Origin of the sequence: Burkholderia sp. CpTa8-5, assembly GCF_017815045.1 — a bacterium.
Taxonomy (GTDB): domain Bacteria; phylum Pseudomonadota; class Gammaproteobacteria; order Burkholderiales; family Burkholderiaceae; genus Burkholderia; species Burkholderia sola.
Map to the genome: position 1 here is coordinate 1 of NZ_JAGIQD010000023.1, position 57011 is coordinate 57011.

A 57011-nucleotide genomic window follows, 5' to 3' on the forward strand; every position below is an offset into this window, starting at 1 on the left:
ATTCGAACCCCTGTACTCACCGTGAAAGGGTGATGTCCTAGGCCTCTAGACGAAGGGGACAACGTACTGCTTACATCTTTAATACAAAAGCCCGCTCAAAAACGTCTTGAACGGGCTTCGTTCTGGCGGAGCGGACGGGACTCGAACCCGCGACCCCCGGCGTGACAGGCCGGTATTCTAACCGACTGAACTACCGCTCCAGCTTTCTTACCCAACCTGCAGGACGTCGGTTACGTTCCTGCAAGCCTTGCGACGCTTCCATGAAACGCCGCTGAATCTGGCGTCCCCTAGGGGATTCGAACCCCTGTACTCACCGTGAAAGGGTGATGTCCTAGGCCTCTAGACGAAGGGGACAAAATCTTTTCAGATTTGTCTGACTTTCGCGATTTACTTTACAGTCAACAGCGAAGGCCGAAATTCTAACTGCTTTGAATCATTTTGTGAAGCATTTATTACTACCGCTGCTTCGCAAATCAATCCAGCTTGTTCTGTTGGTGGAGGTAAGCGGGATCGAACCGCTGACCTCTTGCATGCCATGCAAGCGCTCTCCCAGCTGAGCTATACCCCCTTGCAGAACAGAAATGAGATTATATGGACCGATTTCGAACTTGTAAATACCCTTTTTACGATTCGCGCGAAATTTTTTGCGAAGCCGCCGCGCGCTCATGCGCGGCGGCTTCGCGCTCGCCCATACGTCAGCCCAGCGCGGCCTCGATGCGCGACACCACGACGTCGCGACCGAACAGCACGAGCACCGCATCGATCGACGGCGTGTGCGTCGTGCCCGCCACCAGCAGACGCACCGGCATCGCGAGCTGCGGCATCTTCAGCTTGTGCGTGGCGAGCGTCGCCTTCAACGCCGCGGACACTGCCTCCTTCGTCCAGTCGGCCGCCTTCAGCGCGACGACGAGATCGGCCAGCGCCGGCCGCACCGCATCGGTCACGTGCTGCGCGAGCGCATCGGCGTCGGGCGCCGGCACACGGTAGAACATCGTCGCGCCTTCCGCGATCTCCTTGACCGTCGTCGCACGATCCTTCATCAGGCCGACCACCGCGTCGAGCGCGGGGCCCGTCGCGATCGCCGCGTCGTCGATGCCGAGCGCATCGAGGAACGGCTTCGCGAGCGCCGCGAGGCGCGCGTTGTCGGCTTCCTTGATGTAATGCGCGTTCAGCCAGCTCAGCTTGCTGTGGTCGTACTGCGCGGGCGACTTGCCGAGGTGCTCGAGATCGAACCATTCGACGAACTGTTCGCGCGAGAAGATCTCGGCGTCGCCGTGCGACCAGCCGAGGCGCGCGAGATAGTTGACGACGGCCTCCGGCAGGAAGCCTGCGTCGCGGTACGCCATCACGCTCATCGCGCCATGCCGCTTGCTCATCTTCTCGCCCTGCTCGTTCAGCACGGTCGGCAGGTGCGCATAGACGGGCGGCTCGCCGCCGAGTGCGTTCAGGATGTTGATCTGGCGCGGCGTGTTGTTCACGTGGTCGTCGCCGCGGATCACGTGCGTGATGCCCATGTCCATGTCGTCCACCACCACGCAGAAGTTGTAGATCGGCGTGCCGTCCGGGCGCGCGATCACGAGGTCGTCGAGTTCCTCGTTCGAGATCTCGACACGCCCCTTCACCGCGTCGTCCCACACGACCGTGCCCGTCAGCGGATTGCGGAAGCGCAGGACCGGCTTCACGCCGGCCGGCGGCTCCGGCAGCACCTTGCCGGGCTCCGGACGCCACGTGCCGTCGTAGCGCGGCTTCAGGCCGGCTTCGCGCTGGCGTTCGCGCAGCGCGTCGAGTTCCTCGGCCGACATGTAGCACGGATACGCGAGGCCCTTCTCGAGCATCTGCGCGAGCACTTCGCGATAGCGGTCCATCCGCTGCATCTGGTAGATCGGGCCTTCGTCGAAATCCAGCCCGAGCCATTGCATCCCTTCGAGGATCGCATCGACCGCTTCCTGCGACGAGCGCTCGACGTCGGTATCCTCGATGCGCAGCACGAACGTGCCTTTCATCTTGCGGGCGAACGCCCACGGATAGAGTGCGGAGCGGATGTTGCCGAGGTGGATGAAGCCGGTGGGACTCGGCGCGAAGCGGGTACGGACAGGACGGGTCATAAACGGTAACTCGAACGCCTGGGGCGCATGAATGATTCGACGCGGGACGACGGCAGCCCGGACAGCAACGGAGCCGGCGACGCCCGGAACGGGAAAGAAGCCGGAATTATACTCGCGCCGGACATCGCGCCAAGCGCGCCGCTTGCTTTATGATGTGCGCGCCGCGGCCGCCAGCCGGTGCGGCGCCGGCCGCGCGGAACCCGCTGCGCGGCCTCGGAAACCCTCGCCGCCGCGGGCCGTGTGACCCGCCGCCAAGCCGCCGGAGAACCATCGATGTCGTCCCCTCGCCTGTCGCGCCGCCACTTCACGATCGCGTGCGCGTCCGCCAGCCTCGCCGCCTGTACGTCCTTCGGCGACAAGTCCCGCCCCGGCACGGCCCTGCCGCAGGAGAAGCCCGTCAAGATCGGTATCGCGCTCGGCGGCGGCGCCGCGCGCGGCTTCTCGCACATCGGCGTGCTGAAGGCGCTCGAGGCGCGCGGCATTCCGATCGAGATCGTCGCCGGGACGAGCGCGGGCTCGGTGGTCGGCGCACTCTACGCGTCGGGCATGAACGCGCTGCAAATCAACAAGATCGCCCTCGACATGGACCAGGCGGCGATCAGCGACTGGGCGCTGCCGTTCCGCTCGCGCGGCCTGCTGCAAGGCGTCGCGCTGCAGAACTTCCTGAACAAGACGCTCAACAACCGGCCGATCGAGAAGATGGCGAAGCCGCTCGGCATCGTCGCGACGGACCTGCAAAGCGGCCAGCCGATCCTGTTCCAGCAAGGCAACGCGGGGCTCGCGGTGCGCGCGTCGTGCAGCGTGCCGTCGGTGTTCGAGCCGGTGAAGATCGGCACGCGCGAATATGTCGACGGCGGCCTCGTGAGCCCTGTGCCGGCGTCGTTTGCGCGCAAGATGGGCGCGAGCTTTGTGATCGCGGTCGACATCTCGGCCCGCCCCGACGGCGCAGCGACCAACAACCCGATCGAGATGCTGCTGCAGACCTTCACGATCATGGGCCAGACGATCAAGACCTACGAGCTCGACAAGTACGCGGACGTCGTGATTCGCCCGAACCTCGCGGCGATGGGCGGCAGCGACTTCAACCAGCGCAACGCGGCGATCCTCGCAGGCGAGGAAGCGGTCGCGCGCATCATGCCGGAACTGCAGCGCAAGCTCGCGGCGGCGCGCGGCGTGGCCGTGGCCGCGTAAGCCGCCCAAGCCACGATGAGCGGGAGGCCGCGGCACGCGCCGCCTGCCGCCCGTGGCCGACGCAACGACTTCCGCCCCGCCGTCGACGCCGCCCCAAAAGCAAAAAACCCTGCCGCCTTTCGGTGACAGGGTTTTTTATTTTATCGTCCGGCCCGCGCGACCGGCAAACGTCAGTTGCTGCCGTTCGCCGAATCGTCGCCGAGCGTCGCGCGCACGCGCTGACGCAGGTCTTCGGGCTTCATCGGGAATTCCGATTCGATCCGGCGCGCGCCGGTGAAACGCTTTTCCCAGTAGCCGCTGTCGAGATCGTCGACACGGACCGTGCTGCCCGTCGACGGCGAATGCACGAACTTGTTGTCGCCGATATAGATGCCGACGTGCGAGAACGTGCGGCGCATCGTGTTGAAGAACACGAGATCGCCCGGCTTCAGGTTGCTCATGCTCACCTTCTCGCCGACGCGGCTCATTTCTTCCGCGCGACGCGGCAGCGACATGCCGAGCGTGTCCTGGAACACGTAGCGCACGAAGCCGCTGCAGTCGAGGCCCGAATCCGGCGAGTTGCCGCCCCAGCGATACCGCACGCCGATCATGTTCAGCGCGCCGACCACCACGTCGCCTGCCTTGCCCGCCATGCCGGCAAGGAACGACTTCGCGCCGCCGCTCGACGGCTGCGCGCTGGTCTGCTGGAGAGAGGAACCCGACCCGATCTGAGTCGAATTGCTGACATTCTGGTTAAAACTGCTGACTTCGTCGGCGAACGCGCCGGGTGCTGCTGCGAACAGGGCGCCGATGAACAGCCCGGCGATGGTGCGCGCGCATGCCTGGGTCAGGGATCGATGCTGCATTGGTCGATGGAATATGCTTAAAAATCAGCTGATTGGCGGAAAATTTCGGTCGATACTAGCCAGCGCGTAATCGTTTGTCAAAACAAATTAATAAATACAATCGAGATGGTCAGACCATTGGCCGCCTATCACGCTTTCCAGACCGCTTTCAACAGCTTTTGTGTGTAAGGATGTGACGGTCGGGTGAAGATGTCGGACACCTCCCCCGACTCGACGACGGCGCCGTCCTGCATCACCGCCACGCGGTGCGCCATCGCGCCGATCACCTCCAGGTCGTGGCTGATGAACACGTAGCCGAGGTTGTATTTCTGTTGCAAATTCGCGAGCAGCTTCAGCACCTGCTGCTGGATCGACACGTCGAGCGCCGACGTGGGCTCGTCGAGGATCAGGATGCGCGGCTCCAGCACCAGCGCGCGCGCGATCGCGATCCGCTGGCGCTGGCCGCCCGAGAATTCGTGCGGATAGCGGTGCAGCACCGTGCGGTCGAGGCCGACTTCGCGCAGCACCGCGAGCGACTTCGCGCGGCGCGCGTCGGGCGTCATGTCCGGGCGATGCAGCTCGAGCCCCTCGCCGACGATCCGCTCGATCGTGTGACGCGGCGAAAGCGAGCTGAATGGGTCCTGAAAGACCACCTGCATGTTCGAGCGCAGCGCGGTCTGTTCGCGGCCGCGATAGGTCGACAGCGCACGCCCCTGGAATTCGATCTCGCCGCCGGCCGTCTTCTGCAGCCCGAGCAGCGCCATCGCGAGCGTCGACTTCCCCGATCCCGATTCGCCGACGATGCCGAGCGTTTCGCCCTGCCGCACCGACACCGACACGTCGGCCACGGCCGTCACCGGCACCGTGCCGAACCAGCCGGCGAAGCCCGGCCGCTTGCGCGCGAACTGCACGCTCACGTGGCGCGCGTCGAGCACGACGGGCGCGATCGGCATCACCGGCGTGACCGCGCGTTGCGGCCGGCTGTTCAGCAGCCGCTGCGTATACGGATGCTCGGGCGACGCGAAGATCCGCTCGACGGGCCCGCTCTCGACGAGCCGGCCATGCTCCATCACCGCGACGCGCTGCGCGAAGTGCCGCACGAGATTCAGGTCGTGCGTGATCAGCAGGATCGCCATCCCGCGCTTTTCCGCCTCCTCGCGCTGCAGCTCGAGCAGCAGGTCGACGATCTGCGCGCGGATCGTCACGTCGAGCGCGGTGGTCGGCTCGTCGGCGAGCAGCAGGCGCGGCCGGCACGCGAGCGCCATCGCGATCATCGCGCGCTGCCGCTGGCCGCCCGACAACTGGTGCGGGTAGCTGTCGACGCGCTTCTCGGGCTGAGCGATGCCGGTGCGCGCGAGCAACGCGATCGCCCGCTTGCGCGCCTCGACGGCCGATACGCCGTCGTGCAGCACGATCGTCTCGCCGATCTGCACGCCGATCGTATACAGCGGATTGAGCGCCGTCATCGGCTCCTGGAAGATCATCGCGATGTCCGAGCCGCGCAGCCCGCGCATCTCGCGCTCGCTCTTGGCCGCCAGATCCTGCCCGGCAAAACGGATCGCGCCGGTGACATCGGCGTCGCGCAGCAACCGCAGGATCGACAGCGCGGTCACGCTCTTGCCGGACCCCGATTCGCCGACGAGCGCGACCCGCTCGCCGCGCCGGATCGCGAGCGTCACGTCGTCCACCGCGACCGTGTCGCCGAAGCGCACGTGCAGATGCTCGAGCGACAGCAGCGGTTCGTCGGCCTTCGATACGACTGCGTCGCTCATCGCTGCCCTCCCGCCGCGCGCACCGAATCGGCGATCCGCGTGTCGAGCGCGTTGCGCAGCGCATCGCCCATGAAGGTCAGCAGCAGCAGCGTCGCGACCAGCACGCCGAACGTCGACAGCGAGATCCACCACGCGTCGAGGTTGCCCTTGCCCTGCGCGAGCAGCTCGCCGAGGCTCGGCGTCGGCGGCGGCACGCCGAGCCCGAGGAAATCGAGGCTGGTGAGCGCGAGAATCGAGCCGCTCATCCGGAACGGCAGGAACGTGATCACCGGCGTGAGGCTGTTGGGCAGCACGTGGCGCCAGATGATCTGCCAGTTCGTGAGTCCCATCGCGCGGGCCGCGCGCACGTAGTCCTGCGTGCGGTTGCGCAGGAACTCGGCGCGCACGTAGTCGGCAAGCCCGATCCAGCCGAACAGCGACAGCAGCACGATCAGCAGCAGGAAGCTCGGCTCGAAGATCGACGCGAAGATGATCAGCAGGTACAGCTCGGGCAGCGAGCTCCAGATCTCGATCAGCCGCTGCCCGACGATGTCGATGCGGCCGCCGAAGAAGCCTTGCACCGCGCCCGCGGCGATCCCGAGCAGCGTGCCGATCACGGTCAGGATCAGCCCGAACTCGACCGAGATGCGGAACCCGTACACGAGCCGCGCGAGCAGGTCGCGGCCCTGCGCATCGGTGCCGAGCCAGTTCTCGCGCGACGGCGGCGCCGGGTTCGGCACGTTCGAGAAGTAGTTCAGCGTGTCGTAGTAATAGCGGTTCGGCGGATAGACGACGAAGTTGCCGGGCGCCTCGAGTCGCTTGCGCACATACGGATCGAGATAGTCGGCCGGCGTCGGGAAATCGCCGCCGAAGGTCGTCTCCGGGTACGCATGGAACATCGGGAAATAGGTCTGGCCGTCGTAGCGCACGACGAGGGGCTTGTCGTTCGACCACAGCGGCGCCGCGAGGCTCGCGGCAAACGCGACGACGAAGATCACGAAGCTCCAGTAGCCGAGGCGCTGCTGCCGGAAGCGCTGCCACACGCGGCGGGCCGGCGACGGCGACACGCGCGCGCGCGCGGCGTCGATGCGGGGGGATGCGACGGCCCGGTTCATCGCGCGCCTCGCCCGCTGGCGCCGGGCATGCGAATGGCTCGTTTCATGTCAGCGCTCCAGGTTGTCGAATTGAATGCGCGGATCGACCCACACATAGCAAAGATCGGAAATCAGCTTGGTCGCGAGCCCGATCAGCGTGAACAGGTACAGCGTGCCGAGCACGACCGGGTAATCGCGCCGCACGACCGACTCGTACGACAGCAGCCCGAGGCCGTCGAGCGAGAACAGCGTCTCGATCAGCAGGCTGCCGGTGAAGAACGCGCCGATGAACGCGGCCGGGAAGCCGACGATCAGCGGCAGCATCGCATTGCGGAACACGTGCTTCCACAGCACGCTGCGCTCGGAGAGCCCCTTCGCGCGCGCGGTCAGCACGTATTGCCGGCGGATCTGGTCGAGGAACGCATTCTTCGTGAGCATCGTGATGACCGCGAAGCTGCCGACGACCGACGCGGTGATCGGCAGCGCGATGTGCCACAGATAGTCGAGCACCTTGCCGACGAGCGACAGCTGCGCGAAGTTGTCCGACGTGAGGCCGCGCAGCGGAAAGAGCTGCCAGAACGAGCCGCCGCCGAACAGCACGAGCAGCAGCACGCCGAGCACGAAGCCCGGAATCGCATAGCCGACCAGCACGACGAGGCTCGTCGCGACGTCGAACGGCGAACCGTTGCGCACGGCCTTCGCGATGCCGAGCGGCACCGAGATCAGGTACGTGAGGAAGAACGTCCACAGCCCGATGCTGATCGACACGGGCAGCTTCTGCACGACCAGCGACCACACGCTCTGGTGGCGAAAGTAGCTTTCGCCGAGATCGAAGCGCGCGAAGCGCTTGAGCATCAGCCAGTAGCGTTCGAGCGGCGGCTTGTCGAAACCGTACAGCGCCTTGAGCTGCGCGAGCTGCTGCGCGTCGACGCCGGTGTGCGCGCGCATCCCGAACGGCGTCGCGCCCTGCTCGGTCGCGCCCTTGCGCAACTCCTGCACGGCCTGCTCGACCGGGCCGCCCGGCACGAACTGGATCACCGCGAACGTGAGCGTCAGCACGCCGACGAGCGTCGGGATCATCAACAGCAGGCGTTTGAGGATGTAGCTCCACATAGGGCGTCGACTCGTGATCGGTGGCGGGTTGGATGAAGGGCCGGCGCGGGTCAGTGATCGGGCTTCGCCCACCAGGTCGACACGACCCAGCCCTCGGCCGAATAGTACAGCGGCAGCGTCTGCGGATAGGCGAGCGTGTGCCGGTACGCGATGCGGTGCGTCGTGCTGTACCACTGCGGCACCGCGTAGTAGCCGTGCATCAGCACGCGGTCGAGCGCGTGCGTCGCGTCGAGCAATTCCTCGCGCGTCTGCGCGGTGCCGAGCGCGTGCAGCAACGCGTCGACGGCCGGCGATTTCAATCCGATGAAGTTGTCGGAGCCCGGCTCGTCGGCGAACTTGCTCGCGTACCGCGAGTATTGCTCGGCGCCGGGCACCTGCACGCCCGGCAGGCGGATCGTCGTCATGTCGTAGTCGAACGCATCGAGGCGCTTTTGCAGCAGCGCGTAATCGGCCGTGCGAAACCGCACGGCGATGCCGAGCTTCGCGAGGTTGCGCTGGTACGCGGTCACGACGCCTTCCATCGCGCCACCCGCATCGTCGAGGATCTCGAAAGCGAACGGCTCGCCCTTCGCATTGCGCAGCGCGCCGTCGCGATAGGTCCAGCCGGCCTGTGCGAGCAGCGCGCGCGCCTTCAACAGGTTCGCGCGCAGCGAGCCCGGCGGATTCGTGTTCGGCTGCGTGACCATCGGGCCGAACACGGCCGGATCGAGCTGCGCACGCAGCGGCTCCAGCAGCTTCAGCTCGCCCTCGCCCGGCGTACCGGTCGCCTGCAGGTCGGTGTCGGCGAAATAACTGTTCAGGCGCGTGTACGCGCTGTAGAACAGCTGGCGGTTCAGCCATTCGAAGTCGAACGCGAGGTCGAGCGCCTGACGCACGCGCACGTCGCGGAACAACGGCCGGCGCAGGTTCATGAAGAAGCCCTGCATGCCGGCGCCGTTGTGCTGCCGGAACTCGCGCTTGATCAACTCGCCGCTGTCGAAACGCTTGCCGACGTCGCGTCGCGCCCAGTTGCGCGCGACGTACTCGACGAGCACGTCGTATTCGCCGGCCTTGAACGCCTCGAGCCGCGCGACGCCGTCGCCGTACAGCTTGTAGACGATCCGCTCGAAGTTGTGGGTGCCGACTCGCACCGGCAGGTCGGCGCCCCAGTACGCGGGGCTGCGCCGGTAGGTGATCGTGCGGCCGTTGTCGTAATGGTCGATCACGTACGGGCCGCTGCCGATCGGCTGCTCGAACGCGAGCTGGTCGAACGGGATGCGGGAGCCGTCCGCGCGCAATCCCCACTTGCGCGAGAACACCGGCACGCCGCCGGCGATCAGCGGCAACTCGCGGTTCGCGCTGTGGAATTCGAAGCGCACGGTCGCCGGATCGACGACCACGGCCTTCGTGATTTCGGCGAAGTACGCGCCGAACTGCGGTGCGGCCTGCTTGCTCTTCAGCGTGTCGAACGAAAACTTGACGTCGTCCGCCGTGACGCGATCGCCGTTCGAGAAGCGCGCGCGCGGATTCAGGTGGAACGTGACCGAGCGGCGGTCCGGCGCGACGTCGATGTCGTCGGCGAGCAATCCGTACGCGGACGCCGGCTCGTCCAGGCTGCCGGTCGCGAGGCTCTCGAACAGCATGTCGATGCCCGGCGCGGTGTTGCCGCGCATCGTGAACGGATTGAACTTGTCGAACGACGTCAGCCGGCTCGGGTTCGCGAGCACGAGCGTGCCGCCCTTCGGCGCGTCGGGGTTCACGTAGTCGAAATGCTTGAAGCCCGGCGGATACTTCGGCTCGCCGTACTGCGCAATCGCGTAGGCCGCGTGCGCGGCGGGCGCGGCCAGCGCCGCGTGCAGCGCCAGCACCGCGGCCACGCGGCCGGCGGCCCGCAGTGCACCGCGGCAGGCGCGCGCGGCGGCGGCCCGGGGCGAACCCTTCGTCATAGAGGCCCTGTCGTCGAATGAGGGTAGTAACGTGGAGCGATTCTACCCATTCAATCCGTCGAGCCAAAAGAAAACCGCCACGCGGGCGGTTTCCTCACGAGCCGTTGTCGCGCGCGCGGCACGCACGCGCGACCGGTCGATCAGCGCCAGCCGTTGTGGCGGCCGTGATCCCAGTGACCGCGATCGCCGCCCCAGCCGCGACCATGGTGGCGATACCATTCGTCGCGGCCCCAGTAGCGGCGGCCGTCCCAGTAGCGGTCGCCGTGCCAGCCGATCACGATCGCCGGCGCCGGCCCGTACACGGGCGCCGGTGCGTAGACGGGCGCCGGCTGGTAGACGACCGGCGGAGGCGGCGGCGCATACACGGGCGCGGGCGCGACGTAGACCGGTGCCGGCACGCCGACGTTGATCCCGACATTGACTCCCGCCATTGCTGCGCCCGACACGAGCAAGGCCGTCATACCGGTCACGAGCGAGGCAACACGCAAAGTCTTCATGGATTCCTCTTCTGGTTGTGTCATGTGTGATTCGACTATAGCGGCAAGCGCCCGCCCCGCATATTTCAAGTTTGTAAGAACTGATGCGCCGCATCGCAACGGGAAGCCCGCGCTAACGTCTTGTAACAATCGGCGCCCGGCGCCCCCCTTTCCGGAAACGTCCTTCAACCTGCGCCGCGGCCCGCGTCGAACCGGAAGCCGAATCGCGCCACCGTTTCGATCCGCGCGGAAAACGCATGCGCGGCCAGCTTGCGCCGCAACCGTACGACCAGCGCATTGACCGTTTCGGGTTCGATGTCCGCATCGCCCCACGCATAACGCAGCACGGCGTCGCGCCCGACCGGCCGCCCCGCTTCGCGCAGCAGGCATTCGACCACGCGAAATTCCCGGGCGCTGAGCGCGAGCCGCCGGCCCCGCTCGTCGAGCGCGCGCGTCGCCGTGTCGAGCCGGATCGATTCCCGCATCGCGATGACGCCCGTGCGGCGCCACAGTGCGCGCAGCCGCTCGTGCAATTCGACGAACGAGCACGGATGGGCCAGGCACACGTCGCAGCCCGCGTTCAGCATCCGTGCACGCTCGGCGGACGTGGTGCCGGCGACGATCGCGGCAATCGTCGCGCTGCCGGCCGACGCGGCAAGCGGCGGGAATCCGTCGAGAAGCGTCGGCACGGAAGCGCCATCGGTCGCGAGGATCACGATCGCGTCGAACCGGTCCTGCGTCGCCGCGAAACAGCCGTCGCGCCATTCGTCGACGCGTTCGACGCCGTGCATGCTTTCCCGAAACGCCTTGTCGAGCCGCGACGCATCAGGCGTCGGCGGCGCAATCAGCAGGATGCGCATCGATCGGCCCCCTCCGTCACGCGAGCGAACGCGGCCAGCATTCGACCGTGATCGCCGCACCGGCCGGCTGCGCATCGCCGATCCGCAGCACGAAACCGTGCACGCGCATCACCGCCGACACGATGCTCAACCCGAGCCCCGAGCCGTTCACGTGGCGCGTGCGCTCGCCGCGATAGAAGCGCTCGAGCACCGCATTGCGCTCGCCGGGCGGGATGCCGGGCCCGGTGTCCTCGAACCGGACGAGCGGACCATGCGACGTCGTCTGGAGCGCGACGCGCACGCGGCCGCCGGGCGGCGTGAATTTGATCGCGTTGTCCGCGAGATTGCTGAACGCCTCGAACAGCAACGCACGGTCGCCATGAATGCCGTCGACCGCGGCCGCATCGAGCTCCAACGACACGTCGACCGCCTCGGCCAGCGGCTCGTAAAGTTCGCACACGTCGCGCAGCAACGCCGCGACGTCGACCGCGGCAAACCCGCCGCGCCGGCTCAGCGTGCCGATCTCGGAGATGCGCAGCATCGCGCGAAAACGTTCGAGCAGCCGGTCGGTTTCGTCGCGCGCCGACGCCAGCAGCGCAGCCGACGCGGGATCGTGTGCGCAGAACGGCTGGTCGGCGAGCCGCGCCAGCATCGTATGCACGCGTGCGAGCGGCGTGCGCAAGTCGTGCGCGATCCCGTCGCAGGTATGGCGCACCTCGCCCATCAGCCGCTCGACTTCGTCCAACATATGGTTCACGAGATGCGCGAGCAGGTCGAGTTCGTCATAGCCGCCGACCGGCAGCCGCTTGCCGAGATCGCCCTCGGCGATCTGCCGCGTGACGCGCCGGATCTCGGCGACGCGGCGCATCTGCCGCATGCCGAGCATGCTGCCGCCCGCGACGCCCGCGATCAGGATCATCACGCCGCCGATCACGAGCCCGCGAATCGCGACGTCGCGGATCTGGATGAAATGCGACAGGTCGCGCGCGACGACCAGCGTCATCCCGTCGTCGCGGCGCACGGCCATCGCGCGCGTGATCGGCGACGATTGACCGTCGAGCGGCGCGAGCGTGCGGTTCAGCGTCCGGCCGTGGCGATCGGTACGCAGCACGGGCGGCGTCGCGATGTCGCCAGCCACGCGGCGCCCGCTCGCGTCGAACAGCCCGTAGAAATTCGTATGCATGTGCTCGTGCTCGAGCCGCCGATGGATCGCGAGCGGCAGCTCGGCGTCGGGAATCGAATCGAAATAGATCAGTTGCCACGCAAGCACCTCGTCGGTGTCGCGGGCCATCGTGTGCGTCGCGGCCACGCTGATCACGCCCGCGAGCAGCAGCAGCGACACCGAGAAGATCGCCGCGTAAGCACACAGCCAGCGAAACGTCGTCGTATGCCAGCGGCGCGTGAAGTTCGCCGCGCGGGCTGCGTCCATCCGTGCCTCCATCAAGCGAGCATGTAGCCCGATCCGCGCACCGTCTGGATCATCGGGTTCGCGCCAGGCGGATCGATCTTCTTGCGCAGCCGCCCCATGTGAACGTCGATCAGGTTGGTGCCGGGATCGAAGTGATAGCCCCACACGGCCTCGAACAGCATCGTGCGCGTGATCGTCTGGCCCGCGTTGCGCATCATGAATTCGAGCACGCGGAACTCGGTCGGCAGCAGCGGAATCTCGTCGGCGCCGCGGCGCGCACAGCGCGAAATGAGGTCCAGCTCGAGCGCGCCGACCTTCAGCAGCGTCTGCTGCGGCACGCCCGATGCCTGCCGGCGGCGCAGCAGCACTTCGATACGCGCGCTCAGTTCGCCGGAATCGAACGGCTTCGTCAGGTAATCGTCGCCGCCCGCGCGCAGACCGCGAATGCGTTCGTCGACATCGCCGAGCGCGCTCAGCATCAGCACCGGCGTATCGATGCCGACCGTGCGCATCGCGGTCACGATCGCGAGACCGTCCGCCCCCGGCAGCATCCGGTCGAGCGTGATCGCGTCGTACGATGCGCTCATTGCGCGCATCATCCCTTCTCGGCCGTTGTCGATCCAGTCGACCTCGAAGCCGCGTGCGGTCAGCTCGCCGACGATTTCGTTCGCGGTCACCGCATCGTCCTCGACCGTCAGTACTCGCATGGTTGCCCTCGCAATGAACGTCAAGACGGGCGCGCACGATGCGCCCGCCGCTATCGTAAGCGCCGCGATCGCCGCGCGGCGCCAGATGAAAATAGCTTCATCCTGCGTCGCGGCACGCGCCTGTGAAACATGTTTCATCCGTGCGTCGGCCGCGCTGCGGCCGGGGCCGCCTACGCTGACGTCATGCGGCATCGGGCCGCGAAACCAGGAGCTACCGGATGAAACTGTCGACCACAGTCGCCTGCATGCTGCTCGCATGCGCGAGCACCGCCGCATTCGCGGGGCCACACCTCACCCCGCAGGAATGCAATGCGTACCCGTTCGTGCACACGGGCCGCGACGTCACGCGGGCGGACCTCGTGCGCGAGCTGACCGAACTCGAACAGGTCGGCTACGATCCCGCCCATGCGAGCCCGTACTACCCCGACGACCTCGACGGTGCGAAGCATCGGCTCGCCGCCGAGTACCGCGCGGACTGCACGCATGCGCTGACGGCCGATGCCGGCGTGCGGCACTGACCGCCCTGCCCCGCGCGACGCAGCAGCGGGAAAAAACGAAAAGGCGGCACGTGCCGCCTTTTCTTCATGAACGCGCATGGAGGTGAACCCGATGCGCCGCGCCGCCGCTCAACGCGACATCATGTTCATGCTCACGTTGTGCATCACCCACAGCGTGCCGACGATCAGGATCGCGGCAGTCAGCACCGTATAGCTGAACGCCATCACGTTCCAGCGCTGGCCCGACGAGCCGTTCATGTGCAGGAAGTACACGAGGTGCACGACGATCTGCACGAACGCGAGCACGGCCAGCGCGACCAGCGACGCGTGCGGCGACAGCACGCCGCCCATCACGAGGCCGAACGACGCGGCCGTGAGCAGCACCGACAGGATGAAACCGGCGACGTAGCCGCCGACACTGCCGTGCCCTTCTTCGAGTTGAGACGAATGCGAATGGGCCATTTAGATCACGCTCGCGAGATAGACAAAGGAAAACACGCAGATCCACACGATGTCGAGGAAGTGCCAGAAGAGGCTCAGGCACGTCAGGCGTCGCAGGTCGCGATCGGTCAGGTCGCCGCCGCGCAACACGATCTGCGCGGCCAGCACGATCATCCACAACAGGCCGGCCGTCACGTGCAGCCCGTGCGTGCCGACCAGCGTGAAGAACGCCGACAGGAACGCGCTGCGCTGCGGGCCGGCGCCTTCCGCGATCAGGTGCGAGAACTCGCGCAGTTCCATCGCGAGAAACGCCGCGCCGAGCACGAACGTCACTGTGAGCCACGCGAGCAGCGCACCGCGCCGCTGCTTGTACGCCGCGAGCATCGCGAAACCGTACGTGATGCTCGACAGCAGCAGCGCGGCGGTTTCCACCGCGACGCCCGGAATGTCGAACAGCTCTTTCGCCGTCTGCCCGCCCGCGTACTGGTGGCCGAGCACCGCGAACGTCGCGAACAGCGCCGCGAAGATCACGCAGTCGGTCATCAGGTACAGCCAGAACCCGAACACCGAATGCGACGGCGGATGGTCGTCGTGCTCGAGCAGGGTTGCGCTCAAGGTTTTCTGCAACATCAGTTGGCCTCCAGTTCCACGTCGTCGACGCGCGCCGGGCGCTTCGTCGGCTGCTTGTCTTCGGTCTTGCGCACCGTCGACGCAGGGATGTAATAGCCGTCGTTATCGCGCGAGCTGTAGATCACGAGCGTCGCGATGATCCCGACGAGCCCGCCGATCGCCATCCACCAGATGTGCCACACCAGCGCGAAGCCGAGCACCAGGCTGAAGATCGCGATCACGAGGCCCGCACAGGTATTCGACGGCATGTGGATGTCGCGGATCACGGCCGGGTTCGGCCGGCCTTCGCCGCGCGCCTTCATGTCCGCATACGCGTCGAGCGTGCGCACCTGCGGAATCACCGCGAAGTTGTAGTCGGCCGGCGGCGACGACGTCGCCCACTCCAGCGTGCGGCCGCCCCACGGGTCGCCCGTCGTGTCGCGGTACTCCGGCAGATGGCGGTTGCGGATGCTGACCACCAGTTGCAGCAGCTGGCACGCGATGCCGATCGCGATCAGCACGGCGCCGAACGCGGCGACCAGCAGCCACGGATGCCAGGCCGGGTTGTCGTAATGGTTCAGGCGGCGCGTCATGCCCATGAAGCCGAGCACGTAGAGCGGCACGAACGCGACGTAGAAGCCGACCTGCCAGAACCAGAATGCCGCCTTGCCGAGCTTCTCGTTCAGCTTGAAGCCGAACGCTTTCGGAAACCAGTAGTTGAAGCCAGCGAGATAACCGAACAGCACGCCGCCGATGATCACGTTGTGGAAGTGCGCGATCAGGAACAGGCTGTTGTGCAGCACGAAGTCCGCGCCCGGGATCGCCATCATCACGCCGGTCATGCCGCCGAGCGTGAACGTGACCATGAAGCCGATCGTCCACAGCACGGGCGTCGTGAACTGGATCCGGCCGCGATACATCGTGAACAGCCAGTTGAACACCTTCACGCCGGTCGGAATCGCGATGATCATCGTCATGATCCCGAAGAACGCGTTCACGTTCGCGCCCGAGCCCATCGTGAAAAAGTGATGCAGCCACACGAGGAACGACAGCACCATGATCGCGCAGGTCGCGTACACCATCGTCTTGTAGCCGAACAGCGGCTTCTTCGCGAACGTCGCGATGACTTCCGAGAAGATCCCGAACGCCGGCAGGATCAGGATGTACACCTCCGGATGGCCCCACGCCCAGATCAGGTTCAGGTACAGCATCGCGTTGCCGCCGGCGTCGTTCGTGAAGAAGTGCATGCCGAGGTAACGGTCGAGGCCGAGCAGCGCGAGCGTCGCGGTCAGGATCGGGAACGACGCCATGATCAGCACGTTCGTGCAGAGCGCCGTCCACGTGAACACCGGCATCTTCAACAGCGTCATGCCGGGCGCGCGCATCTTGATGATCGTCACGAAGAAGTTCACGCCGGTCAGCAGCGTGCCGACACCGGAGATCTGCAGCGCCCACAGGTAGTAGTCGACCCCTACCCCCGGACTGAACTGCAGCTCCGACAGCGGCGGGTACGCGAGCCAGCCCGTCTGCGCGAATTCGCCGATCACGAGCGACAGGTTGATCAGGATCGCGCTGACCGCCGTCATCCAGAACGACAGCGAGTTGATGAACGGGAACGCGACGTCGCGCGCGCCGATCTGCAGCGGCACGATCAGGTTCATCAGGCCGACCATGAACACCATCGCCATGAAGAAGATCATGATCACGCCGTGCGCGGTGAAGATCTGGTCATAGTGGTGCGGCGGCAGGTAGCCGGGCGCGTTGTACGCGAGCGCGAGCTGCATGCGCATCATGATCGCGTCGGCGAAGCCGCGCAGCAGCATGATCAGCGCGACGATGATGTACATCACGCCGAGTCTCTTGTGGTCGACCGTGGTCAGCCATTCCGTCCACAGCCATTTCCAGCGGCCGGTGATCGTCAGCGCGGCGAGAATGCCCAGCACGACCAGCCCCATGAAGGCGCCGGCCCCCATGATGATGGGCTGATCGAACGGGATCGCCGAAAGTGTGAGTTTGCCGAACATGCGTTACCCCTTCGTGCCGCAGGCGGCGTCCTTCAGGTCGAGGACGTGGCCATCGTTGTATTTCGCGATGATGTTGTGGAAGAGCCGCGGATCGACCGACGAGAAGTAGCGCACCGGCGCCTTTTCGCTCGGCTGCGCGACGCTGCCGTATACGGTCGCGTCGAGCCGGTCCGGCGACGCCTTCACCTTCTGCACCCACGCATCGAACTGCTCGCGCGGCTCGGCGAGCGTGCGGAACTTCATGTCGGAGAACCCGCGGCCGCTGAAGTTGGCGGACGTGCCCGCGTAATTGCCGGGCTCGTCGGCGATCAGGTGCAGGCGCGTCTGCATGCCGGCCATCGCGTAGACCTGGCCGCCGAGCTGCGGGATGAAGAACGAATTCATCACCGAATCCGACGTGATGCGGAAGTTCACCGGCGTGCCGACCGGAATCGCGAGCTGGTTCACCGACGCGATGCCGAATTCCGGATAGATGAACAGCCACTTCCAGTCGAGCGCGACCACCTCGACGTCGATCGGCTTCACCGCCGATTCGAGCGGCTTGTACGGATCGAGTTCGTGCGTGGTCTTCCACGTGAGCACGCCGAGGAACAGGATGATCAGCGTCGGCACCGTCCAGATCACGACCTCGATCGCGGTCGAGTGCGACCAGTTCGGCGCGTAGGCGGCGTTGCGATTCGACGCGCGGTAACGCCACGCGAACCATAACGTCAGCAGGATCACCGGCACGACGACGATCAGCATCGCCCACGTGGACGTCGCGATCAGCGCCTTTTCGGCCGCCCCCACGCTTCCTTTCGGATTTAGTACATCTAAATTACAACCTGACAGGCTCAATGCCGCGCCCATCGAAAGCAGCGCCGACCAGCCTCTTGATGCTCTTCTTTTCATCACACAGCCCGAGGGTCATTGAATCCGTTTGCGTATGCCCGATGCGCATTCGATTCACGAAATTGGCCGAATCATACGTCGCGCGAGTGCGATGAAAAACCGGTGCATGCGGCAAATCATCATTGCAAAATCTGCCGTGAGTCACATTGTCGCGGGGCAATTTCACGCAGCCGGAAGCGCGCCCGGCACTTGCCGTGCCGGGCCGCGGATCGATGTGTGCGCAACGATGCGCGCCGCGCGATGCGGCGGGCTTGCGCGGCGTGGTGCGGCTCGGTGTGCCGCGCTCAGTCGTGCGTCGATGCCATGTACGACGGCAGCGCCGGCGCGGGGCCATCCCCCGCCGGCACCTTCGAATGGCTCGCTTCCTGGATCAGCTTGCCGACGGTCGGATCGATCGCATCGGTGAACGGCTTCGGATCGATGCCGACCGCCAGCACGATCAGCGCGAGCGACGCGAACATCACGATCTCGCGACGGTTCAGGTCGGCGAGCTTCGCGATCCGCTGGCTCGCGACCTTGCCGAACACCACGCGTTTGAGCATCCACAGCGTGTACGACGCGCTGAGGATCAGCGTGAGCGCCGCGATCGCGCCGATCCAGAAGTTGAAGCGGATCGCGCCCATGATCACCATGAACTCGCCGACGAACCCCGACGTGCCCGGCAGCCCGACGTTGGCCATCGCGAACAGCAGCGTGAAGGTCGCGAAGCGCGGCATCACGCCCGCCACGCCGCCGTATGCGGCGATCTCGCGCTGCCGCGTGCGATCCACGAGCACGTTCACGCACAACAGCATCGCGCCCGCCACGAAGCCGTACGACACGAGCTGCACGATCGCGCCTTCGACGCCGATCCGGTTGAACAGGAACAGCCCGAGCGTGACGATGCCCATGTGCGCGACCGTCGAATACGCGAGCAGCTTGCCGAGATCGGTCTGCGCGAGCGCGATCAGGCTCGCGTAGACGATCGCGAACAGCGACAGCGCGATCACGGCCGGCGCGAAGAAGTGGCTCGCGTCGGGCGTGATCGGCAACGCGAAGCGCAGGAACCCGTAGCCGCCGAGCTTGAGCATCGCGAGCATCAGCGCGGCGCCCGTCGGGCCGTCCGTGTACACGTCGCTCAGCCACGTGTGGACCGGCCACATCGGCACCTTGACCGCGAACGCGGCGAAGAAACCGAGGAACACCAGCAACTGCGGCGCGAAGCCGAGCTGCAGCGTGCGCCACACGGCCATGTCGAACGTATGCGACTGCGCGTACAGGTACAGCATCGCCATCAGCAGCAACAGCGAGCCGGCGAACGAGATGAAGAAGAACTTCACGGCCGCATACACGCGGCGCTCGCGCCCCCACGTGCCGATCAGCAGGTACAGCGGGATCAGCGTCGCCTCGAAGAAGATGAAGAACAGCAGCCCGTCCTGCGCGACGAACACGCCGACCATCAGCCCCGACAGGATCAGGAACGACGCGTAGTACTGCGCGACGCGCACGGTGACCGATTCCCACGATGCCACCACTACCACCAGCGTCGTGAACGCGGTCAGCACGACGAGCCACAGCGACGCGCCGTCGATGCCGACCCGCCATCCGGCATTGAATGCCGCGAGCCAGTCGCGTCTTTCGACGAACTGCATCGCCGCCGAATGCGCGTCGAAACCGGCAATCAGCGGAACGACGGCCGCCAGCCCGGCAATCGAGCCGACCAGCGCAATCAGTCGTATTCGGCGGAAATGCTGGTCGGAACCGGCGCGCAGCAGGCCCGCGCCGAACAGTATCGGAACCCAGATGGCCAGGCTCAGAAAGGGGAAATCATGCATGTCAACAACGCCTTGAGGAGGTCGCGCCTTGCATCGGGGACAGGCGCGACGAAAGGAACGAAATCAAATCGACAGGTAGATTTCGTGAATCGCCAATGTTGGCTAAATGTAAAGCAGCATCACCGGAAAACTTGATGCCGCTCAAACGCGATCGGGTTAACCAGCATAAGGCGATTGATTATTTTCTGCAGCGCAGCAGAGCATTGTTTTTCGCCTTCGGCGTAGGTCAATGATTTATATGCGTAATTTTTTGTATTGACCGATGCGGCGCGCGCCAGGAATAGACGCAGCGCCGCATTTTTGATACCAACCGGTCGTTTCGAAGGGCCGGAACGACCGGATTGACGGCTCGCGGTGGGGAGATCGTGCAGGGTCGACTGCCTTACACACGTCCTTTCATTTTTATTTCACAGGGGTCGCGTGATCTTTTCCTCGACAGGAATCAATCGCACGACCATAGAAAGCTCATTTCACGACCGAATACAGCAGAGACCCCGAAAACAGAACCAGCAGCACCGACGCCGAACGAAATAGCGCCGTGATATGACGCGGCCCGGATGCCAGTATCCTCGTCACGCGCCCGAGGCTCGCCCAACCCGCTCCAATGGGCACGAGGACCAGCAGAAACGCACCGAACGCGACGGCCCCGTTACCGACGTTCTGAAACGCCTGGAGTGGAAACGCCGTACTTGCAAGCAGAAAAGCCTTCGGATTCAATAGCGTGGCGACGACGACATCGTGCCACGTCACCGGCTTCGAACGCCGATCCTCTTCCAGAGTGCCCCGTGCCCACATTTTTGCCGCCAGCAGCAGCAGATACGACGCGCATGCCAACTTGATCACGCTCAAGATTTGAGGATGCGCCACGGCGAACGCCAGCAGCGAAACGCCCCAAGCCGAGATAGCGATGACGTAGCCTGCGCCTTCGGCGAGCAGGAGCGGGAGGGTTCGCGTCAGACCAACGCTTATTCCGGACGAAAAAAGTAACGTGTTGGTCGGTCCCGGAACGATCAATACCAGGGCCGAGTAAAGGCATATCGTAATGAGTTGATGCGTATCCACTGCAATCTCGATCGAAGGGGTGAGCCAATGTATTCGGCTTCGCGCGCTACGAGGCGATGTCGGTCCCGCCTATCGAACTGCACAACTGCGCAAGAATATCGAGACCCCGCGCCGGCTCCCGTACAAACGGATTCGTCTGGTCCCACGCATAACCCGCCAGAATCGAGCAGACCATGCGTTTCACGTCGGAGGCCTTGTCTTCGTGAAACACGATGTCTTGCAGCGCGCCCGAGTACCAGCGTTCGACGAAGGCGCGGAAGGTGTCGATGCCCTTGCGCAGCGCGATGTCGTAATCACGTGCCCAGTCGACCGACTCGCCACGCAACTGCCGTTCGAGTGCGGCGACCGCCAGTTGAGCCGAGCGCATCGCGATCGTCACGCCCGACGAAAAGATCGGATCGAGGAATTCGCCCGCGTTGCCGAGCAGCGCATAGCCGGGGCCGTGCAGGGTCTCGACGTTCGACGCATAACCCGAGATGCGGCGCACGGGCATCACGAACGGCTTGCTGCCGACCAGTCGCGACAATGTCGGCTCGCTTTGCAGCAATTCGCGCAACAACGATTCCTGTCGCGCGTCCGGCACGTCGAGAAACCCGGCATCGGCCACGCAGCCGACCGACGAGCGCCCGTTCGTCAGCGGGATCATCCAGAACCACACGTCGCGTCGCTCCGGATGAACGGCGATGCAGATCTTGTCGCGATCGGTCGACCCGGCCGGCAGGCTGTCCTCGACGTGCGAAAAGAGGGCCGCTCGCGTCGGCAGGCCGGTCGGCGCGTCGAGGCCGAGCAGTCGCGGCAACACGCGGCCGAACCCGCTCGCATCGAGTACGAACGACGGCTGAACGGAATAGTCGTGCCCGGCTTCGTCGACGATGTCGAGCCGCGGCTTGTCGCCCGGCTGGAAGGCGCGCACCGTATGGCCGAATCGCACGTCCGCGCCCTGTTCGGCCGCACAACGGATCAGCAGATCGTCGAAGGCCGCGCGCTCGACCTGATAGGCCGTCCCCCAGCCCGCGGAAAACTTCTCGCGAAAATCGAACGACGACATCCTGTCGCGATAGACGAAGTACGCGCCGTTCTTGAACTGGAAGCCGGCCTCGACGACCGCCTGCAGCATGCCCGCCTCCTCGAGATACTGCATGCTCTGGGGCAACAGGCTTTCTCCGATCGAAAAGCGCGGAAAATGCTGACGCTCGAGCACCAGCACCGAACGGCCGGCCTTGCGCAGCAGCGCGGCCGCGACGGCACCGGAAGGCCCTGCCCCGATGATCGCGACGTCGATGGAATTCGATTTCATTTCACTCATGCTTGCCAATTCAGTCCGATTGATTGGGTATCTTATGTTTCTGACGCCACGATCCGGCGTTGCCAACTACAATAGGCGCTCAACAAATCCAAGATCGATGAGAGACCCATGACGTCCTCCCGCACGCACGCGCCCGCCTATGTTCCCGAAACCCGGTTCGGCATCTGGTTTCTTCGCACGCATACGTGGGAACATCACGTGCTCAAGGTTGCGATCGACGATCTGAAGCGGCTCATCGCGGCGCCGCTGCCGTCGGCCCCCGTCCTCCTCGACGCAGGATGCGGCCAGGGCAAGTCGTTTCGCCTGCTGAGCGAAGCGTTCGCACCCGCCAGGATCATCGGTATCGATTGCCACGACGACTCGCTCGCGCATGCGTCGGAAGCGGCGCATCGCTGCGCCACGCCCGTCGAACTGCGGCATGCCGACTGCACGCAGATTCCGCTTGCCGATGCGAGCGTCGACATCGTGTTCTGCCATCAGACCTTTCACCATCTCGTCGATCAGGACCATGCGCTGGCCGAGTTTCGCCGCGTGCTGAAACCCGGCGGACTGCTGCTGTTCGCCGAATCGACCGACGCGTACATCAAGTCGTGGGTGATCCGGCTGCTGTTCCGCCACCCGATGGAGGTTCAGAAAAGCGCCGACGGCTACCTTGCCATGCTACGCGACGCCGGGTTCGGTTTCGACACCCGCAACGTGTCGTTCCCCTATCTGTGGTGGAGCCGCGCGAAAGACTTCGGACTCCTCGAGCGCATCGGCCTGTACGCACCGAAACCCGGCAAGCGCCGCGAAACGCTCGTCAACGTCGCCGCGCGCAAGCCTGCCTGAGCCAGCAAGGCCGCCGTTCGGCGGCCCCCTGCTACCGGCCCGTGCCGGTTAGGGCTTCAACGTCACGACCTCGCCCGTCAGCGCCGCGCCGGCAACCACCGCGCCGGCACCGCACGTGTACTCGCTCGGGCTGGAGCGCGACACGTTGCGGTAATTGCTCTTGATGCCGACCACCGCATTGCCGCCCTCCTTGCGCGCGCGCGCCTGAAGCTCGATCACGGCCGACAGGAATACATGCTGACACGCCGCCTCGTCGCTCTTGCCGAACGCGTTGGTCTTCTTGTTGGTCGCGAACGTCCCGTACGACTTCATCACGCGCGGATGCGGCTGATCGCCGAAATAGAGCGCGACGCCGTCGTCGAGCTTGCCTTCCTCGCTCTTCAACGCGCTGTCGATCGGATAGTCGCGGATCGTATCCCGTGCGTAGGCGGCCGAAGCCGCGAACGTCGCGCCGATCAATGCCAGTGCCATGCGATATTTCACGTGTGCCCCCGTCATTGAGCGTTCAACTGCACGACGTCGCCCGACACGGCAATCGCGCCCGCACTGCCGCTCACGCCACACGTATATTCGGTCGTCGAATTCGAGCTTTTTTCATGGAAGCGCGTCGTCACGTTGATGACCGCATTCCCGCCGTGATGCTTCGCATAGATGCGAAGACGGTTCAGCGCTTCCGCCAGCGCTTGCTCGCACGTCGGCTGCTCGCTTTCGACCCGGCGCACGCGCACCGATTCCGAACGCGGACCGATGCTGGTCTTGACCTCCGGATGCGGCTGCGCACCGAAATAAATCGCGACGCCGCTCGTGTCCGGTGCCGTTGCCGCCGCCGGCAGAGGCAGCGAACGCACCACGGTGCCGCACCCGGTCAGCAACGATGTCGCGACCAACATGCCGGCCAGATGTCGTGTGTGCTTCATTGTTATCGTCCTCTCAGCTCAGTAAGTTCACTTCAATCGCCCTTCCAGGCGTCCAACAACACACTTGCACAGCTGCCGCCGAATCCGAACGAAACCGACAGCGCGCGTTCGATCGCGAATTCGCGCGCGTCGCGCACGAGCGGCATGCCGGCTATCGCGGGATCGGGCACATCGCCGACGGCCGAGCCCGCGACGAAGCCGTCGCGCATCATCAGGATCGTATAGATCGCTTCATGCGCACCGCTCGCGCCGAGCGGATGCCCCGTCATTCCCTTCGTCGACGAGAACGCCGGCACGTCGCCGCCGAATACGTCGCCGAGCGCTTTCAGTTCCTCGACGTCGCCGCGCTGCGTCGACGGCGCGTGCGTATTGACGTAGTCCGGACGCCGTTCGCCGCCATGTTCGAGCGCGCCACGCATCGCGCGCGCCATCCCCGGCGCATGCGGCATCGCCATGCCGGCGTTGTCCGTGCATTGGCCGAATCCGCTGATCTCCGCATGAATTCGCGCGCCGCGCGCGCGTGCATGCTCGAGCGATTCGAGCACCAGAATGCCGGCGCCGGACGCGATCACGAAACCATCCCTGTCAAGCGCATACGGACGCGACGCGCGGTCCGGCGTGTCGTTGAAACCGCTGGACAACACGCCCATCGCGTCGAACATCAACGTCATGTTGTCGTGCAGCGCCTCGCTTCCACCGGCCAGCACGATGTCCTGGCACCCGGAGCGGATCAATTGCGCCGCTTGCCCGATCGCGAGCGCCCCGCTCGTGCACGCGGACGACGGCGAGTACGACACGCCCTCGATGCCGAACAACTGCGCGACGCATGCCGACGCCGTGCTGCTCATCGCCTTCGGCACGACATAGGGCGGCGTCTTGTCGATGCCGCGATGCTGCGCGATCGTCATCGCGTCGTCGTAGTCGGCCATCGATCCGATGCCGGACCCGACGATCGCGCCCACGCGCGGCGAACGGAGCACGTCGGCAGCGAGGCACGCATCGTCGAGCGCCGACGCGGCCGCATGCGCGGCAAAGCGCGCCGTGTCGCCCATGAAGCGTTCGTGCTTGCGGGCAAACCGCGCTGCCGGGGCGACCGACGCCACGCCGGCGACCTGGCTGCGAAAACCGCGCTCGCGCCATGCGTCCACGCGGCTCACACCCGAGTGACCGGCGCGCAGCGCGGCCGATACTTCGTCGAGCGCGTTGCCGAGGCACGACACGATGCCGAGCCCCGTGACGACGACGCGCGCCGTCATGCGGCGACCCGCCGGAAGATCAGCGACGTGTTGATCCCGCCGAACGCGAAGTTGTTGCTCATCACGAATTCCGCTTCGATCCGGCGCGCGTCGCCGACGATGTAGTCGAGCGGCGCGCAGGCCGGATCGATCGTATCGAGATTGAGCGTCGGCACATACCAGTTGCGCTTCATCATCTCGATCGTCCACCACGCCTCGAGCGCACCACATGCGCCCAGCGTATGCCCCACATAGCTCTTCAGCGAGCTGATCGGCATGCGTTCGCCGAATACGGACGCCGTCGCATGACTTTCCGCGACGTCGCCCCGGTCGGTCGACGTGCCGTGCGCGTTCACGTAGGCGATCGCATCGGCATCGAGCGCCGCATCGCGCAGCGCGACACGCATCGCGACCGCCATCGTCTCCGCGGTCGGCTGGGTGATGTGCGCGCCGTCGGAATTGCAGCCGAAACCGACGATCTCCGCATGGATCGTCGCGCCGCGCGCCATCGCGTGCTCGTATTCCTCGAGCACGAGCGTCGCCGCGCCTTCACCGACCACCAGCCCGTCGCGATCGGCATCGAACGGCCGCGGCGTCAGGTTCGCGGCATCGTTGCGCGTGCTCGTCGCGTACAGCGTATCGAACACCGCGACCGCCGGGCCGGACAACTCCTCCGCGCCGCCCGCCAGCATCAGCGCCTGCTTGCCCGTCGCGATCGCCTCGTACGCGTAGCCGATTGCCTGGCTGCCGGACGCGCAGGCCGACGACGTCGGCACGATCCGGCCTTTCAGATCCCAGAACAGGCTGACGTTGACTGCCGTGGTGTGCGGCATCATCTGCACGTAGCTGTTCGACGTGACGTCGCGCATCGATCCCGTCTCGATCATCGTGCCGAACGCGCGGATCGGCTCGACCGATCCCGACGACGACCCGTACGCGACACCCATCCGGCCGTCCCGGATCGACGCGTCGTCGCCCAGCCCCGCATCGGCCAGTGCCAGTTCGCTCGCGCGCACCGCGTACATCGATACGGGCCCCATCGAACGGGTCTTCTTGCGCGGATACGTGCGCGGCAGCTCGAAGGCCGGCAGCGGGCACGCGAGCCGCGTATGCAGCGCTTCGTAGCAGTCCCATTCCGGCATGTAACGCACCGCGTTGCGCCCGTCGCGCAGGCGCGCCTCGATGTCCGCCCAGCTTTGACCGAAGGCGGTCACGCCGCCCATTCCCGTCACGACTACTCGCTTCATCACACCATCCCGCCGTTGACGCCGATCACTTGCCGGGTGACGTAGGTCGCCGCATCCGACATCAGGAAGCCGACCACCGCCGCGACTTCGTCAGGCTGGCCGACGCGGCCCATCGGGACCGTCTTCAATGCCTGTTCCAGCGGCACGTCGTCGAGCATGCCGGTATCGACCAGCCCGGGCGCGACGCAATTGACGGTGATCTTTCGCGATGCCAGTTCGACCGCCAGCGCCTTGGTCGCGCCGATCAGGCCGGCCTTCGCGGCGCTGTAGTTGACCTGGCCGCGATTGCCCATCACGCCCGACACGGACGCGATCGTCACGATTCGGCCGCCGCCGCGCAGACGCACCATCGGCATGGTCAGCGGATGAACGACGTTGTAGAACGCGTCCAGCCCGGTTTCGATCACGATATCCCAGTCCTCCTCGGACAGCGCCGGAAACGCGCCATCCCGCGTCACGCCCGCGCTGCAGACGATCCCGTAGTACGCGCCGTGCGCGTCGACGTCGGCCTCCAGTTCACGCCGGCACACCGCGCGATCGCGCACGTCGAACTGCAGCACGCTCGCCGTGCCGCCCTGCGCGCGAATCGTCGCGGCGACGCTTTCCGCGTCGTCGCGGCCGGTGCGGCAATGAACCGTCACGGCGAAACCGTCGGATGCCAAGCGCAGTGCCACGGCGCGGCCGATGCCGCGGCTCGCCCCTGTCACGAGAACTCGCCGAGTCATGAATTGAAACTCCCTTCGATAAAAGTCTGAAAATCGCTCGGTTGGTACACCTTGACGACGGCTTCCGCGCAGCACTCGCCGTCGGCATGAATCGCGCACTCGTACGCGCCGTGCCCCTCTTCGCCGCGCAACAGTTCCCGCGCGACGATGCGCAGCGTCGTGTCCGTGCCGAACGCGGGGCGATGCGCGACATAGCGGTTCGCGCCGAGCAATACGCCCGGCTTCGCCCGGCCGCCCGCATGCGCGGCGAGCAGGCCGACGTGCGCGGCGATCGCCTGCGCCATCAGCTCGATGCCGATCCACGCCGGCATCGCACCGCTGTCGTCGGCGTACCACGCATCGCGGCGCGCCATCGCGCTCACCTCGATGCCGGTTTCCGAGCAGCGCTCGATCGAGTCGAGCAGCAGCATCGTGCCGCGATGCGGCAGCACGTCGCGCACGTCGCCGACAGGAATATCCGCGCCGCCGTGCAGCGCGTCGATCAATGGTCCGGCTTGCATGTCAGGTCCCCAGAATCAGGCTGGCATTGCTGCCGCCGAAAGCGAACGAATTGCTCATTACGTAACGTCCGGTGGCATCGCCGGCCAGACGGCGCTCGCCGTCGACGAGGTCGAGTGCCGGCAGCGCCGGATCGTGCTCGCCGTCCCAGACGTGCGCCGGCAGCGCGATCCCGCGGGCCAATGTCAGCCAGCCGAATCCCAGCTCGGTCGCGCCTGCCGCGCCGAGCATGTGCCCCGTCAGCGGCTTGGTTCCGCTCGCCGGCACGCCGTGCGGAAACACGCGGGCCGTCACGTTCGCTTCCATCTCGTCGTTCAGCCGCGTCGCGGTCGCATGCAGGTTCACGTAGCCGATCGCGGACGCAGCCACACCCGCGTCCGCGAGCGCGGCGCGCAACGCGTCCTCGGCGCCGTGGCCCGCCGGATCCGGCGCCGAGATGTGATGCGCATCGCTCGACTCGCCGACGCCGGCCAGGCGAACCGCCGCTTCGTCGCGGCTCATCACGAACAGCGCGGCGCCTTCGCCGATCGTGATACCGCAGCGGTTCCGGCTCATCGGATTGGTCCGGCCCGGGCTGACCGATTCGAGCGACGCGAAGCCCTGCAGCGTGAGCTCGCACAGCGAATCCGCACCGCCGACGACGACCGCATCGCAGAGCTTCAGCCGCAGCAGGCGGCGCGCGGCCGCGAACGCCTTCGCACTCGACGTGCAGGCCGTCGACAGCGTATAGGCCGGCCCGCCGACACGGAGTACGGCCCGCACGAACGGCGCGGCCGTGCCGATTTCCATCTGTCGATAGTCGAATCCGGCGGGTGTCGTGCCGGTCGCGGCACGCTCGGCGAGCGCCTGTTCCGCCGCCTGAATGCCGGACGTACTCGTGCCGATCACGACCCCGACCCGGCGCGGACCATGGCGCGCGATCGCCGCGGCGATGGACGATTCGATCTGCGCGAGCGCGGCGAGCAGCAGCCGGTTGTTCCGGCAGTCGAAATGCGCGAGCGCGTCAGGCGGCGCGATGTCGAGCGCGGACCGTACGTGCCCGACCCAGCCGCCGGCGGGAACGTCGGTACGCGGCGTCATGCCCGGTGCGACGCCCGCGCGCAATGCGGCGACGATCTCGTCGGTCGTTGCGCCAAGCGCGTTGATCATGCCGGGCGCGGACAGGTAGACCGGCGTCTGTTTCGAATTCATGCGCGACGCTCCTTGGCGGATGGCGTGGCGAGCGGTGCGAACAGCACCGACAATACGATGCCGATCGCGAGCGTCGTGCCGAAGCTGCGCAGCGCGGGCATCGCGCTCGCGCCGAGCATGCCGAACGACAGCAACGTCGTGGCCGCCGACAGCAGCACGCCGGTCCATACGGCGCCGATCCCGGCCTGGTCGCGCAGGCATCCTTCGCGGAGGAACACGGCGTAATTGGCGCCCACGCCAAGCACCAGCATCAGTGCCAGCCAGTTGAACAGCGTGAGCGGCACCCGCGCATAGCCGAACGCCGCGAGCGTCAACGCGATGGCGAACACGACCGGCAACGTCGTCGCGATGCCGCCGCGCATGCCGTATCGCCACGTCAGCAGCGCGGCGACCACGACCAATGCGCCGATCAACCACAGGCCGCTGTCGACCCGATACGCGCCGAACAGGTTCGACACGCTCGCGGCCTTGTCGACCCACGATACGCCCGGCAGCGTGCGCGCGAGGGCCGCGAACGTCGCCGCGTTCGTCGCATCGACCCGTTCCGGAATCGCGAGTGCCGCATCGACGGGACCGGCGCTACCGTCGACGCGCCCGAGCCACAGATGCCGGAACGGCGCCGACCAGCGTGCCGCCAGCCAGCTGTCGACCGACAGCGTCGCCCGAGCATCGCGGGAAAACGCCTGAATCCATGCGTCGGCGACGTCGTCGCGGAAACCCGCTTTCGCGAGCGTCTCGCGCAGCGCGGCGACATCGGCGAACACGTGCGCGTCGAGCACGGCGCGGTCATGTGCCTGCTGCTTCGCCGACGGCACGAACGTCGCGATCGACTGGATGCGGCCGAGCTGCTGCCGATCGAGCGCTCCGACCAGCGCCTCGGAGCGCTCGAGTACCTGTTCCTGCGACGCACCCTGGATGACGAAGAACTGTGCCGTATTCGCCAGTCCGACCGCCGCCCGGATATTGCCTTCCTGTCGAGCAAGACTCGCATCGCGCTGAACCAGCAGATGAATGTCGTCATCGCTCGTCAAGCGCGCCCAGCCCGGAATCGCGACCAGCGCAACGAGCACCGCGGCGGCCACGGCACGCCGGCCCGCGAGCAGCGACTGCCATCCGCTCAGCAGGCGCGCGGCGCCCGAGAAAACGCGGGACGGCACGCGCCGCGGCGCCTGCGTCAGCATGAGCGGCAAGAAGCCGGTCACGGCGGCGAATGCGCAGAGGATCCCGACGATCGCAAAGCACGCGATCTGCTTGAGCGCCGGGAACGGCACCCACATCAGGATCGCGTAACCGAGCAGGCTCGTCGCCAGCGCCACCGCGAGCGCCGGCCGCACCGCCGCCGCGCCGCGCCGCGCGTCCCACTGCCGCCCCGCGGACAGGTACGCGACGAAATACTGGATCGAATAATCGACGGCCTCGCCGATCAGGCTCACGCCGAACACCAGCGTCAGCAGGTGCAGCTTGCCGAATACGAGCAGCGTCGCCGCCAGCGCGCACACGATGCCGAATGCCGTCGACGCAAACGCGAGCACCAGCAGACGCGGCGAACGGAATACGCTCATCAGCAGCAGCGCGATGCCCGCCAGCGACACGGCGCCGATCACGTGCACGTCGCGCTCCGCGCTGGCGCGTGCGGCTTGCGCATAAAACACCGCGCCGGCCCGGTCGACACGAACGCCGCGAAAGTCCGTCGCCAGCGCTTGCTCCGCATCGGCCGTCGCGATACGCACCGCGTGCTGGACCCTGGATTCATAGGCCGAGCCCGGCAGCGACGTCATCACGAGCACACCCGTTGCCCCGTCGCGATGCGACACCAGCATCCCGTCTTCGAGCGACAGACTCGATGCGGCGAGCGGCAGTTCGCCGAGCCAGTGCTGCAGCCAGCCGAACGGATCGTCGGCCACGGCGGTCTGCAGCCCATCGACCGGCGGCGCATAGAGCCGCCGGGTCAACCGTTCACCGAGCGTGGCGTCGCCTTGTTCGAGGGACCGGCGATCCGCGTCCGTCAGCAGGCCGAAACGGGCCGGCAGGTAGGTGGCCGCGATCTGCGACAGGTCGAACGGCGGCACCTCGACCGTCACCGACCGAAATGCGCCGCTCGCGCCGAGCCGCGCGCCAAACCGCTTCGCGGCGGCTTTCGCGCGGGCGGCGTCCCGGTCAGTCACCAGGTAGACGGTGCGATTGCCGAGCGCATCGCCCAGCATGTCGACCGCGCGTTCGGCAACCGGGTTCGCCTCCGTGGCCGGCAGCAACGCGAGCAGGTTCGTCTGCAGCGGCGCCGGCCCACTGAAGCGCCACAGGATGTAGGCGACGGCCGCCAGCGTGACGAGCAGCCATGCGGCGCACTGCACGCGCCGCCGGGCCCGTTCGCCCGCCACGCCGATCGCGTCGCGCGCCGGGTCCATCAACGCGCCTCCAGCCACGCGCGCTCGGCAGGCGCAGGCGCGTCGACCGGCGTCGTCCGCCCGAACTCGAGCACGGTCACGTTGCCGTTCGCGAACGTCATGTCGAGCCGGCCGAGATAGGCGCCGCCACGCATGTCGAGCATGCGGATCGCCTGGGCGAGCTGCGGCTGATTCGGCCGCAGGACCATTCGCCAACGCTCCGGCGTGCCGCTCGCGTCGACGTCGAATTGCGCGTACAGCGCGGACAGGTCGCCGCCCAGCATGTCGCGCATCATGCGCGACACCTGTGCGACGCCACGGCCGCCACTACTGGACGCGACGAGGCGCCCGTCCGCGCCCGCCTCGCGCACGCCGCGGTCGGTAATCACATAAGTGGCCTTGTAGGGCGTCTCGATTCGCCAGATGACGCCCGACCGGCGATCGAACAACATCGATCCGGTGCTGACGAGCGGTTGCTTCATCGCCGACAGCGTCTGGGTCTGTCGAAAATCCGCGCGTATCGCGTCGACCCGCGCCAGCCGCATCGCGATGTCGGACACGAGCGCGGCATTCTCCGGCCGGGTCGCGGGGGTCGGCACCGGAGCGGCCATCGCGTCACCGCCGGCGAGCACCGCACAGGCGGCGAACATCGCCACCAGCCGTCTGCGGATCGGATTCAGGCCCATTGCGCACGCACCCGTTCGATCAGGGCCGGCGGCGCCACGAACTGCAGCTCGCGCGTCGTCGCATCGACCGCCAGTTGCACCGTATACCCCTTCGTCAGACGCTCGCCGGAGGCCGCATCGACGATTTCGTAACCGATCTTCAGCCGGTTCTCGAATTCGAGCAGCGTCGCACGCACGTCGAGCTGCTGGCTGTAATGGGCCGGGCGAACGTACTTCAGATGTGCCTCCACGACCGGCCACAGGTAGCCTGACGCCAGCATCGCCGGATAGTCGTAGTCGATCATGCGCAGCAACGCCGCGCGGCTGCTTTCGAAGTACTTCAGGTAATGACCGTGCCAGCAGACGTTCATCGCGTCGACATCGTGAAACAGGACCTCGACGCGAGCCGTCGCGGTCAGCGGCGGACGAGATGCGTTCATGCCGCCTCCCCGCGCCGGATGCCGCCGGATGCTTCGCCGATCGGCTCGCATGCCGCAAGACGCGCGGTCAGCGCACGCAGCTCCGCTTCGAGCGGCCGGTCCTCGACCACCAGCGGCGACTGGCGGCCAACGTCGTCGATGAACGCGCGCAGCGCAGGCGAAAGCTGTGTCCCGGGGGCGTCGCGCAGACGCAGCCGGGCGGCCTGCACGGTCGCGAGCACATGCGCGGCGGCAACCTGTTCGGTCAGCGCCAGCACGCGCAGGCAATCACGCGCGGCGATGGTCCCCATGCTGACCTTGTCCTGATTGTGCGACTCGGTCGAACGCGAGAACACGCTGGCCGGCATCGTATGCTTCAGCGCCTCCGCGGTCCACGCGGAAGAAGAAATCTGCACGGCCTTGAACCCGTGGTTGATCGCCACGCGCTCCGGCGCCGCGCCGGTCAGGTTGCGCGGCAGTCCGTTGCTGAACTTGTCGTCGACCAGCAGCGCGAGCTGGCGGTCCATCAGATCGGCGAGGTTCGCCACGGCGGTCTTCAGCGCGTCCATCGCGAACGCGATGTGACCGCCGTAGAAATTGCCACCGTGCAGCACGCATCCTTCGTCCGGATCGATCAGCGGATTGTCGTTCGCACTGTTCAGTTCGTTCTCGATGTCGCGACGCATCCACGACAACGCGTCGCGCGCCACGCCGATCACGTGCGGCGCGCACCGCACCGAATAGCGATCCTGCAGACGGCGTCCGGGGAGTTCATCGCGCCCGGCGAGATCGGCGCGTATCCATGCGGCCGCCTCAGCCTGCCCCGCATGCGGTTTCGCGTCGAACAATCGTGCATCGAAGTGCCCCGCCCGCCCGTCGAGCGCGACGGTCGTCAATGCGGTCAGCCGGGCCGCCATCCGCGTCAGGTGATCGGCACGGGCGAAGGCAAGACAGGCCAGGCCGGTCATGACCGCCGTGCCGTTCATCAAGGCCAGTCCTTCTTTCGGTGCAAGCGACAGCGGCGCGCGACCGATCGCGTCCCACGCGGCGCGCGCGTCCCGTTCGTCGCCATCGAACGATACGGTGCGCTCGCCGACCAGCGCCGCTGCGACATAGGACAGCGGTGTCAGGTCGCCGCTGGCGCCAACCGAGCCTTCCGACGGAATGCGCGGCAGGATCCGGTGATTCACGAGATCGGCCAGCCGTTCGAGCAACAGGAAGCGCACGCCCGAGTAGCCGAACGCGAGCGAGTTGAGCCGAGCGACGACGATCGAGAGCGTTTGCGTCGCGTCGAACCAGTCGCCCATCCCGCACCCGTGATAGCGCGTCAGTTGCAGCGGCAGCGCTTCGACGAGCGCCGGCGGCACCTCGACCACGCACGCGTCGCCATAGCCGGTCGTTACCCCGTAAAGCGTGCCGCCATTCGCGAGATAGTCGCGCAGCCAGGTTGCGCCGCGCTCGATCCGCGCGCGCCATTCGGGCGCCGCGTTCAGCGCGACCGGCGCACCGTCGCGGGCGACCGTGACGACGTCCTCGATCGTCAGATGCCGGCCGCCGATCACGACGGGCGGCCGGTTCGCGTGCGCGGCGGCGGTCCCCGCGGCGTCGTTCATGTCATGCTCGGCCACGCGGACCTCCATCGGGCCGCGCCCAGAAATCGAAGAAGTTGAACCATTGATAGGGAGCCTTGCGGCAATAGTGTTCGAGCCGCGCGGCATAGCGCTGCGCCCATTCGGCAACGTGGCCCGCGCGCTCGCGGCGCGGCAGCTCGATCCGGTCGGCGAACGGTTCGAAATAGAGCCGGTAGCCGCGCCCCTCCTTCAGGCAGAAGAACAGGTAGACCGGGCAACCGAGCGCGTGCGCGAGGATGTACGGGCCCTGCGCGAACGGCGCCGTCGCGTCGAGGAAACAGGCGTCGACCGTCTTGCCGGAATCGCGCGGCGGCACGCGGTCGCCGACGATCACGAGCAACTCGCCCGCGTCGATGCGCGACTGCATCATCATCGCCGTATCCGGCCCGAAGTCCGCCACTTCGACGAGCTGCTTGCCGAATTCCCGATTCGCGCCGGCCAGCACACCGGTAAAACGCTTCGCATGCTCGGTGTAGACGATCGCCGTCACCTTCGTGTGCGCGTCGCGCAGCGCAAGCGCCCGGGTCATCTCCAGGTTGCCCAGGTGCGCGCCGATCACGAGCGCGCCGCGCCCGCTCGCGGCGAGCGTATCGAACGCGGACGAATCGTCGAAGCGCACGTCGAGTTCGTCGAGACGGCCTGACCATGCGACGAACTTGTCGAATCCCGCCTGCGCGAAGGCAAGCATGTGCCGGTACGCACTGCGCCATCCCGGCTTCGGCACGTCCACCGCTCGCGCGTCGCGCAGCCGCGCGATATAGGCATGCGACGCGGTGCGCGCCGTGCGATTCGTCAGCACGAAGTAACCGACGATCGGATGCAGCCAGAGCGACGTGAAGCCCTTGCCGAACCAGCGGCAACTGAGCGCCAGCAACGCCATGCCGATACGGCTGCCGCGTTCCGGCAGGCGCCACCACGCGCGCGTGCGCGCCGCCGGCGATGCGCCGCGCCGCCCGACGAGCCGACGGGTCAGCAGCATCGGTGCGCGCGCCAGCATCCCCGCGACGAGCCGCGCATGGCTCATGCTGATGCGCACGTTGTCGCGCCAGACGTCGAAATGCGACACGCCGTCGGCCGGGTAGACGACGCGCGTCGGGACCGTCTTGAACGTCAGCCCGCGCCAGTGCAGCCGGACCAGGATTTCGCTGTCGAAAGCCATTCGGGTCGGCATCGATACCGCGTCGATCAGTTCGCAAACGGCAGCGACCGGATAAAGCCGAAACCCGCACATCGCATCGGGGATGTCGAGCGACAGCGTTTCGATCCATACCCACACGTGCGTGAGGTAGCGGCCATACAGGCGGGCCTTCGGCACGCTGTCGTCGAAACGCGGCCGGCCCAGGATCACGGCGTCCGGCGCCGCCTGCGCGGCCGCCACGAACGTCGGCACGTCGGCGGCATCGTGCTGGCCGTCGGCATCGATCTGAATCGCGTGCCGATAGCCGCGGGCGCGCGCGGCGCGCAATCCTTCCATGACCGCCGCGCCCTTTCCGGCGTTGACGGGCAACCGCAGCAGCGTCACCGACGGCGCATAGTGCGCGGCCAGCGCGGCCAGCACCTGTTGCGTCGGTGCATCGCTGCCGTCGTCGACCACCAGGATCGGCAGGCCGTGCACGACGAGGCGCGCCAGCGTGCCGCCGATCGCTTCGCGATGGTTGTAGATCGGAATGACGATGCAGGTGTCGCTCATCACTCCGCCGCGCCGTAGACCAACACGCCCGACGTGCATTCCCGCCCGGCGCAGCGAAACGCGAAGCGCGCACGTCCGCGTACGGGGTCGTGCGCGATACGCAACGCCAGCACCGCACCCGGCGGCACCGGCGCCTTGAATTTCAGGTGTTCGATGGAACGGATGGCGCGCGCGGCCGGTATTTCGCGGCCGGCGAGGCGTGCGGCCCAGTCGATTTGCACGACACCGGGCAGGATCGGCAGCCCCGGAAAATGCCCGTCGAAATGCGCGAGCGCGGCCGGCACGCGCAGCTCGTAATGCAACGCGTCGTCGCTGCGCCACGAAGCGAGCAGTTCGAAACCCTCCGGCGTGGCCGTGAACGCGGCCGCCAGCGCGACGGCCGGCAATTTGCCGCGCGCATCGAACGGCATCGTGTGCGGGAATCGCCAGTAGCGCGGCAAGGCGGCCGCGTCGAAGTACGCGCCGAGCGCATGCCGCAAGATCGTGGCAACCGCAAGTCGCCCCTCGCTCGCCAGTGCGTCGCGCCCTGCCGCGGTCAATACCGCGACGACGCCGACGTGCGCACGGGTCGTGCCGTCGACCACCACGGCCGCCGCCTGCTCGACGTAGGCGTGCGCATGTAACCGCGCCTCGAGTTCGGGCAGCGAAACACGCTTGCCGTCGAGCTTGACGACGCGATCGCGCCGCCCCGCGAGTGCGAAGCGACCATACGCGTCGAAGCGCGCGGTGTCGTCGGTGGGGTGCCAGCGGTCGTGACCGAGATGGGCGGAACGCACGCACAGCACGCCGTCGTCATCGCAACGCACGTCGACGCCCGTCAGCGGCTGCCACGCGGACGAGACATCCTGACGCCGCCACGCGATGCCGCCGGTTTCGGTGCTGCCGAAGATCTCCAGCGGCGCGGCGCCGAACGCGTTCGAATAGACGATCGCTGCATCGGCCGACAGCGGGCCGCCCGACGAGAAGAACGCGCATGGCGGCGGCGCCTGCATCGGAAAGCCGGGTAACGCCGGCCAGCGCATCAGTTGCGACGGCGTGGAAACCACGACACCGCCACCGTATTCGGCCAGCCGCTGCTGCAGTTGCAGCGGCTCGAGCACCGGCATTCGGTCGAACGCACGGCCCGCTGCCAGCGGCCACAGAATCCTGAAGAGCAGTCCGTAGATGTGGTGATGCGGCACGCTCGACAGCGTCACCGCCGCCCCGATACGGTCGCCCCACTCGCGCTGCAGGGTGCGCACTTCGGCATCGAACTGCGCGAGCGACTTCCGCACCGGTTTCGCGGTGCCGCTGCTGCCCGACGTATAAAGCGTCACCGCGGCGGCAGCGTCGATCGGGCGGGCGGTGATATCCGATTCGCCCGCCGTGTCGCGCTCGCACGCGGCCAGTGCCGGCGCATCCAGCACCAGGTCGTATGCATGAGCCAGATCGCCGAGGTAGCCTGGCGCGTTGCTCGCCGGAATCACGATTTCCCCGTGGGTCGCCGCGACCGCGAAGAATGCGCACGCGAACGCGTATGGATCGTCCGTGCAGATCGCGACCCGACGCGCGCCGCGCGCGTCCACCAGCCGGGCGATGGCGTCCACGCGGGCCCGCAGGTCCCGCAGCGTCAGCAGCGCGGTGCCGTCGCGACAGACCGCCACGCCGCTATCGACTTCAGCACACAGCATCTCGTGCAGTGCGATCATGCGACACCCGCCCGTTTCCGCGTCGGTACGACGACGAACCTGCGCCACAGCCACTCGCCCGCAAGCAGCATCCCGATCAGCACGTACGCGATCAGCCCGTTGTAGAGCGCCCATGATTCACGGCTCCAGTACAGCGCCGTATAAACCGAAAAACCGCCGTTGACGATGAAGAACGCGCACCACGCCTGGGTGACGCGCCGCGTATACCGGACGATTGCCGGGCCGGGCTCGGGATAGGTCAGTCGTGCGAATTTTTCGATCATTGTCGGACCGTGCCGCAGGGTGGCGCCGAACGCGACCAGCAAACCGGCACTCACGCATGCGGGATAAAGATGAAGAAGTCGCTCGCTATCGGTCACGGCGATCGCGACCGACAACGCGGTCAATGCACCGGCCACGCACCAGTCGAGCGTCGTGAGCCGTTTGAGCGCCTGCGCCAGCGGGCCCTTGCCGATCGTGCGCTGCAGCCACAGCAACGCAACCAGCAGGCAACCGACGTAACGCGGCGACATGCTTTGCCACGCAAACAGGATGACGAGCGGATAGGCCACGACCAGCGCCACCCTGGCAGCGACCGCTGACCAGCGCGGCAGGATCGTGCCTGTAGTCGCCCGCATGCCCGTCACCGTGATCGTCACGCGCGCGCGAGCAGCGCGTGAACGGCGGCAACGACGTCACCGACGGTCCGAACCGACTTGAACTCTTCGGGCTTGATGCGCTTGCCCGTCATTTCCTGAAGCTTGATGGCCAGATCGACTGCGTCGATGCTGTCCAGGTCGAGTTCCTCGAACAGGTGCGTATCGGGCGTCACGCGCTCGGGCTCGATCGCGAAATTCTCATGAAAGATCGCGCGGATGCGCTCCAGGATTTCAGCGTCGGTCACGAGTGGGCCCCTTTTTCCAGCACGGCTTCTTGCGATGCGTGATGAGACTGCTGATCGGCAATGAAGGCCGCCAGCGTGTTGATCGACCGGAAATGCGCTTTCGTGCGCTCGTCGTTCGCCGCGATCGTCAATTGAAACTTCTTGCGCAGCATGATGCCGACTTCCAGTGCATCAACGGAATCGAGCCCGATCCCGTCGGTCGAGAATAGCGGCGCGTCGTCGTCGATTTCGTCGACCGTCATGTCGCTAAGATCGAGCATCTCGATCAGAAGCTGCTTAATTTGCAGTTTTAAAGTATCCATGCTGAAACAGGCGTTGAGTAATGTGTACTTCCACCTCGCGGGCAATGCTGCGAGCGGCAATCGACGGCGGCGCCACGCTCGGCGCCAGCCGGTTCGGATCCATCGGTTCCAGCACGTCGATGCGCATGCGAAACGCACGAGACGGCACGTGATACCAACGAAGCGTCTTGGTAAATACCGGCGGATCGCAATCGATCAGAACCGGCTGGATCCGCGTGCGCGACTGCAGCGCCATATGCGCGAAGCCGCGCGAGAACGCATGCAGGCGATCGCCCCCTGGGCTGCGCGTCCCTTCCGGAAAGATGATCATCGTGTAGCCCGCCGCCAGTTGCCTCGCTCCGGCCTCGACGAGATCAGTGGCATCTGCATTGCTTACGTACTCGGCTGCACGGACGATGCCCCAGAAACACGGGTTGCCCCAGTGACCGCGCTTGACGACGCAGCATGCCTTCGGCGTCAACGACAGCAGCACCATGACGTCGAGCCAGGTCGGGTGATTGGCGACAACGATTGCCGGGCCGCCTTTTGCAAGGCGCTCGACGCCGCTCAGCTCGAGCCTCATCACGCCGATACGCTGCAGTAATGCAACCAGCGCGCGGAAGAAATAATGGATGACAAGTGTCACGCCGCGCTGACGCGAGCGCCGGTGCGGCCATACCCCGCCGACGACGATTGCCAGCAACGAGAACACCGATCCGCACAGCGCAAAAAAAACCAGGCTCGCGCCAGTCGCGAACAGGCGCCAGCCGTAGTCAAGCCGCGCGATCATGCCAGCTCCATCGCCACGATGCGTGCTGACCGCGCCACGACGCCGTCGTGCGCGCCGACAGACAACGCAGCACCGCCGCGCTTTGCGTACCGGCCGCATCGCCGGTCGCCCCCGCCTCACTCGGGCCATCCTCCGCCACTTCACAGACCAGATGACCGGCCGGCTCGCCGGCATCGAGCAGAATCGCCAGCCCCACGCTCTCCGTGTCGTCATCGACGTCGCCGTAGACGGGATCGGCCGGCTCGTGCGCATAGACGAGCAACACCGGCGATGCCGGCGACGTTTCGTATTGGGAATAAGCTTCGAGCAGCGCGTAACCGAGCGTTTCATGCCCGGCCGCGACCGCGGTCGCGGCGGACCGGTCACGCCGGGCGATTCCGAATATGCCTGTAACGGCATTGAGGACCGAAAGACTGAAGGCCGTCGGCGAAACAGGTTCCGCGGCGCCAATGGCGGCGAGAATGCCGCTGGTACGCACCAGTTCGCCGTGACGCGATGCGAATACCACACGCACCGGATTTTCCGTCCCGACACAGTCGTAGGCGACCTGAAGCGCGAGACGCGACAGCCGGCTCAAGCGACGTCGCACCATCGGATCGAGGGCTTCGACGCCCGGCACCCCCGCGGTCGAAATCGACGTCCATCTGGCGATTGGCATGGTCCAATGCAAATCGGCCATTTTTTTGTTCTCTTTGAGATTACTTCGCTGAGGGTAATTTTTCTATTGTGCTGCTCGCCAGTGCGCTGTCACACCCCGCTTTCGCCGAGCGCGCTGTCGTGTATATCGGCCTCAACGGAGGAGACATCGACTTATGGGCTCCCGAGCCACATATGCCCGATAAGACAAGCAATCACATCAGTGAGCACAATACGATCGCACTGCCAACCAGCTTAACTTATCCGGCGCATTGTTTCGGCGAGACTGTAGCAGGACCGTCGCGCAAAATCAACGCGAGGGCCCGGCGCACATCGGCATTTGATACTGTTTGCAAATTGTAATGAAGCCATCGATCCGGGGTCCTCGGAACGCGCTGAAGTATGGCTCGTCAGCAGTCGAAGAAGGATCAGTGAACGCCCCGCCACGCCGGAGGATCGCGCAATACCCAAACACCGGAAAGGCGACTTGCTATTGGGCAACGCAAGTGGCCGGATTTCGATCGTCGTCGAACGCCAAAACCGGTTTGTGATGCCGGTTAAAGTAGCCGGCAAGGATGCCGAAGCCGTGGTCAACACATTGATACGACATGCCAGCGAATTATCGCCGAAACGATATAAGTCGCTGGCCTGGGACCGGGGTATGGAAATGGCGAATCACAAAGGCTTTACGGTCGCAATCGACGTTCGGGTCTCTTTCCGCGATCCGCGGAATCCGGGGCAACGCGACTCGAATGAAAACATGAATGGGCTGCCGAGGCAGTACTTCACGAAGAGTACTGACGTCTCTGCCTATTCCCAAGCCGAGCTCGACACCATGGCAAGAGGGCTCAACCAACGCCCCTCGAGACGCAGAACCTTGATACTCCGGTTGAGCAGTTCCATCAATTTGCGGCATCGACCGGTTAATTTCGCACCCAACGCTAGCCGTTCCTTTACATGGAGCGGCAATAACCCGTCACACCGCCTCCGACCGTCGAAATGCGCACGGACCCGCGCGGAGCAGGGTTGCAAGGGTCTACGGAGGAGCCGAAAAAGAAAAAGCCCCGCAAGTCCGAGAACTTGCGGGGCTTTGTCACCGCTTTTGGCGGAGACGGAGGGATTCGAACCCTCGATCCAGGTTTTGGCCCAGATGCTCCCTTAGCAGGGGAGTGCCTTCGACCTCTCGGCCACGTCTCCCAAACTTTCGCTCGCACCAGGGAGGCAGTGCGACGAGAACGAAATAATATAGGGTTTCGAACCGCGCGTCAATTTCCGTGACGCATTTTCTTCAATGCATCACGAAAAATTCACGACGCCTGGTCGAGTTCGAACACCTTGTGCAACGCTCGGACGGCCAGTTCCATGTACTTTTCGTCGATCAGCACCGAAATCTTGATTTCGGACGTCGAGATCATCTGGATGTTGATGCCCTCTTCCGACAGCGTGCGAAACATCTTGCTCGCGACGCCCACGTGCGAACGCATGCCGACGCCGACGACCGACACCTTCGACACCTTCGGGTCGCCCTGCACGCGCTCGGCGCTCACATGGCCCTGCACCTGGTTGGTGAGGATGTCCATCGCCTTCTGGTAGTCGCCGCGACCAACCGTGAACGTGAAGTCGGTTTTGCCTTCGACGCTCTGGTTCTGGATGATCATGTCGACGTCGACGTTCGCATCGGCCACCGGGCCGAGGATCTGATATGCGATGCCCGGCTTGTCGGGCACGCCCATCACCGCAATGCGTGCTTCGTCGCGCTGGAACGCGATGCCGGAAATGACTGCCTTTTCCATGGTCTCGTCTTCTTCAAAAGTAATCAGGGTGCCCGAGCGCATTTCTTCGTCGAGCGCAATCAGCGGATCGGTCAGGCTCGACAGCACACGCGTCTTCACCTGGTATTTGCCGGCGAATTCGACCGAGCGGATCTGCAGGACCTTCGAGCCGAGGCTGGCCATTTCCAGCATCTCCTCGAACGTCACGCGATCGAGGCGGCGCGCCTCTTCGACGACGCGCGGATCGGTCGTGTAGACGCCGTCGACGTCGGTATAGATCAGGCACTCTTCGGCGCCCAGCGCAGCGGCCACCGCCACCGCCGACGTGTCCGAACCGCCGCGGCCCAGCGTCGTGATGTGGCCGTCCGGATCGACGCCCTGGAAGCCCGTGATGATCACGACCTTGCGGGCGTTCAGGTCGGCCTTCACGCGCTCGTCGTCGATCGAGTGAATGCGTGCCTTCGTAAACGCGCTGTCCGTCTTGATCGGCACTTGCCAGCCGGCATAGCTCACGGCCTCGACGCCGATTTCCTGCAGCGCGATCGACAGCAGGCCGACGCTGACCTGCTCGCCGGTCGACGCGATCATGTCGAGCTCACGCGGGCTCGGCTGGCTCGAAATCTCTTTCGCAAGACCGAGCAGACGGTTGGTTTCGCCGGACATCGCCGAAGGCACGACCACCATCTGGTGCCCGGCCTGATGCCATTTTGCGACGCGTTTCGCGACGTTCTTGATGCGCTCGACCGAGCCCATCGAAGTGCCGCCGTATTTGTGTACGATGAGTGCCATTGTCGTTCTGAACTGGAGGAGAAGCCGCACGGGCGCGCTGGGCAGGCCGCGTTGCCGTTCGGTCACGCGGCTTGTGGCTGTGGACGGACGACGAGGGGGACGGCTGGGACGCAACACGCAAGCGTGACGGATTTTGCCCGGAAGGCCGATCAGGCCGCGCAAACCGGGTACGTCACGCGGAAAACCTGCACAAAACGCTCAAAAATCGAGCCGAGCAAACGACCGAGCGTACCCGATAGACGCCCACTTGACAAGCCGCGCGCCGTGTCGCCGGCCGTTCCGGCGCTGTTTACCAAATGGTGAAAATGGGCGCGCCATCGCGCAGCCGGCAGCCCGCCGCCGCTATGCGATCAGCAGGTCGGGACGCCATTCGAGCCGGCGCCATGCGGCGGCGCCCAACGTCGCGTCGGCAAGCTCGCCGATGTCGCGATTGACGCCCAGCCGCGGCACGTAGATCAGCCGGTCACCCGCGAACAGCAGCGGCACGTCGCGCTGCCAGGCCGGCACGCCGCGCTCCTGGAATAGATTCTTCAGCGTCCGGCCAGGCCCGCCCGGCGACGTGCGCATCCGTTCGCCGCCGGCCCGCGCACGCGCCGCCAGCCGCGCACCGCGCAGCAGCCCCTCCGGCACCGCATCGGCGCTGCCCGCATCGGCCGGCGCGAACACGAACGTGCCGCGCCATCCCGGCAGGTGCCACACGTCCTGTCCGTCCCATGCGAGTGCCACCTCCGGTTGCGACGTACCCGTGCCGTCGTCGGCGGGCTCGCTGCTGTCGCCCGCTTCCCAGTAGACGACGTCGCGATAGAGCCGCAGGCACTGCCCCGCGTGATCGACGCGCAGCGCATGCGCGTCGTGGGCCGCCCGCAGTTGCCGCATCATGTTGGCGAGCCGGGCCGCCGACGCGCCCGGCAAACCGAGCCGGCGCATCCAGAAGCGCAGCAGGTTCGCGCCGCGCGTGTCGTCGAAGCCGATCAGCGCGTCGCGCGACAGCGCCTGACCGTCATCGCGCGCGGCGACAGCGAAATCCAGCTCGGCCAGATCGTCGAGCAGCCGCTGAGCGGCCGCCGCATGCTGGGCCGCACGACCGAGCGCGTCGCGAAAGCCCGGGAAATGCACGGCCAGCGCCGGCAGCACGTCGACGCGCAGCGCATTGCGCGCATAGCGCGTATCACCGTTCGATTCGTCGTCGATCCACGCGAGCGCGTGCTGCTCCGCATAGCGCTCAAGTTGTGCGCGCAACAGTCTCAGCAATGGACGCACGCGCTCGATGCTCACGCCGTCGGGGCGATAACGCGGGGCCATCGCGGCGAGCCCCGCGATTCCCGCCCCGCGCAGCAGTTGCAGCAGCACCGTCTCGGCCTGGTCGTCCGCATGTTGCGCGAGCCACAGCGCCGCCACGCCGTGGCGCTCGCCCATCTCGTCGAGCGCCGCGTAGCGACGCTCGCGCGCCGTCGCCTCGATACCGAGCCCGCTGTCGCGCGGCACGTCGACGCGCATCGATTCGAACGCGACACCGAGCCGCGCCGCCTGCCCTTCGGCATGCGCGACCCACGCATCGGCGTTCGCGCTCAGGCCGTGATGCACGTGCAGCGCGACGCAGCGCGATGCGCCCGCGACGCGCACGGCCGCATCGAGCAGCACGGTCGAATCGAGGCCGCCGCTGTACGCGATCGCGATGCGCGCATCCGGCGGCAGGCCGGAAAGCGCAACGCCGACCGCGTCGAGTACGACGCGGTCGGTGGAGAATTCGGTGGGCGGGATCACGAGCGGGACGCGCGCGCAGCGGCGCGCGCATTGAATACACGGCCGGTCATGCGCCCGGCGTGGTTTCCTTGAACTTGCCGTAGGCCATCAGGCGCTCGAAGCGGCGCTCGCGCAGCGCATCGATGCTCATGCCCTGGAACTGGCGCAGCGAATCGGCCAGCGCACGGCGCAGCAGCGCGGCCATGCCCTTCGGATCGCGATGCGCGCCGCCGAGCGGCTCGTTGATGATCTTGTCGATCAGGCCGAGCGCCTTCAGGCGGTGCGCGGTCAGGCCCAGCGCTTCCGCGGCTTCCGGCGCCTTCGCGGCGCTCTTCCACAGGATCGACGCGCAGCCTTCCGGCGAGATCACCGAGTAGGTCGAGAACTGCAGCATCATCACGGTATCGGCCACGGCGATCGCGAGCGCGCCGCCCGAACCGCCCTCGCCGATCACCGTCGTGATGATCGGCGTCTTCAACTCGGCCATCACGTACAGGTTGCGGCCGATCGCCTCCGACTGGCCGCGCTCTTCCGCGCCGATGCCCGGGTACGCGCCCGGCGTGTCGACGAACGTGAAGATCGGCAGTCCGAACTTCTCGGCCAGACGCATCAGGCGTTCGGCCTTGCGATAGCCTTCCGGACGCGGCATCCCGAAGTTGCGCGCGGCGCGCTCCTTCGTGTCGCGACCCTTCTGGTGACCGATCACCATGCACGGATGGCCGCCGAAGCGCGCGAGACCGCCGACGATCGACAGGTCGTCCGCGAACGCGCGATCGCCATGCAGCTCGTGAAAATCGGTAAACAGTTCCGCGACGTAATCGAGCGTGTACGGCCGCTGCGGATGCCGCGCGATCTGCGAAACCTGCCACGGCGACAGGTTCGCGTAGAGGTCTTTCGTCAGTTGCTGGCTTTTCTTCGACAGCCGCTCGATTTCTTCCGAAATATCGACAGCCGAGTCGTCCTGCACGAACCGCAGCTCTTCGATCTTGGCCTCGAGTTCGGCGATCGGCTGTTCGAAATCCAGAAATGTGGTCTTCATGTGTTCGAATCCTTGGGTCTTGCGGCAGCGCGTATTCTACCCGCGCGGGCGATGCTCAAAACCGGCTCTCAACTATTGATGTTTAAAACCCGATAGCCGGCGCTCAGGCGTCGGCGTCGGGCGCATCGAGACTGCGCCACATGTACCAGGTCGCGACGGTGCGCCACGGCTCCCAGTTGGCCGCAACCTCGCGCGCCTCGCTGCGCGTGACGGGTTCTCCGCTGAAGTAATTGACGCTGATCGCGCGGATCAGGCCCGGGTCGTCGAGCGGCAGCACGTCCGGCCGCGACAGGTTGAAGATCAGGAACATCTCGGCCGTCCAGCGGCTGATGCCGCGGATCTGCGTGAGTTCCGCGATCACGTCCTCGTCGTCCATCGACATCCATTTGTCGACGTGCAGCGCCCCCGACACGAAATGCTGCGCGAGATCGAGGATGTATTCCGTCTTGCGCTTGGACAACCCGCACGCGATCAGCTTGTCCGCGCCGAGCCGGATCACCGGTTGCGGCGCGAGCTTCGGACAGGCGTCCTCGATGCACGCCCACAGCGACTGGGCGGACGGCACCGAAATCTGCTGGCCGACGACCGAGCGCGCGAGCGTGACGAACGGGTCGCCGCGCTTCACGAGATGCGCGGGACCGAACTTCGGAATCAGTTTCTTCAGGATCCGGTCGCGCTTGACGAGGTCCGCGCACGCCTTGTCCCAATAGGCGGGGCGCACGACGACCTCCTCGCCGTCCGCCTCGGACGCACGGGTCTTGCGGGCCGCGTCGGCGGCCGGCAGCGCGGCTGCCGGCTGCGCATGACCGTTCAGCGCGCCGTTCGGCACGGCGCGTGTCGCGTCCGCCTTCGTCGCCGGGACGCGCTTGGCTGCCGGACGCGCGGCGACCGGAGTCGCGCGCCTGACCGGCGCTTTTCTGGCCGTTGCCATCTTGCCTCCTACCTGACGGATCGGTCAGTGGAACGCGCCGCGCTCATACGCGACGCCATTCGGTCGATCCGCCCGGTTTGTCTTCAAGTGCGATGCCGGCTTCGAGCAGTTCCGCCCGGATCCGGTCCGCTTCGGCATAGTCCTTCGCTTGCTTCGCCGCGACGCGCGCGGCGATCTTCGCTTCGATCTCGTCGGCCGCGAGCCCGCCCGCCTGCGCGGCGCCGGACGCCTGCTGCAGGAACGCGCGCGGTTCGCGGCCCAGCAGGCCGAGCAGGCCCGCCAGTTGTTTCAGTTGCCGCGCGAGCGACGCATCGCGCGTGCGGTTGACTTCGCCCGCCAGCTCGAACAGCGTCGCCACCGCGACCGGCGTGTTGAAATCGTCGTTCATCGCGGCCGCGAAACGCTGTGCGTGCGGCTCGTTCCAGTCGAGCGGGAGCGTGTCGGGCTCGACATCCTTCAGCGCGGTGTACAGACGCGTGAGCGACGCGCGTGCATCGTCGAGATGCACGTCGCTGTAATTGAGCGGCGAACGGTAGTGCGTGCGCACGATGAAGAAGCGCATGACTTCCGCGTCGTAACGCTCGAGCACTTCGCGGATCGTGAAGAAGTTGCCGAGCGATTTCGACATCTTCTCGTTGTCGACCTGCACGAAGCCGTTGTGCATCCAGTAATTGACGAACGTCTCGCCGGTCGCGCCTTCGCTCTGCGCGATCTCGTTCTCGTGGTGCGGGAATTGCAGATCCTGCCCGCCGCCGTGGATGTCGAAATGATTGCCGAGCAGCGAGCAGCCCATCGCCGAGCACTCGATGTGCCAGCCCGGACGCCCCATCCCGTACTTCGACGCCCACGACGCGCCGTCCGGCTCGTCCGCCTTCGCGCGCTTCCACAGCACGAAGTCGAGCGGATCCTGCTTCGCGTCGTTCGCGGCGACGCGTTCGCCCGCGCGGAGATCGTCCAGCGACTTGCCCGACAGCTTCCCGTAGTTCGCGAACTTGCGCACCGAGTAATTGACGTCGCCGTCGGTCGCCTGGTACGCGTAGCCGTTCGCCTCGAGCGTCTCGATCATGCCGAGCATCTGCGGGATAAACTGCGTCGCGCGCGGCTCGATGTCGGGCCGCTGGATGCCGAGCGCGGCTTCATCCTCGTGCATCGCGCCGATGAAGCGGTCGGTCAGCGACTTGATCGTCTCGCCGTTCTCGACCGCGCGGCGGATGATCTTGTCCTCGATGTCGGTGATGTTGCGCACGTACGTGACCCGATAGCCGATCGCACGCAGCCAGCGCTGGACGAGGTCGAACACGACCAGCATGCGCGCATGGCCCACGTGACAATAGTCGTAGACGGTGATCCCGCATACGTACATCCGCACTTCGCCGGGCTGGCGCGGCACGAAAACTTGCTTGTCACGCGCGAGCGTGTTGTAGATGCGCAGTGATTCCATAGAGATGAACCGTGAGCCGAAGGAAACCGCCCTGGCGAAGCTCGCCCAGCATGTGAAACGGACGGACCATCTGCCGCGGCGCCAGGCCGCGCGTCCTCGATATCACATGGGGCGGTCAGGCTGCAAGCACAGCGGTGACGGCCACGAGAGGCTAAGAAAGACTGTCTGCCGCTCGCCGGAACGCGCAGACGTTTTGTTAGAATGGGTCGGAGTATAACATTCCGATTTACGCCTATGAAACCTCATCGCGGCCGCGCGCCGAGCGCTGCGACCCTCGTTGCGACCACCGTCATGGGCGTCGCGCTGACGCTTTTCGCAGCGCCTGCGGCGCATGCGCAAAAGGCCCCGGCGGTCGCCGACGGCACCCCGGAAGTCGACGCATCGATCGCCGGCAAGCAGTGGAAGCAGGCGCTCGCGCAGCTCGACGCGCGCATCGCGTCGAACCCGCGCGACGTGCAGGCGCAGTTCAAGCGCGGCACCGTGCTGGCCCGCCTGAACCGCGACGACGACGCGATCCAGCAGTTCGTCGCGATCACGCAGGCGTACCCCGAACTGCCCGAGCCGTACAACAATCTCGCGGCGCTCTACGCGAAGCACGGCCGCTATGACGAAGCGCGCACCGCGCTCGTCACCGCGACGCAATCGAACCCGAGCTACTCGCTCGCGTACGAGAACCTCGGCGATCTGTACCTGCGCCTCGCGGCCGAATCGTACAAGCGCGCGCAATCGCTCGGCCGCACGAGCGGCGCGACCGCGCAGCGCCTCGCCGATCTGCAGAAAATCGTGTCGCCGTCGAAAGCCGCGCCAAACGCCCGCGCGACGTCGCCGGCCACGCGCGACTACACCGACCGCGCCGCCGCGAACGTGAGCACCACCACGCTGCCGATGTCGCCGACGTTCCAGTTCAGCGGTCCGTCGGGCGCACTGGCGGCACCGTACGTCGCGCCGTCTAAATAAGCGGCGCGGCCTTCCTTCCCTCCCAACCTGAGGATCGCAATGAAACGTCTGTTGCTGGCGCTTGGCGGCGCCGCCCTTCTCGCGACCGCGCCCGCGTTCGCGCAAACGGCCACCGCGCACCCCGTCGTGCAGCTGAAGACCTCGCAGGGCGACATTCGCGTCGAGCTCTATCCGGAGAAGGCGCCGAAATCCGTCGCCAACTTCCTCGATTACGTGAAGGCCGGCCAGTACAACGGCACGATCTTCCATCGCGTGATCAAGGGCTTCATGATCCAGGGCGGCGGCTACAAGACCAACTTCGAGGAAAAGCCGACCCGCGCGCCGATCCCGCTGGAAAGCCGCAATGGTCTGAAGAACCTGACGGGCACGATCGCGATGGCGCGCACGAGCGATCCGAATTCGGCCACCGCGCAGTTCTTCATCAACACGGTCGACAACGGCGGCCTCGACTACCCGAACCCGGACGGCAACGGCTATGCGGTGTTCGGCAAGGTCGTGTCGGGCCTCGACGTCGTGAAGAAGATCGAAGGCGTGGCGACGACCTCGCGCGGGCCGATGCAGGACGTGCCGGCGCAACCGGTCGTGATCGAATCGGCGAGCATCGTCTCCAAGTAAGCACCTGCCGGCACGTCCGGCGCCACACGCGGCCGCGTCGCACGACCGGCCGCGTGCCATTTAAACCGCCTCACCGAAGGAATTCATCATGGTTGAACTGCATACGAACCACGGCGTGATCAAGCTCGAACTCGACGCCGCGAAGGCACCGAAGACGGTCGAGAACTTCCTGAACTACGTGAAGAAGGGCCATTACGACGGCACCGTGTTCCATCGCGTGATCAACGGCTTCATGATCCAGGGCGGCGGCTTCGAGCCGGGCCTGAAGCAGAAGCCGACCGACGCGCCGATCGACAACGAAGCGAACAATGGCCTGAAGAACGACAACTACACGGTCGCGATGGCGCGCACGAACGATCCGCACTCGGCGACCGCCCAGTTCTTCATCAACGTGAACGACAACGACTTCCTGAACCACTCGTCGCCGACGCCGCAGGGCTGGGGCTACGCTGTGTTCGGCAAGGTCGTCGAAGGCCAGGACGTGGTCGACAAGATCAAGGGCGTCAAGACGGGCAACGCCGGCTTCCATCAGGACGTGCCGACCGACGACGTCGTGATCGAAAAGGCCGTGGTGGTCTGACGCACCAGCCGTTACGGAGGCACTTCGATGTTGCAGGAGAGTCCGCCGCGAAGCGTCTCCGCGGGCGTGCCGGGCGAGCGCGAATACGCGCAAGCCGCACGCCCGTTCCTGTTTCTGTCCGATCTGCACCTGAGCGAGGCGATTCCGAAGACGGTCGCCGCGTTCGAGCATTTCGTGAAATACACCGCCGACAGCGCCGACTCGGTGTTCATCCTCGGCGACCTGTTCGAATACTGGATCGGCGACGACATCCTCGACGACGATCCGTTCGCCGCGCGCATGGCCGCGCTGATGCACACGTTCTCGGAGCGCGGGATCGCGCTCTACGTGATGCACGGCAACCGCGATTTCCTGCTCGGCCGGCGCTTCATGAAGGCGGCCGGCGCAATGCTGTTGCCCGACCCTTCGCTGATCATGGCATTCGGCCAGCGCATCGTGCTCGCGCACGGCGACGCGCAGTGCACGGCCGACCGCGGCTACCAGGTGTTCCGCCGCTTCGCGCGCAACCGCGTCGCGCAATGGCTGTTTCTCGCGTGGCCGTTCCGCTGGCGCCGTGCGCTCGCGCAGCGCATGCGCTCGACCAGCGAAGCGGGCCGGATGCGCCCTGCTTCGGCCGCCTACGACGTCACGCGGGAAGGCGTGGCCGCGCTGTTCCGGAAAAGCCGCGCGAGCGTGATCATTCACGGCCACACGCACCGCCCCGCGCGCCACGCGGAACCGGGCGGGATCCGCTGGGTGCTGCCCGACTGGGATCTCGATCACGGCATGCCGCGCGGCGGCTATCTGCGCGTCGACTCGGAAGGCATCCACGCGATGCCGCTCGACTGACGCCGCCGCAGCCGTCGCACCGACCAGCAGCGATCAGTGCGCGTCACGTTCGTTACATCTGGCGTTCGACCGTCTTGCCTTCCAGCACCGCCGACAGCCTGCGCAGGTCGAGGCGCGCCGCGTCGGCGCCCTGCAGCGTTTCCAGATGCGTGCCGAGCCGCTCGAGCGCCGCGACGATTTCGTCGACGCGGCGGCTTTCCTTCGCCGCGTGATCGATCAACCCGTGAATCGCGAGCGACATCGGATCGTCCGCGTTCGGCGTGATCCCGTACGCGCAGAACGCCGCGCGCTCGGGCTGCGGCTTCGGCTGCGCCGGCATCACGATGCGCGCCGGATTGCCGACCGCGGTGCCGCCCGCCGGCACCGGCTTGACGACCACCGCGTTCGAGCCGATCTTCGCGCCCGCGCCGACCGTGAAACCGCCGAGCACCTTCGCGCCGGCGCCGACGATCACGCCGGCTTCCAGCGTCGGGTGACGCTTCGCGCCGCGCGTGAGCGACGTGCCGCCCAGCGTCACGCCCTGATAGATCGTGCAGTCGTCGCCGATGATCGCTGTCTCGCCGATCACGACGCCCATGCCGTGATCGATGAACACGCGCCGGCCGATCGTCGCGCCGGGATGGATCTCGATCCCCGTCAGGAACCGGCCGGCCTGCGACGCGAACCGCGCGAGCCAGTAGCGTTTCGCGCGCCAGCAGGCGTGCGCGAAACGGTGCAGCACGAGCGCATGCAGCCCCGGATAACAGGTCAGCACTTCCCACGCACTGCGAGCGGCGGGATCCCGCTCGCGAATCGTTGCAACGTCTTCGCGCAGTCTCGTGAACATGATGTGATCTGGGAAAAGGCCGGCGCGCATCGCCGGCAATGCCGGCCGTTATCGCGCCGGGTCATTTGCTTATGACGTCCGGCGATTGTAGGGCCAGTCGCGCCCGGCCGCACGCGGTCGCGCGTTCACCCCGCCGTCGGCGCGGGTATTCGGCCGGGACGCTTGTTGCGGCGGGGTTTCCGGAGGCGATCGGTCGGGAGAAACAGCCGGTTCGACGTCTCCGGCAGGCCGACGCACGGCCTGCCCGGCCGCACGCCGCATCCAGCGGACTCCCGCCCCGCCCGCCAATCGGAGCGCCGGCCGCCTACGCGTCGCCGTCCGGCTTGCCCGACTTCAGCAGGATGTGCTTCGCGACGCCGCGCAAGATGTTGACCTCCTCGCGCTCGAGGCCCGTGCGCGCAAACAGGCGCCGCAGCCGCGGCATCAGCTTCTTCGGATTGCGCGGATCGAGGAAGTCGAGCGCGACCAACGCGTTCTCGAGGTGCACGTACATGCGCTCGATCTCGTCGCTCTGCGCGAGCGTGCCGGCTTCGGCCGGCGGCTGCGCCGACGGCTCGCTCGCCTGTTCGAGAAACGCGACGCGCAACTCGTACGCGAGCACCTGCACGGCCTGCGCAAGATTCAGCGAACTGTAGGCCGGGTTGGCCGGAATATGCGCGAGCGCGCTGCACTGGTCGACATGCTCGTTCGCGAGACCGGTGCGCTCGTTGCCGAACACGAGCGCGATGTCGCCCACGCCGACCTGCGCGCTCGCCTGCGCGGCGGCCGCGCGCGGCGCGAGGCGCGGCGGTCCGTATTCGCGCGTGCGCGCGGTCAGCGCGATCGACCAGTGCACGCCGGACAGCGCTTCGCCGAGCGTCGGCACGACGTGCGCGGACGCGAGGACGTCGTCCGCGCCGCTGGCCATCGCGATCGCCTCGGGGTCGCTCTGCACGTGCGGCACGCGCGGCGCGACCAGCACGAGACGCGAGAAGCCCATCGTCTTCAGCGCGCGGGCCGCCGCCCCGACGTTGCCGGGATGGCTCGGCTCGACGAGCACGAAGCGGGTGGACGTGAAGCCGCCGGACGGCGGCGCGGACGAGGCCGCGCCCGATTCGGACGGCGCGGCGGTGTTCTGCGGGGTTTCCACTACGATACGACTCGGTTCATCAGAATGGCCGTATGGTATCGCCATCGCCCGCGCAAACCCACTCGTCCGGACGGCCAGTGGGGTTTCCCCGCATGCCGGTCGCCTGAAACCGCCGAAAATCGGGTAAAATCATGCCCTTACGCGTTGCGCTCGGCGCAGCGCGGGTCGTACCCCGCTCTTTGTCAATTCGCGTCTCACCTCGCCCCGGCACGCTTGCGCCGTTCCGGGCGGTTGTCCCACTTCGTGGCGGCCCGTGCCGCCGGCTACAGGATCCAGGCTCATGCATCCCATGCTCAACATTGCTGTCAAGGCTGCGCGCCGCGCCGGACAGATCATCAATCGCGCGTCCCTCGATCTCGACCTGATCGAGATCCGCAAGAAGCAGCAGAACGACTTCGTCACCGAAGTGGACAAGGCCGCCGAAGACGCGATCATCGAGACGCTGAAGACCGCCTACCCCGACCACGCGATCCTCGCGGAGGAATCGGGCGAATCGGAGAACGAATCCGAATTCAAGTGGATCATCGATCCGCTCGACGGCACGACCAACTTCATCCACGGCTTCCCGTACTACTGCGTATCGATCGCGCTCGAGCACAAGGGCGTCGTCACGCAGGCCGTCGTCTACGATCCGAACAAGAACGACCTGTTCACGGCCACCCGCGGCCGCGGCGCGTACCTGAACGACCGCCGCATCCGCGTCGGCCGCCGCGACCGCCTGTCGGACGCGCTGGTCGGCACGGGCTTCCCGTTCCGCGAGAAGGACGGCCTCGACGCGTACGCGCGCCTCTTCACCGAAATGACGCAGGCCTGCACGGGCCTGCGCCGCCCGGGCGCGGCGGCGCTCGACCTCGCGAACGTCGCGGCCGGCCGCCTCGACGCGTTCTTCGAGCAAGGCATCAACGTGTGGGACATGGCGGCGGGCAGCCTGCTGATCACCGAGGCCGGCGGCCTCGTCGGCAACTACACGGGCGACGCCGATTTCCTGCATCGCCATGAAATCGTCGCCGCGAACCCGAAGATCTACGCGCAGATGATTCCGATCCTGAACCGCTACAGCCGCATGCATCCGGCAGCGGAGTAAGCCCGGGCCGCGCCCGCGTGGCGCGGCTTTCGCGCAAGCCGCTCGCGCGACATCGTCGTGATGGCGCGCCGATCGCCCGACACGCGGGACAATCTTCCGTGTACGCGGGCCGCTTCGTGCGTCTATCCTGAAGTTGCTCGAGTTGCGCGTTCGAGCCGGCGTACTGCCGCTCGCACCGCTTGTCCCGCAACGACAGCGTAGGGTTTGCGTCCGGCATGCCCGCGCGGCGAAGCACGCCGTAGGCGTGCCGGCCCCGCCTGTATCAACATCGCCACGGCGCCGTGGCAATCGCATCCGAGTCATCATGTTACGGCTAAGCGAAATTAAACTCCCCCTCGACCACCCCGAGAGCGCGCTCGAGGCCGCGATTCGCGCGCGCCTCGCGGAGCTTGGCGTGGCACCAGACGGGCTGCTCCGTTACACCGTGTTCCGCCGCGCGCACGACGCGCGCAAGCGCGCCGACATCAAGCTCACGTATATCGTCGATATCGAAGTCAATGACGAAGCGGCCGCGCTCGAGCGCATCGCCGGCAAGCCGAATTGCGGCGTGACGCCCGACATGGCGTACCACTTCGTCACGAAGGCGCCCGAACACGCCGATTTCCTGCGCCCGGTCGTCATCGGCATGGGGCCGTGCGGGCTGTTCGCGGGGCTGATCCTCGCGCAGATGGGGTTCCGTCCGATCATCCTCGAACGCGGCAAGGCCGTGCGCGAGCGCACCAAGGACACCTTCGGCCTGTGGCGCAAGAGCGTGCTCAATCCCGAATCCAACGTGCAGTTCGGCGAAGGCGGCGCGGGGACGTTTTCCGACGGCAAGCTGTACAGCCAGATCAAGGATCCGAACCACTATGGCCGCAAGGTGCTGGACGAATTCGTCAAGGCCGGCGCACCGGAGGACATCCTGTATCTGAGCCGCCCGCACATCGGCACGTTCCGCCTCGTCAGCATGGTGGAAAAAATGCGCGCGTCGATCCACGAGCTCGGCGGCGAAGTGCGTTTCGAAACCCGCGTCGACGACATCGAAATCGACCAGGGCAAGGTGCGCGCGCTCAAGCTGTCCAACGGGGAAACGCTGCGGTGCGACCGCGTGGTGCTGGCCGTGGGCCACAGCGCGCGCGACACGTTCCAGATGCTGCACGACCGCGGCGTCTACATCGAAGCCAAGCCGTTCTCGCTGGGTTTCCGCATCGAGCATCCGCAGGGGTTGATCGATCGCAGCCGCTTCGGCAAGTTCGCGGGCCACAAGCAACTCGGCGCGGCTGACTACAAGGTGGTCCACCACGCAAGCAACGGGCGCGCGGTCTACAGCTTCTGCATGTGCCCGGGCGGCACGGTGGTCGCCGCGACCTCGGAGCCGGGCCGCGTGGTCACCAACGGGATGAGCCAGTATTCGCGCGCCGAGCGCAATGCGAACGCGGGCATCGTCGTCGGCATCACGCCGGACGACTATCCGGGCGGCCCGCTCGCGGGCATCGCGTTCCAGCGCAAATGGGAAGAACGCGCGTTCGAACTCGGCGGCGGCGATTACCGCGCGCCGGGTCAGTTGGTCGGCGATTTCATCGCGGGCCGGCCATCGACGTCGCTGGGCGCCGTGGAGCCTTCGTACAAGCCCGGCGTGACGCCGACCGATCTCGGCACCGCGCTGCCCGACTACGTGATCGAAGCGATCCGCGAAGCGCTGCCGGAGATCGACAAGAAGATCGCCGGCTTCGCGATGCACGACGCCGTGCTCACCGGCGTGGAGACGCGCACGTCGTCGCCGATCCGGATTCGACGCAAGGACGACTACCAGAGCATGAACGTCGAAGGCCTGTATCCGGCCGGCGAAGGCGCCGGGTATGCGGGCGGCATCTATTCGGCCGCGATCGACGGCATCGAAGTCGCGCAGGCGGTGGCGCTCAGCCTGACGTCGGCGCACGCGTCCTGATCGGCGGTACGGGGTCGGCGCGCGCAGGCTCGCAAGCCGGGCGCCGCCGCCCTGCCGCGCGCGTGGCAACGCTTTCGATCGGGAATGGTGAAAGCGCGCGCGGCTGCCGGCCATGCGCCCTTTCGTCGGCGCCTGATGGCCGACGATCGTGAGCCAGCGCTCGAGGTCGGTTGCCGCTGCACGGCGCCGCCGGCAATCGACCAAACGGCCAACTTCGCACGTTCGCGTCGAAGCCACTGGTAAACTCGGGCAACCCAAGCAACAACTTCATGCCTGACCTATGACCACGCTGTCGCCCGAAGCCTTCGCAGGCCACACCCCGATGATGCAGCAGTACCTGCGCATCAAGGCCGATCATCCGGACACGCTCGTCTTCTACCGGATGGGCGACTTCTACGAGCTGTTCTTCGAGGATGCGGAAAAAGCGGCACGCCTGCTCGACCTGACCCTCACGCAGCGCGGTGCGTCGGCCGGCACGCCGATCAAGATGGCCGGCGTCCCGCATCACGCGGTCGAGCAGTATCTGGCGAAGCTCGTGAAGATGGGCGAATCGGTCGCGATCTGCGAGCAGATCGGCGATCCAGCCACGTCGAAGGGCCCGGTCGAGCGCAAGGTCGTGCGCGTCGTCACGCCCGGCACGCTGACCGATGCCGCGCTGCTGTCCGACAAGAACGACGTCTACCTGCTCGCGATGTGCACCGGCCACAACAAGCGCGGCGTCGCGGTCAATATCGGCCTCGCGTGGCTGAACCTCGCGAGCGGTGCGTTGCGGCTCGCCGAGATCGAGCCCGAACAGCTCGCCGCCGCGCTCGAGCGCATCCGGCCGGCCGAAATCCTGACGCCGGACGGCGCGACCGACGCCCTTCCCGCCGGCGCAGGCGCAAGCAAGCGCATGCCGGCCTGGCACTTCGACATCGCGTCGGGCACGCAGCGTCTGTGCGACCAGCTCGACGTCGCGAGTCTCGACGGTTTCGGCGCGCATTCGCTGACGAGCGCGTGCGGTGCGGCCGGCGCGCTGCTGCTCTACGCAGCGGCCACGCAAGGCCAGCAACTGCGGCACGTGCGCAGCCTGAAGGTCGAGAACGAAACCGAATACATCGGGCTCGATCCGGCCACGCGCCGCAATCTCGAACTGACCGAGACGCTGCGCGGCACCGAGTCGCCCACGCTGTATTCGCTGCTCGACACCTGCTGCACGACGATGGGCAGCCGCCTGCTGCGTCACTGGCTGCATCACCCGCCGCGCGCGTCGGTCGCCGCGCAGTCGCGCCAGCAGGCGATCGGCGCGCTGCTCGATGCGCCGGCCAACGCAAGCCTCGATGCGCTGCGCAGCGCGCTGCGCCAAATCGCCGACGTCGAACGGATCACCGGGCGGCTCGCGCTGCTGTCCGCTCGCCCGCGCGACCTGTCGAGCCTGCGCGACACGTTCGCCGCGCTGCCGGCGCTGCGCGAGCGCATCGGCGCGATCGTCGCGAACGCGGATGCGCTCGCGCGCGTCGACGCGGCGCTCGCGCCGCCCGCCGAATGCCTCGACCTGCTGACGAGCGCGATCGCCACCGAGCCGG

General features: G+C 66.5%; 52 protein-coding genes, 4 tRNA genes and 1 pseudogene (1 of these 57 running past the window's edge). 11 read left to right on the forward strand and 46 right to left on the reverse strand.

Annotated features, from left to right (window positions below; all coding sequences use genetic code 11):
• Positions 1 to 123: 123 nt before the first annotated feature.
• The 4 genes from J8I35_RS26805 to gltX all read right to left on the reverse strand — a co-directional run bounded on the left by J8I35_RS26805 (position 124) and on the right by gltX (position 2105).
• Positions 124 to 200, reverse strand: a tRNA-Asp gene (locus tag J8I35_RS26805).
• A gap of 78 nt (positions 201 to 278) precedes the next feature.
• Positions 279 to 354 (reverse strand) — tRNA-Glu (locus tag J8I35_RS26810).
• 138 nt (positions 355 to 492) lie between these two features.
• Positions 493 to 568, reverse strand: a tRNA-Ala gene (locus J8I35_RS26815).
• Positions 569 to 695: 127 nt separating this feature from the next.
• Positions 696 to 2105, reverse strand: coding sequence for a glutamate--tRNA ligase (gene gltX / locus J8I35_RS26820; RefSeq protein WP_050012936.1), 1410 nt, complete (start codon positions 2103 to 2105; stop codon positions 696 to 698).
• A gap of 273 nt (positions 2106 to 2378) precedes the next feature.
• On the opposite strand from gltX, the gene J8I35_RS26825 reads away from it, so the two are divergent.
• A complete protein-coding gene (locus J8I35_RS26825; RefSeq protein ID WP_050012937.1) occupies positions 2379 to 3296 on the forward strand; it encodes a patatin-like phospholipase family protein in 918 nt (305 codons plus the stop codon).
• Positions 3297 to 3466: 170 nt separating this feature from the next.
• On the opposite strand, the gene J8I35_RS26830 is transcribed toward J8I35_RS26825, so the two are convergent.
• From J8I35_RS26830 to J8I35_RS26870, 9 genes are all read right to left on the reverse strand, one after another.
• Positions 3467 to 4141 (reverse strand): C40 family peptidase, encoded by a 675-nt coding sequence (locus J8I35_RS26830; protein WP_124594005.1) that lies wholly within the window; start codon positions 4139 to 4141, stop codon positions 3467 to 3469.
• Positions 4142 to 4269: 128 nt separating this feature from the next.
• Complete coding sequence (locus J8I35_RS26835) at positions 4270 to 5892, reverse strand: dipeptide ABC transporter ATP-binding protein (protein ID WP_209927795.1); 1623 nt, start codon at positions 5890 to 5892, stop codon at positions 4270 to 4272.
• A complete protein-coding gene (locus J8I35_RS26840; protein WP_050012940.1) occupies positions 5889 to 6986 on the reverse strand; it encodes an ABC transporter permease in 1098 nt (365 codons plus the stop codon). The genes J8I35_RS26835 and J8I35_RS26840 overlap by 4 nt, the downstream gene beginning before the upstream one ends.
• 48 nt (positions 6987 to 7034) lie before the next feature.
• Complete coding sequence (locus J8I35_RS26845) at positions 7035 to 8078, reverse strand: ABC transporter permease subunit (protein ID WP_050012941.1); 1044 nt, start codon at positions 8076 to 8078, stop codon at positions 7035 to 7037.
• 50 nt (positions 8079 to 8128) lie between these two features.
• The gene (locus J8I35_RS26850; RefSeq protein WP_209927798.1) at positions 8129 to 10003 is read right to left on the reverse strand and encodes an extracellular solute-binding protein; all 1875 of its coding nucleotides are present in this window, start codon (positions 10001 to 10003) and stop codon (positions 8129 to 8131) included.
• 140 nt (positions 10004 to 10143) lie between these two features.
• Positions 10144 to 10500 (reverse strand): hypothetical protein, encoded by a 357-nt coding sequence (locus J8I35_RS26855; RefSeq protein ID WP_050012943.1) that lies wholly within the window; start codon positions 10498 to 10500, stop codon positions 10144 to 10146.
• 164 nt (positions 10501 to 10664) lie between these two features.
• Complete coding sequence (locus J8I35_RS26860; RefSeq protein WP_050012944.1) at positions 10665 to 11339, reverse strand: winged helix-turn-helix domain-containing protein; 675 nt, start codon at positions 11337 to 11339, stop codon at positions 10665 to 10667.
• 16 nt (positions 11340 to 11355) lie between these two features.
• A complete protein-coding gene (locus J8I35_RS26865; RefSeq protein ID WP_050012945.1) occupies positions 11356 to 12747 on the reverse strand; it encodes a HAMP domain-containing sensor histidine kinase in 1392 nt (463 codons plus the stop codon).
• 11 nt (positions 12748 to 12758) lie between these two features.
• Entirely contained in the window at positions 12759 to 13433 is a 675-nt protein-coding gene (locus J8I35_RS26870) for a response regulator transcription factor (protein WP_050013034.1), read from the reverse strand.
• Positions 13434 to 13651: 218 nt separating this feature from the next.
• Between J8I35_RS26870 and J8I35_RS26875 the strand changes: the two genes are divergently transcribed.
• Positions 13652 to 13951: a DUF4148 domain-containing protein gene (locus tag J8I35_RS26875; protein ID WP_124556742.1), complete on the forward strand. Its 300-nt coding sequence runs from the start codon at positions 13652 to 13654 to the stop codon at positions 13949 to 13951.
• A gap of 108 nt (positions 13952 to 14059) precedes the next feature.
• Here the strand turns inward: J8I35_RS26875 and cyoD are convergent, their stop codons facing one another.
• The 7 genes from cyoD to J8I35_RS26910 form a co-directional block, all read right to left on the reverse strand.
• On the reverse strand, positions 14060 to 14392 hold the full coding sequence (cyoD, locus tag J8I35_RS26880) for a cytochrome o ubiquinol oxidase subunit IV (RefSeq protein WP_009692722.1): 333 nt from the start codon (positions 14390 to 14392) through the stop codon (positions 14060 to 14062).
• Positions 14393 to 15001, reverse strand: a complete 609-nt coding sequence (cyoC, locus tag J8I35_RS26885; protein WP_209927800.1) for a cytochrome o ubiquinol oxidase subunit III — start codon at positions 14999 to 15001, stop codon at positions 14393 to 14395.
• On the reverse strand, positions 15001 to 17004 hold the full coding sequence (cyoB, locus tag J8I35_RS26890) for a cytochrome o ubiquinol oxidase subunit I (protein ID WP_050012948.1): 2004 nt from the start codon (positions 17002 to 17004) through the stop codon (positions 15001 to 15003). The genes cyoC and cyoB overlap by 1 nt, the downstream gene beginning before the upstream one ends.
• A 3-nt stretch (positions 17005 to 17007) precedes the next feature.
• The gene (gene cyoA, locus J8I35_RS26895) at positions 17008 to 17895 is read right to left on the reverse strand and encodes a ubiquinol oxidase subunit II (RefSeq protein WP_050012949.1); all 888 of its coding nucleotides are present in this window, start codon (positions 17893 to 17895) and stop codon (positions 17008 to 17010) included.
• 284 nt (positions 17896 to 18179) lie between these two features.
• Positions 18180 to 19709 carry an NADH-quinone oxidoreductase subunit M gene (locus J8I35_RS26900; protein ID WP_050012950.1) on the reverse strand — a complete coding sequence of 510 codons (1530 nt, stop codon included), beginning with the start codon at positions 19707 to 19709 and terminating at the stop codon, positions 18180 to 18182.
• A gap of 465 nt (positions 19710 to 20174) precedes the next feature.
• On the reverse strand, positions 20175 to 20771 hold the full coding sequence (locus J8I35_RS26905) for a LysE family translocator (protein WP_260429649.1): 597 nt from the start codon (positions 20769 to 20771) through the stop codon (positions 20175 to 20177).
• Positions 20772 to 20817: 46 nt separating this feature from the next.
• Positions 20818 to 22077, reverse strand: coding sequence for an NAD(P)/FAD-dependent oxidoreductase (locus tag J8I35_RS26910; protein ID WP_209927832.1), 1260 nt, complete (start codon positions 22075 to 22077; stop codon positions 20818 to 20820).
• A 108-nt stretch (positions 22078 to 22185) separates the two neighbouring features.
• On the opposite strand from J8I35_RS26910, the gene J8I35_RS26915 reads away from it, so the two are divergent.
• Entirely contained in the window at positions 22186 to 22905 is a 720-nt protein-coding gene (locus J8I35_RS26915) for a class I SAM-dependent methyltransferase (protein WP_050012952.1), read from the forward strand.
• 48 nt (positions 22906 to 22953) lie between these two features.
• On the opposite strand, the gene J8I35_RS26920 is transcribed toward J8I35_RS26915, so the two are convergent.
• Genes J8I35_RS26920 through J8I35_RS27005 form a run of 18 tightly spaced genes read right to left on the reverse strand, consistent with a single transcriptional unit; the run spans position 22954 to position 39828 of the window.
• Positions 22954 to 23376 carry an excinuclease ABC subunit A gene (locus J8I35_RS26920; RefSeq protein WP_175977344.1) on the reverse strand — a complete coding sequence of 141 codons (423 nt, stop codon included), beginning with the start codon at positions 23374 to 23376 and terminating at the stop codon, positions 22954 to 22956.
• A 23-nt stretch (positions 23377 to 23399) separates the two neighbouring features.
• On the reverse strand, positions 23400 to 23822 hold the full coding sequence (locus tag J8I35_RS26925; protein ID WP_089488579.1) for a signal peptidase: 423 nt from the start codon (positions 23820 to 23822) through the stop codon (positions 23400 to 23402).
• Positions 23823 to 23854: 32 nt separating this feature from the next.
• Positions 23855 to 25078, reverse strand: coding sequence for a beta-ketoacyl synthase N-terminal-like domain-containing protein (locus J8I35_RS26930; RefSeq protein WP_209927802.1), 1224 nt, complete (start codon positions 25076 to 25078; stop codon positions 23855 to 23857).
• Positions 25075 to 26304, reverse strand: a complete 1230-nt coding sequence (locus J8I35_RS26935; RefSeq protein ID WP_050012955.1) for a beta-ketoacyl-ACP synthase — start codon at positions 26302 to 26304, stop codon at positions 25075 to 25077. The genes J8I35_RS26930 and J8I35_RS26935 overlap by 4 nt, the downstream gene beginning before the upstream one ends.
• Positions 26304 to 27029 carry a 3-ketoacyl-ACP reductase FabG2 gene (locus J8I35_RS26940; protein ID WP_209927804.1) on the reverse strand — a complete coding sequence of 242 codons (726 nt, stop codon included), beginning with the start codon at positions 27027 to 27029 and terminating at the stop codon, positions 26304 to 26306. Before J8I35_RS26940 ends, J8I35_RS26935 begins: the two co-directional genes overlap by 1 nt.
• On the reverse strand, positions 27026 to 27529 hold the full coding sequence (locus J8I35_RS26945; protein WP_209927806.1) for a hotdog family protein: 504 nt from the start codon (positions 27527 to 27529) through the stop codon (positions 27026 to 27028). The genes J8I35_RS26940 and J8I35_RS26945 overlap by 4 nt, the downstream gene beginning before the upstream one ends.
• Position 27530: 1 nt before the next feature.
• A complete protein-coding gene (locus J8I35_RS26950) occupies positions 27531 to 28718 on the reverse strand; it encodes a beta-ketoacyl-[acyl-carrier-protein] synthase family protein (protein WP_209927808.1) in 1188 nt (395 codons plus the stop codon).
• On the reverse strand, positions 28715 to 31123 hold the full coding sequence (locus J8I35_RS26955; RefSeq protein ID WP_209927810.1) for an MMPL family transporter: 2409 nt from the start codon (positions 31121 to 31123) through the stop codon (positions 28715 to 28717). Before J8I35_RS26955 ends, J8I35_RS26950 begins: the two co-directional genes overlap by 4 nt.
• The gene (locus tag J8I35_RS26960; RefSeq protein WP_050012960.1) at positions 31123 to 31788 is read right to left on the reverse strand and encodes an outer membrane lipoprotein carrier protein LolA; all 666 of its coding nucleotides are present in this window, start codon (positions 31786 to 31788) and stop codon (positions 31123 to 31125) included. Before J8I35_RS26960 ends, J8I35_RS26955 begins: the two co-directional genes overlap by 1 nt.
• A complete protein-coding gene (locus J8I35_RS26965) occupies positions 31779 to 32207 on the reverse strand; it encodes a thioesterase family protein (protein ID WP_050012961.1) in 429 nt (142 codons plus the stop codon). Before J8I35_RS26965 ends, J8I35_RS26960 begins: the two co-directional genes overlap by 10 nt.
• On the reverse strand, positions 32204 to 33814 hold the full coding sequence (locus J8I35_RS26970; protein WP_209927812.1) for an aromatic amino acid ammonia-lyase: 1611 nt from the start codon (positions 33812 to 33814) through the stop codon (positions 32204 to 32206). The genes J8I35_RS26965 and J8I35_RS26970 overlap by 4 nt, the downstream gene beginning before the upstream one ends.
• On the reverse strand, positions 33801 to 35507 hold the full coding sequence (locus tag J8I35_RS26975; protein ID WP_209927813.1) for a glycosyltransferase family 2 protein: 1707 nt from the start codon (positions 35505 to 35507) through the stop codon (positions 33801 to 33803). The genes J8I35_RS26970 and J8I35_RS26975 overlap by 14 nt, the downstream gene beginning before the upstream one ends.
• Positions 35507 to 37195, reverse strand: coding sequence for an AMP-binding protein (locus tag J8I35_RS26980; protein ID WP_124556732.1), 1689 nt, complete (start codon positions 37193 to 37195; stop codon positions 35507 to 35509). The genes J8I35_RS26975 and J8I35_RS26980 overlap by 1 nt, the downstream gene beginning before the upstream one ends.
• Positions 37192 to 37812 carry a hypothetical protein gene (locus J8I35_RS26985; protein WP_185624963.1) on the reverse strand — a complete coding sequence of 207 codons (621 nt, stop codon included), beginning with the start codon at positions 37810 to 37812 and terminating at the stop codon, positions 37192 to 37194. The genes J8I35_RS26980 and J8I35_RS26985 overlap by 4 nt, the downstream gene beginning before the upstream one ends.
• 17 nt (positions 37813 to 37829) lie before the next feature.
• Positions 37830 to 38078, reverse strand: coding sequence for an acyl carrier protein (locus J8I35_RS26990; RefSeq protein ID WP_050012965.1), 249 nt, complete (start codon positions 38076 to 38078; stop codon positions 37830 to 37832).
• Positions 38075 to 38380 carry a phosphopantetheine-binding protein gene (locus J8I35_RS26995; RefSeq protein WP_050012966.1) on the reverse strand — a complete coding sequence of 102 codons (306 nt, stop codon included), beginning with the start codon at positions 38378 to 38380 and terminating at the stop codon, positions 38075 to 38077. The genes J8I35_RS26990 and J8I35_RS26995 overlap by 4 nt, the downstream gene beginning before the upstream one ends.
• Positions 38355 to 39149 carry a lysophospholipid acyltransferase family protein gene (locus tag J8I35_RS27000; protein WP_050012967.1) on the reverse strand — a complete coding sequence of 265 codons (795 nt, stop codon included), beginning with the start codon at positions 39147 to 39149 and terminating at the stop codon, positions 38355 to 38357. The genes J8I35_RS26995 and J8I35_RS27000 overlap by 26 nt, the downstream gene beginning before the upstream one ends.
• Positions 39133 to 39828 carry a beta-ketoacyl synthase chain length factor gene (locus J8I35_RS27005; RefSeq protein WP_089488582.1) on the reverse strand — a complete coding sequence of 232 codons (696 nt, stop codon included), beginning with the start codon at positions 39826 to 39828 and terminating at the stop codon, positions 39133 to 39135. Before J8I35_RS27005 ends, J8I35_RS27000 begins: the two co-directional genes overlap by 17 nt.
• A 297-nt stretch (positions 39829 to 40125) precedes the next feature.
• On the opposite strand from J8I35_RS27005, the pseudogene J8I35_RS27010 reads away from it, so the two are divergent.
• Positions 40126 to 40590: pseudogene (locus J8I35_RS27010) on the forward strand (IS30 family transposase); the annotation flags it as partial.
• A gap of 298 nt (positions 40591 to 40888) precedes the next feature.
• Here J8I35_RS27010 and J8I35_RS27015 read toward each other — a convergent pair.
• The 6 genes from J8I35_RS27015 to cysS form a co-directional block, all read right to left on the reverse strand.
• A tRNA-Ser gene (locus J8I35_RS27015) sits at positions 40889 to 40982 on the reverse strand.
• 110 nt (positions 40983 to 41092) lie between these two features.
• Complete coding sequence (locus J8I35_RS27020) at positions 41093 to 42346, reverse strand: aspartate kinase (RefSeq protein WP_050012969.1); 1254 nt, start codon at positions 42344 to 42346, stop codon at positions 41093 to 41095.
• 342 nt (positions 42347 to 42688) lie between these two features.
• Positions 42689 to 44110, reverse strand: coding sequence for a tRNA lysidine(34) synthetase TilS (gene tilS / locus J8I35_RS27025; protein ID WP_124594018.1), 1422 nt, complete (start codon positions 44108 to 44110; stop codon positions 42689 to 42691).
• 46 nt (positions 44111 to 44156) lie between these two features.
• Positions 44157 to 45128 carry an acetyl-CoA carboxylase carboxyltransferase subunit alpha gene (locus tag J8I35_RS27030; RefSeq protein ID WP_006478433.1) on the reverse strand — a complete coding sequence of 324 codons (972 nt, stop codon included), beginning with the start codon at positions 45126 to 45128 and terminating at the stop codon, positions 44157 to 44159.
• 103 nt (positions 45129 to 45231) lie between these two features.
• Complete coding sequence (locus J8I35_RS27035; RefSeq protein WP_124556731.1) at positions 45232 to 46059, reverse strand: DNA-3-methyladenine glycosylase; 828 nt, start codon at positions 46057 to 46059, stop codon at positions 45232 to 45234.
• A 43-nt stretch (positions 46060 to 46102) separates the two neighbouring features.
• Positions 46103 to 47500, reverse strand: coding sequence for a cysteine--tRNA ligase (gene cysS / locus J8I35_RS27040; protein ID WP_124651481.1), 1398 nt, complete (start codon positions 47498 to 47500; stop codon positions 46103 to 46105).
• A gap of 234 nt (positions 47501 to 47734) precedes the next feature.
• Between cysS and J8I35_RS27045 the strand changes: the two genes are divergently transcribed.
• The 4 genes from J8I35_RS27045 to J8I35_RS27060 all read left to right on the forward strand — a co-directional run bounded on the left by J8I35_RS27045 (position 47735) and on the right by J8I35_RS27060 (position 50480).
• Positions 47735 to 48457, forward strand: a complete 723-nt coding sequence (locus J8I35_RS27045) for a tetratricopeptide repeat protein (RefSeq protein ID WP_175977991.1) — start codon at positions 47735 to 47737, stop codon at positions 48455 to 48457.
• A gap of 39 nt (positions 48458 to 48496) precedes the next feature.
• The gene (locus J8I35_RS27050) at positions 48497 to 49072 is read left to right on the forward strand and encodes a peptidylprolyl isomerase (RefSeq protein WP_006478429.1); all 576 of its coding nucleotides are present in this window, start codon (positions 48497 to 48499) and stop codon (positions 49070 to 49072) included.
• A gap of 88 nt (positions 49073 to 49160) precedes the next feature.
• The gene (locus tag J8I35_RS27055; RefSeq protein WP_006478428.1) at positions 49161 to 49652 is read left to right on the forward strand and encodes a peptidylprolyl isomerase; all 492 of its coding nucleotides are present in this window, start codon (positions 49161 to 49163) and stop codon (positions 49650 to 49652) included.
• A 27-nt stretch (positions 49653 to 49679) separates the two neighbouring features.
• The gene (locus tag J8I35_RS27060) at positions 49680 to 50480 is read left to right on the forward strand and encodes a UDP-2,3-diacylglucosamine diphosphatase (protein WP_050012974.1); all 801 of its coding nucleotides are present in this window, start codon (positions 49680 to 49682) and stop codon (positions 50478 to 50480) included.
• A 52-nt stretch (positions 50481 to 50532) separates the two neighbouring features.
• Here J8I35_RS27060 and cysE read toward each other — a convergent pair whose 3' ends face one another.
• Complete coding sequence (gene cysE, locus J8I35_RS27065; RefSeq protein WP_027784824.1) at positions 50533 to 51306, reverse strand: serine O-acetyltransferase; 774 nt, start codon at positions 51304 to 51306, stop codon at positions 50533 to 50535.
• 304 nt (positions 51307 to 51610) lie between these two features.
• Complete coding sequence (locus tag J8I35_RS27070) at positions 51611 to 52435, reverse strand: RNA methyltransferase (RefSeq protein WP_209927815.1); 825 nt, start codon at positions 52433 to 52435, stop codon at positions 51611 to 51613.
• A 280-nt stretch (positions 52436 to 52715) separates the two neighbouring features.
• Here J8I35_RS27070 and J8I35_RS27075 point away from each other — a divergent pair, with 280 nt between their 5' ends.
• From J8I35_RS27075 to mutS, 3 genes are all read left to right on the forward strand, one after another.
• Positions 52716 to 53519, forward strand: coding sequence for an inositol monophosphatase family protein (locus J8I35_RS27075; protein ID WP_050012977.1), 804 nt, complete (start codon positions 52716 to 52718; stop codon positions 53517 to 53519).
• A 304-nt stretch (positions 53520 to 53823) separates the two neighbouring features.
• Positions 53824 to 55446 carry an NAD(P)/FAD-dependent oxidoreductase gene (locus J8I35_RS27080; protein WP_050012978.1) on the forward strand — a complete coding sequence of 541 codons (1623 nt, stop codon included), beginning with the start codon at positions 53824 to 53826 and terminating at the stop codon, positions 55444 to 55446.
• Between the two features lie 280 nt (positions 55447 to 55726).
• Positions 55727 to 57011, forward strand: partial view of a DNA mismatch repair protein MutS gene (mutS, locus tag J8I35_RS27085; RefSeq protein ID WP_124631415.1) — the 5' portion only. Its footprint extends 1373 nt past the window's final position; only the first 1285 of its 2658 coding nucleotides appear in the window; its start codon is at positions 55727 to 55729; its stop codon lies off the right edge, out of view.

Bases quoted from the DNA above. Each gene is read 5' to 3' on its own strand.
- cysS (WP_124651481.1), bottom strand. From the start codon at position 47,500: ATGGAATCACTGCGCATCTACAACACGCTCGCGCGTGACAAGCAAGTT.
- cysE (WP_027784824.1), bottom strand. From the start codon at position 51,306: ATGTTCACGAGACTGCGCGAAGACGTTGCAACGATTCGCGAGCGGGAT.
- J8I35_RS26875 (WP_124556742.1), top strand. From the start codon at position 13,652: ATGAAACTGTCGACCACAGTCGCCTGCATGCTGCTCGCATGCGCGAGC.
- J8I35_RS26900 (WP_050012950.1), bottom strand. From the start codon at position 19,709: ATGCATGATTTCCCCTTTCTGAGCCTGGCCATCTGGGTTCCGATACTG.
- J8I35_RS26935 (WP_050012955.1), bottom strand. From the start codon at position 26,304: ATGAAGCGAGTAGTCGTGACGGGAATGGGCGGCGTGACCGCCTTCGGT.
- J8I35_RS26950 (WP_209927808.1), bottom strand. From the start codon at position 28,718: ATGAATTCGAAACAGACGCCGGTCTACCTGTCCGCGCCCGGCATGATC.
- J8I35_RS26860 (WP_050012944.1), bottom strand. From the start codon at position 11,339: ATGCGCATCCTGCTGATTGCGCCGCCGACGCCTGATGCGTCGCGGCTC.
- J8I35_RS26835 (WP_209927795.1), bottom strand. From the start codon at position 5,892: ATGAGCGACGCAGTCGTATCGAAGGCCGACGAACCGCTGCTGTCGCTC.
- J8I35_RS27005 (WP_089488582.1), bottom strand. From the start codon at position 39,828: ATGGCCGATTTGCATTGGACCATGCCAATCGCCAGATGGACGTCGATT.
- J8I35_RS26925 (WP_089488579.1), bottom strand. From the start codon at position 23,822: ATGAAGCACACACGACATCTGGCCGGCATGTTGGTCGCGACATCGTTG.
- J8I35_RS26980 (WP_124556732.1), bottom strand. From the start codon at position 37,195: ATGATCGCACTGCACGAGATGCTGTGTGCTGAAGTCGATAGCGGCGTG.
- J8I35_RS26855 (WP_050012943.1), bottom strand. From the start codon at position 10,500: ATGAAGACTTTGCGTGTTGCCTCGCTCGTGACCGGTATGACGGCCTTG.
- J8I35_RS26945 (WP_209927806.1), bottom strand. From the start codon at position 27,529: ATGCAAGCCGGACCATTGATCGACGCGCTGCACGGCGGCGCGGATATT.
- cyoD (WP_009692722.1), bottom strand. From the start codon at position 14,392: ATGGCCCATTCGCATTCGTCTCAACTCGAAGAAGGGCACGGCAGTGTC.
- cyoB (WP_050012948.1), bottom strand. From the start codon at position 17,004: ATGTTCGGCAAACTCACACTTTCGGCGATCCCGTTCGATCAGCCCATC.
- J8I35_RS27030 (WP_006478433.1), bottom strand. From the start codon at position 45,128: ATGAAGACCACATTTCTGGATTTCGAACAGCCGATCGCCGAACTCGAG.
- J8I35_RS26960 (WP_050012960.1), bottom strand. From the start codon at position 31,788: ATGGGCCTGAATCCGATCCGCAGACGGCTGGTGGCGATGTTCGCCGCC.
- cyoA (WP_050012949.1), bottom strand. From the start codon at position 17,895: ATGAAAAGAAGAGCATCAAGAGGCTGGTCGGCGCTGCTTTCGATGGGC.
- J8I35_RS26920 (WP_175977344.1), bottom strand. From the start codon at position 23,376: ATGGCACTGGCATTGATCGGCGCGACGTTCGCGGCTTCGGCCGCCTAC.
- J8I35_RS27045 (WP_175977991.1), top strand. From the start codon at position 47,735: ATGAAACCTCATCGCGGCCGCGCGCCGAGCGCTGCGACCCTCGTTGCG.
- J8I35_RS26825 (WP_050012937.1), top strand. From the start codon at position 2,379: ATGTCGTCCCCTCGCCTGTCGCGCCGCCACTTCACGATCGCGTGCGCG.
- J8I35_RS27080 (WP_050012978.1), top strand. From the start codon at position 53,824: ATGTTACGGCTAAGCGAAATTAAACTCCCCCTCGACCACCCCGAGAGC.
- J8I35_RS26870 (WP_050013034.1), bottom strand. From the start codon at position 13,433: ATGCGAGTACTGACGGTCGAGGACGATGCGGTGACCGCGAACGAAATC.
- J8I35_RS27035 (WP_124556731.1), bottom strand. From the start codon at position 46,059: ATGGCAACGGCCAGAAAAGCGCCGGTCAGGCGCGCGACTCCGGTCGCC.
- J8I35_RS27060 (WP_050012974.1), top strand. From the start codon at position 49,680: ATGTTGCAGGAGAGTCCGCCGCGAAGCGTCTCCGCGGGCGTGCCGGGC.
- J8I35_RS26995 (WP_050012966.1), bottom strand. From the start codon at position 38,380: ATGGATACTTTAAAACTGCAAATTAAGCAGCTTCTGATCGAGATGCTC.
- cyoC (WP_209927800.1), bottom strand. From the start codon at position 15,001: ATGTTGCAGAAAACCTTGAGCGCAACCCTGCTCGAGCACGACGACCAT.
- J8I35_RS26955 (WP_209927810.1), bottom strand. From the start codon at position 31,123: ATGGACCCGGCGCGCGACGCGATCGGCGTGGCGGGCGAACGGGCCCGG.
- J8I35_RS27075 (WP_050012977.1), top strand. From the start codon at position 52,716: ATGCATCCCATGCTCAACATTGCTGTCAAGGCTGCGCGCCGCGCCGGA.
- J8I35_RS27055 (WP_006478428.1), top strand. From the start codon at position 49,161: ATGGTTGAACTGCATACGAACCACGGCGTGATCAAGCTCGAACTCGAC.
- J8I35_RS26910 (WP_209927832.1), bottom strand. From the start codon at position 22,077: ATGAGTGAAATGAAATCGAATTCCATCGACGTCGCGATCATCGGGGCA.
- J8I35_RS26930 (WP_209927802.1), bottom strand. From the start codon at position 25,078: ATGACGGCGCGCGTCGTCGTCACGGGGCTCGGCATCGTGTCGTGCCTC.
- J8I35_RS26915 (WP_050012952.1), top strand. From the start codon at position 22,186: ATGACGTCCTCCCGCACGCACGCGCCCGCCTATGTTCCCGAAACCCGG.
- J8I35_RS26845 (WP_050012941.1), bottom strand. From the start codon at position 8,078: ATGTGGAGCTACATCCTCAAACGCCTGCTGTTGATGATCCCGACGCTC.
- J8I35_RS26940 (WP_209927804.1), bottom strand. From the start codon at position 27,029: ATGACTCGGCGAGTTCTCGTGACAGGGGCGAGCCGCGGCATCGGCCGC.
- J8I35_RS26965 (WP_050012961.1), bottom strand. From the start codon at position 32,207: ATGAACGCATCTCGTCCGCCGCTGACCGCGACGGCTCGCGTCGAGGTC.
- J8I35_RS26840 (WP_050012940.1), bottom strand. From the start codon at position 6,986: ATGAACCGGGCCGTCGCATCCCCCCGCATCGACGCCGCGCGCGCGCGC.
- J8I35_RS26985 (WP_185624963.1), bottom strand. From the start codon at position 37,812: ATGCGGGCGACTACAGGCACGATCCTGCCGCGCTGGTCAGCGGTCGCT.
- J8I35_RS27000 (WP_050012967.1), bottom strand. From the start codon at position 39,149: ATGATCGCGCGGCTTGACTACGGCTGGCGCCTGTTCGCGACTGGCGCG.
- gltX (WP_050012936.1), bottom strand. From the start codon at position 2,105: ATGACCCGTCCTGTCCGTACCCGCTTCGCGCCGAGTCCCACCGGCTTC.
- J8I35_RS27020 (WP_050012969.1), bottom strand. From the start codon at position 42,346: ATGGCACTCATCGTACACAAATACGGCGGCACTTCGATGGGCTCGGTC.
- J8I35_RS26975 (WP_209927813.1), bottom strand. From the start codon at position 35,507: ATGAGCGACACCTGCATCGTCATTCCGATCTACAACCATCGCGAAGCG.
- J8I35_RS27050 (WP_006478429.1), top strand. From the start codon at position 48,497: ATGAAACGTCTGTTGCTGGCGCTTGGCGGCGCCGCCCTTCTCGCGACC.
- J8I35_RS26865 (WP_050012945.1), bottom strand. From the start codon at position 12,747: ATGGACGCAGCCCGCGCGGCGAACTTCACGCGCCGCTGGCATACGACG.
- J8I35_RS26850 (WP_209927798.1), bottom strand. From the start codon at position 10,003: ATGACGAAGGGTTCGCCCCGGGCCGCCGCCGCGCGCGCCTGCCGCGGT.
- J8I35_RS26830 (WP_124594005.1), bottom strand. From the start codon at position 4,141: ATGCAGCATCGATCCCTGACCCAGGCATGCGCGCGCACCATCGCCGGG.